The organism is Ilumatobacter sp., assembly GCF_046290335.1.
Classification (GTDB): Bacteria; Actinomycetota; Acidimicrobiia; order Acidimicrobiales; family Ilumatobacteraceae; genus Ilumatobacter_A.
The window spans coordinates 1-57,671 of record NZ_JBKAGH010000001.1; the positions used below are offsets into that span (position 1 = coordinate 1).

The window sequence follows — 57,671 nt, forward strand, 5'->3', positions numbered from 1 at the left end:
CGAGCGCATCACCCCCAGCGAGCGCATCACCCCCAGCGAGCGCATCACCCCCAGCCGGCGCATCACCCGGGCTGCGGTGCAGCGACGTGTGGATCGAGTGTCGACACCTGCGCTGCAGCGCACCCTCGCCGCCCCGAGCTGGACCGACCAGGTGATCGAACGCAGCGCTGTCGGCTACACCACACGCCCGGCGCAGTCGTTCTCGCCCGCGCCGCCTGCGCCATCAGGGTTCATCCCGTCCGGAGACTCCAAGCTCGACGACCTGCGCATGCTGGTCGCGGCGACACGCGGCTCGACGACGACCTCGGACTCGAACGGTGGCGCGGACTCGAAAGGTGTACAGCGTTCGCCCCTGCCACCAGCAGCGGCACGGCCATCCCCGGCGTCGACCGGGGGGCAATCGACGTCGAGCGCCGAGGGCCGCGTCGCATCCGGCGGTCGCGGCGACACCGCCGCCGGCACCAACACGGGTCCCGGCCGATTCGCTCGTTCGATGCGCCCGGAATCCGCCGTCACCGGTACGCCGCTGACATCGACGAAACGCGGCCGGTCGCCCGGTGGCGTGCCCGCGCCGGCTGTTCCGTCGACGCCCGGATCGCCGTCCGGCCGTCCGCGTCAGACGTCCCGCCAACGCCCGGCTGGTCCGGCACAGCGGATGGAGGAGTTGCGACAGGCACTCGAGGCGAAAGGCCTCCTGCCCGGCTCGGACACAACGTCCGCTCCCAGCGACGACACGACGCCCGGCGCATCTGCGCCGGATCGATCACGAGATGGTGCCGTCCGCCGGTCGCCGTCGAAGGGATCATCTCCCTCTCCCTCTCCCTCTCCCTCTGCCTCTCCCTCGGCACCGGCACCGGCACGTTCGGCACCGTCATCGTCATCGTCGAGGGGACCGGCCCGACGGAGCGATCGGAACGTCGACACGAGCGATCCTCGCATGGCGGGGTCGCCGACGCAGGGCTCCGTCCGGGATCCCGGCGCGCGGCCCAACCCGTCCGCGCTCGTCGATCCGGCTGCTCGTGTTCGGCACGATCGGCTCACCGGCGACGCACCCTCGGCCACCTCACCGTTCGCTGCCGAGACGTCCAACGCTGCGACCATTGCGCCGTCGCCAAAGGCGATTGCTGTGCTCGAGCGACGACGTGAGGAATCGGAGGCTGGCGACGGCACGCTCGCCCGACCATCACCCGCCGCACGCGAGGTGCCGACTCGATCCGATGGCGCCGTTCGACGCTCGCCGATCGATACGCCGCGGACGGACGCAACGACCGCATCGACGGACGCAACGACCGCATCGACGGTCGCAACGACCGCATCGACGGTCGCAACGACCGCATCGACGGACGCAACGAACAACGCCACGATCGCGACGAGCGACAGCGATCGACGACTGCAGCGGTCGGCGCTCGACGACAGACTCGTTCGCTTGCCCGGGGCCCCGGGAAGTGCCGCAGTGGTGCAGCGCCGGGTCACCCTTCCGCGTGCGCTGTCGCGGAGCCATCGACCCGATCGCGCCGACCTCGCGGTGATCCGCCCCGACGGCCCGATCGTCAGGCGCACCCACCCAGCATCGGCCCGCGCCGACAACCGTGTGGCCCAACGACGGACCACGGATCGCCCCGCGCAGCCAACGAACCGCCGCGCCCCGGGATCGTCGATGGTCGCTTCTTCGGCCGCTCCCGGACGCGCTCAGGCGACTCAGACCGCAGCCCCGGCACCAGCCCGATCGGCATCGGCAGGATCAGCACCGCACGAATCCGCTCCGACCGTTCTCGCCGAAATCGACGCGAACCCGACGACGTCGGTGGTGCGTCCGTCGGCGGCGATGCAGCGCGAGCGCCGATGGGTCGATGCGCCGGTCGCCTCGACATCAGCGGCGAACGGGTCGGCTTCGGGCGCCGCATCGGGCGATGCCTGGCTCTCGTCGGCGAAGCCCTCCGGGAGTGGATCGAGCAGGTCGCCGAGGACGGAGGATCCAGCAGGTGACTCCGTTCGCGTTGGCCGCCCCGGGCCCGGCCGGGCTCGGACCTCACCGGTCGCCGCGGGTCCCGGGCTCCTGGCACGAGCGCTCGATCGCACCAAGGCGACCGGCGCTCGGCCTGTGGCCGCCACGGCGGACCCGATCACGTCTCGCACGGTGTCGCCCGCGAGCAACACCGCCACCTCGGCGCTGCCGAGCCAGCCGAGCGGCATCCGTCCACCAGGAAGAGCGGGGGCACGCGTCGATGCAAGCGCGGCTGAACGCCGCGCCCGGCCGAGCGTGCAGCGAACGATGATCGAGGGCTCGTCGACAACCGACGATGTCACGAGACACGATCGGGCGTCGTCGAACGCGCCCAGGGTCGAGGCCTCGGCACAGCGCCGTGCTGCCCGGACCGACGCAGGTTCCCAGACCAATGCGGCCGCCCAGACCAATGCGGTGGCGGAACGATTCATGACCGAGTTGTCGCAGACGATTCGACGAACGCCGACCCCATTGCCGATGCCGTTCCGCCCGATGGCCGACGCGATCACCGGCGGGCGCCGGGTGCTGCTCTCCTCCGACACGGCATCCCGGCGAGCGCTGCGCAAGGTGGGCAAGGTCGCAGCGACCACCGACAACGTGATTCACCTCGCCGCCGACCCCACACCGGGGCATCGGATCAACGAGGTCATCGCGCACGAACTGACGCACGTCGCGAACCCGTCGCCGGTCGCTCGCTTCTTCGCCGACGGACACGACAGCGCCGAGGAGCGCCACGCCGATCGAGTGGCGAGGGTGATGGCAACCTCGCCGATCGCTCCGACCGCCTCGACGCTGCAGCGTCCCGGTGGGCCTGCACTCCAGGCCGGTGGAGGCTCCGGCTCGACCGACGTCATCCGGCGCAGCGCGGCGAGCGACTCGTCCGGCGGTTCGTCCGGCGGCGTCTCTGCAGCGGCGTTGGCTGCGTCGATCACCGGGCGCTCTGCGACGTCGGGCACCGTTCAGCGGCTGGCTCAATCGCCGCCAGCGCCGTCGGCGGCGCCGTCCGGTTTGTCGTCGAGCCCGCCTCCGGTCCCGTCTCGGGATGGCCGTGGCGAACTGAGCCTGATCGGCCAACTCCAAACCTCACCCGAGGCGAGAGAATGGTTCGCCGAACAGTTGGAACGCAACTTCGGCTGGCTCGTCACGGCGCTCGAAGATCGCATGCTCGTCGAGTTCGAACGCCGCGGCGGTCGACTCTGGGAAGGACTCTGATGGCATCACAGCTCCAGAAGGCGTACCTCGAAGTCGAGAGCGGCGGGCGTATCGACTGCATGTTCAACCCGACGACGTTCGCGTTCGCCACCCAAAATCGTTGGGAATCCGATCAGATCCCCGGCAAGAACACCCCGTCGCTTCGCTATGCGGGCGGTGCGGGCGGGTCCTTTTCGTTGAGCCTCGTGTTCGATACGACCGGCACCGGCAAGGCCGTCACGGCGCACACCAACAAGCTGCTCAAGCTGATGGAGGTCGACGAGAAACTCGCCGGGTACGACTCGGAGAAGAACAACGGTCGGCCGCCCTGGGTGAAGTTCCACTGGGGCACGCACCTGCACTCGTTCAAGGCCGTCATCAGTTCGACCAACGTCACGTTCACGTACTTCTCCAACGAGGGCCTGCCGTTGCGGGCCAACGTCGAGTTGAGCCTCGAACAGTACGAGCCGGATGCGAACTGGGGTCCGCAGAACCCGACGTCGGGTACGCCGAACCCAAAACGCACCCATCAGGTGCAGGTCGGCGAAACACTCGACCGGATCGCGGGCCGGTACTTCGGTGACCCCACCCGTTGGCGAGACATCGCGCAACTCAACGGCATCGCGGACCCGCTCGACCTGAAGCCGGGGCGCCTGTTGGCGATCCCGGAGCGAGGTCGGTGACGACATGTCAGGAGCCACGCAGACCACCGGTGCCCCGGTCATCCAGATCGATGGCACCACGATGTCGGCCGCTGGGTCCGATGCGCTGGTCGACCTGCGCGTGTCGCTGACGACCGGCGCTGCCGGGTACGCCGAACTCCACTTCGATCGCTCGGTCACGTTGTCGCCTGCGCCGAAGGTCGGGTCGATGTTGGTGGTGCTGGCCGTCGAAGGTGATGCAGACGCCGCCGAGGTGTTCAGCGGTGAGGTGATGTCGGTGGGTATCGACATCTCCAAGCGCAGCGACCGCATCATCATCGGCGCGTACGACTCGTCCTATCTCCTCGGGAGTCGAACGGACACCACGTCGCATCTCAACACGACCTTCGGAGATCTCGTCACCAAGATCGCGAGCGATGCAGGTTTGTCGTCGACGGTCGACGGTCAGGTCGCATCCCAAGCGTTTCCTCACATCCAGCAGACGGGAACACCGCACCAGTTCCTGACCGATCTCACGAGAGCGTTCGGCTGCGAATGGTTTGTCTCCGGCGAGAAACTGACGGTCCGCCGTCGTGCGTCTTCGGGCCCGGTGGCCAAGCTGTCCGGTGCGACCGATCTGCGTCGTTTCGTCGGCCGGGTCAATGGGATGGAGCAGGCGTCGACCGTCGACGTGCGAGGGTGGGACCCGAGACAGCAGGATTTCGTGAGCCACAGTGTGACGTCACGGGGAGTGATGACCGGTCACGACGTGCCGATCGCCACGAGCGCCGTCAAGGGAACCCTGCCCGGCAAGAATGCCGTGGCCTGGCCGATCGCTATCTCGACGTCGGAAGAAGCGAAGCGCATCGCCGAAGGCATCACCGCTCGACTCGAGTCCGCCAAGCTCACCGGCCGCGGTGAGACCGACGTGAACTCGAAGCTGACGCCCGGTGCGATCGTCGAGATCGACGATCTCGATCCACAATGGAACGGCAAGTACTACTTGACCGGCGTCGAGCACGTGTTCGGTCGATCGCAACCGTTCATCACGCGGTTCACCTTCGGGGCGTTGGACCCGACGACGCTGGTCGATCTCTTCGGGCCTCAAGCGGCGACGAGTCGAGAGCGTCTCACGCAGGGTGTGTCGATCGGCGAGGTCACCGACACCAACGACCCGGATCGGCTGGCTCGGGTGAAGGTCCGGTTGCCAGTGATGTCGGGTGACAACGTCTCGCACTGGGCTCGGGTCATCTCACCCGGGGCGGGTCCCGAACGAGGCTCGCTGACGCTGCCCGAGATCGGAGACGAAGTCGCCATCGCGTTCGAGAACGGAGATGTGCAGCGACCCTATGTGCTCGGTGGGCTCTGGAACGGCAAGAACAAGGCGCCGTCGATCCCGCAGGGTGTGAAAGACGGCAAGGTGATGTCGCGTTCGATGACGTCACGCACCGGTCATCTGCTCGAGTTCTCGGACGGCGACAGCGCCGAGGAACTGTTCGTGCGCGTGTCGACCGGTGATACGAAGACGGTGCTGACGCTCGGCCAGACGAAGATCGAGATCACCAGCGACAAGAAGCCGATCAAGGTCACCAACGGCAAGGCGACGATCGAGCTCACCGACAGCGGTGACATCACGGTGTCAGGGCAGAAGATCACGATCGACGCGAAGGGTGACCTCGCATTGTCGGGTGCGAACGTGAAGATCGACGCCAAGCAGGGCCTGACGATGTCGGGCGCGCAGTTGGAGGCGAAGGGCAAGGCCACCACCAAGATCGACGGCGGGACCGTGACCGAGATCAAGGGCGGGATGGTGAGGATCAACTGATGTCCGAGCCCTACGCCCACGAGCCCTCCGACTTCATCGGTCGCGGCATCTCCTTTCCGCTGCGCGTCGACCAATCCGGCGCGATCGCGATGACCTCCGGGGTCGCCGACATCGACTCGGCGATCAGGATGGTGCTCACGACCGCTCCGGGAGAACGCCTGATGCGACCGGACTTCGGGTGCCGCATCTGGGAGATGCTCTTCGAGCCGATCAACGCGAACACGCTCGGTCTGATGGGCGAAGCCGTCAAGGAAGCGATCGGCCGCTGGGAGCCGAGAGTGGAACTCGATGACGTTCGTCTCGATTCGAGCGGCCACAACGACGGCGAGGTCTTCATCCATGTCGACTACACCGTGCGCACGACCAACGACCGACGCAACCTCGTGTATCCGTTCTACGTGATCCCGAGAGAGGACGACTGATGAGCCTGCCGGTGACCAATCTGGACGATCGCAAATTCCAAGATCTCGTCGACGAAGCCAAGCGGATGATCCCGCAGCTGTGCCCGGAGTGGACGAACCACAACCTGTCGGATCCGGGTGTCGCGCTGATCGAGCTGTTCGCGTGGATGACCGAGATGACGCTGTTCCGGCTGAATCAGGTGCCCGACACGTTCTACACGCGCATGCTCAACTTGTTGGGATTCGAGCAGTTCCCTGCCAGCGCAGCGCGCACCGAGCTGACGTTTTGGCTGAGCGGAGCGACGAGCGCTGGTATCGAGGTCCCGCAGGGCACCGAGGTGACGACGCTCGGCACGGTCGGCGAACCTCGCGTGTTCACCACGATGGAGACCGTTGCGGCCGTCCAACCCGTACTCGTCTCGGCGTTGACATCTGACGGCCCCGATCGCTACACCAACGTGTGGGGATCGCTGTCGCTCGGTCTGGAGAACGTCACCTGCTTTCCCCGAACTCCGCTCACTCCGGGTGATGCGTTCTATCTCGGCTTCGAGCAGTCGCTGAAGGGTAACGCGATCCGGCTGGGGATCGAGGCGACGGTAGAAGGCATCGGAGTCAACCCTGATCGGCCACCGCTCGTCTGGGAGGTCTGGCAGGGCGAAGGCTGGGTCCGAGCGAGTGTGCCGGACCTGCCTGGCGAGGGGGAGGTCGCGGATTCGACCGGCGGTCTGAACCGCAACGGCCATGTCTTGTTGTTGATTCGCAGCGATCACCAGCCGCTGACCCTCGGTGGTGTGAGGGCCCATTGGCTGCGGGCGCGCTTGATCGAACCCGCCCCGGGTCAGGCTGCGTATCGAGCCTCGCCACAGATTCGGCGCGTCACCGCTGCAGCGATCGGCATGACGGTCGAAGCCGAACACAGCGAGCGCATCGACGACGAGTTCCTCGGCACGAGTACGGGCAAGCCGAACCAGGTGTTCGAGGTGAGTCGACGACCGGTGCTGCCGCGCGACGGCCACGAGGTGCTGGAGGTGTCGACGCCGCTGGCGACCACGGAATGGGTCGAGGTGAACGATTTCGTCGACTCCGGGCCGAATGATCTCCACTACATGTGGGATTCGTCGACCGGCAAGATCACGTTCGGGCCGGTCATCCGTTATCCCGATGGATCGGTGCGACACCACGGCACCATTCCGCCCGAAGGAGCACGGCTGCGACTGACCAGCTATCGAACCGGCGGGGGAGCGCTCGGCAACGTTGGTGTCGGCACCCTCACGGGCATGCGCAGCGCGATTCCCTATGTCAGCGGCGTGTCGAACCTCGTTCCCGCAACCGGTGGCGTCGACGCGGAAACGGTCGAGAACGCCAAGCGACGTGGGCCGCAATCGGTCCGTGCCGGCGGGCGGGCGGTGACCGTGTCCGACTTCGAGCGGCTCGCAGGAGAGGCTGACAGTCGGGTGGCTCGCGTCCGGTGCCTCGCCCCGGAGCAGCCCGGTGACCCGGTGCGCCTGTTCGTCGTGCCACACGTGAAGCAGCGAGCCGAGATGCTGGTGCTCGACGACTTCGCTCTGCCCGACGACATGATCGCTCGTATCGCCGGGTATCTCGACGAGCGCCGGGTGCTCGGCAGCACGATCGAGATCGGGACGCCCTACTACCAGGGGGTGACCGTCGCCAGCCTGTTGACGGCACAACCCGGACGTCCGGCGTCGCTGGTACGCGATCGAGCGCAACGAGCGTTGTACGACTACATCAACCCGATCACCGGTGGCTCCGACCGTCACGGTTGGGCATTCGACACCGACCTCAACTCGGCCAACATCTTCCAGGTGCTCGAAGCGGTCGAGGGCGTCGAGAAGGTCGACGAGGTCTTGTTCTTCGAATACGACTTACGCAATCACGAGCGCATGGGCTTCGGCAAGGAACTGGTGAAGTTGGCGCCGGACTCGCTGTTCTTGTCGACCAACCACCACGTGGTCGTCCAATGACGGTCCCTGGCTTTTTCGGAGTGTGGCTCGATGCGACGTGACGACTGGCTGCTGTGGCAGCTCCCCGTCGGCATGACCGACGACGACTTCTTCGTGCGCTTCGTCACGATCTTCCAACGGATGGCCGACACGGTGCTCGACCAGGTCGACAACCTCGAACACGTCTTCGATCCGACGGTCGCGCCGGACAACATGGTCCGTCAGATGGCGGAGTGGTTCGGAGTCGACTGGGTCGATTCGTCACTCGACGATCGGCTGCAGCGACAGATCGTCCTCGCGTACGCCGACCTGATCCAGTGGCGCGGTACCAAGATCGGTCTCCGTAAGCTGCTCGAGTTGTTGACGGGTGGGCCCGTCGAGGTGCACGACACGGGAGGCGTGTTCCCGAAGGAGGAAGCTCCCGGCGGGCCGCCTCACGTCCGACTCGACGTCGGTTCCGCAGGGTGGAACAAGGTCGAGGATCTGCTGCGGATCGTACGAGCCGAGCTTCCGGCCACCGTCACCTTCGACCTGTGGATCGGTGCCGATCACGTCTGGCCACGTTCGACAACAGCGATGGCGAGCGCCGGACATCAGGCGGGCACCGTGACAGCGGGCGCCGTGTCGGCGGGCGGATCAGCTGGCGCGTCGACGAGTGCGGTCGAGGCGTCGAGCGAGATGCGACTCCCGCAGGACTCGACGACGCGTCGCCCGGGTGGAGATGCGGTGACCCCGCCGGGGACGACACACGGACCGATCGGCGACGTGAACGACCCGGCGATGCGACGCGAGGGAGAGCCCGACGATGGCTGAGATCACCTGCCCCGAATGCGGGACCACGACCGAGTTGTTGGCCGTGCGGCGCGCCGCCGACGAGTTCTGTCGACAGTGCGACTATCCGTTGTTCTGGGCGCCGTCATCGGTACCGATCACGACCCCGGGCGGCAACAGCGCGGCGACGTTGCGGCGCCTCCCGGGCGCAGGAGGCCGACGGCGTGTCGGAAGTCGGATCTGCCCGAGTTGTGGCGAACTGAACTCGCTGTCGGAAACGCACTGCACGCGCTGCGACGCCGACCTCGCCCCAGCTCCCTTGCCACCGCCGCCGCCCGCCCCCGAGCCCGAACCGGAACCCGTCGCGTACGTACCGCTCGAGCCTGCGCCGGTCGCTCCCTGGTGGACCTGGTGGCTGCTGGGCGGTGCGCTCGCTGCGACGGTGATCGTGCCGATCATCTACGAGAACCTGAACTGATCGTCGCCTCGGCGCTCACCGGACGAGCGCAGCCCTGCTGGCCACGGTCCGTCCAGCCATCGTCGCCAATCGCGTCGACGAATCGCGTCGACGGGTCAGCGTTCCGTGTCCGGTGTTGCAGCGATCACGGAATCGTGGTCGTGCTGGTGGGCGGCGGTGGCGGCGGCGGTGGCGGTGGATCGCTGATCTGCACCGCGACCGGGTCGGGCACCGTTCGGATGTCGCTCAACGTTCCGGAGGCCGAGCCGAACGTTGCCGGTCCCGTGACCGTGTAGGCCACCGGCCCGGCGTCGACGGGCACATTCGAGAAGCTCGCGATGCCACTCGAGTTCGTGTCGTCGGAGCCGAATCCGGTCAGCACGACGATGGCGTCCTCGACGAGATCGTTGCTGGGCGTGCCTCGGACCTCGAACCGAACCGTCACCCGTTGCACGTCGAGGGACACCGTGACGTCGCGGGCATTGCGGTTGCCGGTGATGGCGGGCAAGCTCGTCGTGCCGCTCGACACGAAGTCGGTGGCGCTGGCGGAGTACGTACGGGCAGCGCTGTTGGCGTTCTCCGGCATGTCGAAGGTCGCGACGCCGGTGGGCCCCGTCGTCGCCGTGGCCGCGCCGAGCGTGACCGACGCACCGACGATCGGCGTGTCGTCCCGACTGTCGACGACGGTGATGTTGACCGGGATCAGCGCCGGCGTCAGTGTGATGTCCTGTCCGGTCACCGACGCCGGCGGTGCCCCGGAGGAGATGTCGAGGGTCGTGGATCCGCTCCCCAGCCCGATCTCGTCCACGGAGAGCGTCCAGGTGACGGTGCTGGCATCTGCGGCGATGCCGAGGTTCGGAATGTCGTAGAACCCTCGAACGCTGGCGCCGCCGCCGCTGGTGTCGTCGGTGACGCTGGTGAATCCGGGCGCCGACGCCGTGACCGTGACTCCGCCACCGACCGGCGTGCCGCCGATCGAGACGCGTCCTTCGACATCGACGAGGCGCAGCAGGTTGACCCCGACCGAGGGTTCGTACCCGGCGGGCACTGCGGCGCCGACGGGGCGCCGTCCGTTGTCGGTCACGAGCAGCGTGAGTGCGCCTTCGGCGGGGATCGCGTCGGCGCCAGGACCGGTCAGGAACGTGAACGTCTTGCTCGATGCGTTGGAGGTCAGCGTCCTGGAGGCCACTTGGGTGGCGCCGCTGAAGACGCGCACGGTCGTGTTGTTGTTGGCGCCGGTGACGTTCACGGTCAACGTTCGGGGCAGCTCGATCGAGCGGGTCACCGTGGTGCCCGCCGACGCGGTGATCGAACCGTTGGGCGGCTCGACCGCGACCACGTTGGTGCCGTTGATCCGCGCTTCGATGCGGTAGCTGCCAGCAGGCACCTGTGCGGTGAAGAGCGAACCCGCTTGGGTGGTCGGGAAGACCTGGCCGTTGGTTCGCACGATCGTGACCGTCGTCCCGACCGGCACCGGATCGTTCGTGATCGTCACCGAGAAGCTGACGAGGTCGACGACTTCGAGGTCTTGACGAACCGTGCGACCCTGGAACAGGCTGAGCACACCCTCGGTCGGTGCGTACCCGGGTTTCGACAGTCGCACGGTGTACGAACCGCTCGCCGCCGGGACGTCGATCAGATAGCTGGGGCCTGGATCGTCGACGGTTGCCACGACTTGGAGCGACGCGTCGAGCAGCGTCAGCGTCGCCGGGTTGACGAGTGGCGTCACGGTGCCGTTGTCGAGTTGCGTCAGCTCGCCTTCGATGCGGGCGACCTCGGCGGTGGGGGAGAACGTCCCGAGGAAGTGGGTGCTGAGATCGTTCACGTCTCGCTCGACCACCGGCACGATGAGCGGTTGCGAAGTGAAGTCGGTGTGCAGGTCGTCGGTGGTGCACAGCGTGTACGCGTCGCGGTGGGGTGGGACGTTGGCGAAGGTGACGGTGACCGAGTTCGCGTTGACGATGCTGGTCCCGACGGTGCCACCGTCGGCGCACGTCGATCCCGGCGGGACCAACGTGGCAACGAGGTTCGGGAACACCTCGCGCGTGTCCGCCCCCTGGATCGTCGCCGTGACGCTCGTGATGTCGTCGACGGTGTAGACGAGCGTGCCGCCCGGTACCGGTGTCGGCCCGGCGGCGGTGACGATGTCGACCACCTTCGTCTTGGCGGGGTCGGCGGGGTCGTCGTCGAACGTGGCGGTGTAGCCGGCCGGTTCGTCGAACGTGAGAGTGTGGGAGCCGGTGGCGAGCCCGACGATGTTGAACGTCGCTACGTCGCTCGTCGCGCCCGGCACGGTGGCCGACGGGCCGTCGCCGGGGATGCCGGGTTCGCCGGTGAAGTCGTTGTCCTCGAGGGTGCCGTCGACGTCGATCTGTGGCTCGACGAAGTCGCGGTCGATCGTGATCGTCGGGAGCGGTACCGGCCCTCCGGCGCTGTTGCGTGCGGCGACGTCGCCGGTGATCGAGGCACCGATCGCCGGCAGCGGAGCCCGGACGGACGTCAACGCCGGCGTCGCGGCCGTGCTGCGACGGACGACGATGTCGGTGATGACGGGGAAGGCGTCGTCGACGCCTGGAGCGAGCGGATCGAAGCTGCGGACCTCGAGTCGGTACGTGCCGGGCAGGATGTCGGGAAGCGTGATGTCGCCGCCGGTGACCGCGCCGGTGATGTCGGGCGTGAGACCGGGACGCGTCAGCGTGTACTGCGCGGTGGTCACCGGCGTGCCGGTCGCCAGCGAGTCGACGGTCTCGATGCGTACCGAGCTCGGCCGCAGCTGCAGCACGAACTGGCCCGTCAGCACGTTCGCGTTCGCGTTGCGGAGGCGGTACACGCCCGGTACGAACGGCGCGGGTGGACACGGGTTCGGATCGGCGAAGGCGGTGATGCAGTTGTCGCTGGGCAGCGCCGTCGGGGTGGGCAGGTACTCCTCGTGGCCGACCGTGATGCGGTAGTAGCCCGGCGGTCCGGTCACCTGGAACTGATCGACACCGAAGGGTTCGACGAGCATGGTGGCCGGATCGAACCCGGGCACCGGCGTGCCGTTCTGAGACACCAGAACGACCGTGACGTCGAGTGCCGGGCCGGTCACCGGATCGAGCACGAGGGCCTCCGTCGGCGGTCCGCTCGGCTCGGTCTGCCCGACGGCGGAGGCGACGATCGACCCGAACTGTGGCAGCCGGACCTCGATCTGTGGCTTCGCGCCGGCGCGGAATCCCAGTGGGATGCCCGTCGCGTTCGAGCCGATGATGTTGCCGTCGACACGGACCTGGGCTGCCGACGAGTCGTACCCGGCGATGATGACTTCGAGCGTGTAGTCGGTGGCGATGTTCAGCGGGTTCGTCGGGTGCACCGGGATGCCGTCGAGGGAGTACCGGTTGCCGTCGGGACCGGCACCGGCCGTGAAGGTCTCGTCGAGGTTCACCCCGCCGGACAGACGCAGGGTTGCTCCGGTCGTGATCTCGTCCCCTGACACCGAGTCGAAGGCGGTCACGTCGAGGCGTCCGAGTTCGACGAAGCTCGTGTCGAAGCCCGCCCGCCGCTCGGCGGGGCCGACGAGTTGTTCGACGGAGCCGGGTGCGCCGTTGAACAGGACGTGGTTGGGTGGAGCCGTGAAGTCGGTGGTCCACGTGCCGGCCGGCGCGGACTCGACGACGAAGTCGCCGCCGGTGCGCACGACGCACAGACCGCTCGACGGATCGCTGCAGCGGGGATCGGCGGGGTCGTCGGTGGTCGTGTTGCCGAACGGGTCGGTCGCATCGACACCGACATCGTCGAAGGCGGGCGTGTCGATCGTGACGAGCTGGACCCGGCCGATGATCGCGCCGTCGTTCGGCGGCTCGAGCTCGACGTCGAACGTCGAACCGACCTGGGTGAGGTTGACGCCGCCGACGGGCGTGACGGTGCGGTTGCGGCTCTCGTCGATCACCACGTCGATCTGGCCGGGCGCGAACCCTGGCTCGGTGAACGTGTAGCGAGCGGGACCGAAGATCTGTCCGTCGAGCGTCCAGGTACCTCCGGTTCCCGATCGAGCGGTGATGGTCGTCGTTGCGGTGCTGGGGACCTGGCCGGGGGGTGGCGGCCCGGCGTCGGTCGGGGTCATCGAGGTGATGGCGTCGGCGGCGATGTCGACGCCGACGAGGGGGAGTTCGGTCGCGAAGCGATCGTCGACCCAGAAGACGCGTCCGCCGAACGTGTCGACCGGCTGGACGAGCGCCGCGTTCACGACACGGTCCGACAGCGTGACGCCGTTGCTCACGACCACGTTCGGGACGGGCACGGTCTGGGTGACGTAGCCGGTGGCGGCGAACTCGAGTTCGCAGGCGCCGATCAGGTTGTTGGCGTCGACCGCCTGACGCGGCAGGAAGAACGAGTCGAGCTCGCCGCCGCCCTGGACGCCGAACTCGTCGGAGGTCGGCACGTCGACCGCTGGTCCGCCGTTGCACGCCATGGTGACCGTCAGCGACGCGTCGTCGATCGGATCGAATTCGGTGCGCGTCCCGGCGACGAGTCGCGGTTCGTAGACGCGTCCGGAGATGTCGGGAAAGCGGTCGGCGACGAGCACCGGGATCTCGGTCGCCTGGTCGAGTAACGGCAGCACGCGGAACTGCATCGCGGGAAGATCCGGGTCGAGTTGCTGCGACGTCGGTTCGCGGTAACCCGCCGCCCCGGAGACCTCGATGCGGTAGATGCCGGCCGGAAGCACCCGTGGAACCGTGGCCCAGACGCCGGTCGGTGACGACGCCGGGACGTTCACCTCGGCTTGGCGGATCTCCCGCTCGGCGCCGCCGCTGGTGTCCTGCTCGAAGAACCGGACCGTGTAGCCGCGAACCACCTCGCCGGTGATCGAATCGATCATCGATCCCGTTGCCGCACCGAACGCGAGCATCTCGATCGTGCGGCGCTCCTGCGATTGCCCGATCGACACCTGACGCGGCGCAGCGTCGTTGAACCCAGGAGCCGAGACGAGGATGGTGTAGGTCCCCACGATCACGTCGGAGAACTCGGTGGTGAACGAGGGAGCGTCGTCGATCCGATATCGCTCCTGGCCGGTCCGCGTCTCGACGAGTCGGATCGTGGCGCCTTCGATCTCGCGAGCGCCCGCGTCCTCGGCGTTGGGATCGATCACCTCGACGACGAGCGAGCCCGTTCCGGCGTCGATCGTCAGCGGACGCGTCGGCAACGTGACGTCGAGCGGCGGCGGGTCGACACCTTCGACGATCGTGATGAACTCCGTGACGCTCCGGTGGCGGAAGTGATCGAACGTCACGGTGTAGTTGCCGGGCGGGAGGTCGTCGACCGCGTAGGCGCCGCGGGTCGGCGTGGCCGATGTCGCCACATCGAACTGCAGGTCGGCGTTGGACAGGGTGACCCCCGCCGCGGCGATCCCGCCTCCGCCGGCACTCGACACCACGCCGGTCAGGCGACTCGTCGTGTTGACGAGTTCGAAGCCGACCCCGTCGATCGAACCTCCCATCGGCACACGTCGCGTCTGCGGCAGGAATCCAGGCGCCTCGACGGTGATGATGTACGTCGAGGGCACGTCGAGCTGCGGGATGCTGTAGAACCCGATCCGGCCGTCGGTCAAGCTGTTGGTGGTGCGCGTGATGTCACCGTTCGACGCGGTGACGACGGCACCGGGAACGGGCCGGGCGCGCTCGTCGACGATGCTGCCCGACACGGTGCCGACGCCGGCGCTCATCTGCACCGCGACGTCGGTGCGTTCCTGACCGGCGTCCATCGGGAGCTGCAACACTTCAGTGCCGAACCCGGCTCGCGCCGCGGTCAGCGTGTAGATGCCCGGCGTGCTGATGGCGCCGAAGGCGAAGGCACCGACGTCGCCGTCGGTCTGGGAGGTGGTCGTGAAGACGAGGTTGCCGTCGGAGATCTCGATCTCGACGCCACCGAGCGGGCTGCCGCCACTCACGACGCGACCGGAGATCACGCCGGACGCCGGCAGCAGCGTGACGTCGATCTCGACGGGAGACCCGTCGTCGGGCGGTGCGATCACGAAGCGCTGGGTGTCGTAGCCGGCCTTGGCGAAGATGAGCTCGTACGTTCGTCGCAAGGGGACGTCGGGGATCATCCACAACCCGTCGACACCCGGCGTCGCGGTCAGCGGCGCGACCGACTCGGTCTGGCGGACATCGCCGAAGGTCGCAGCGATGGGCGCCTGGCGGGCCGACCAGACCTTCCCGGCAGAGGTCTGGGAAGGGGGAGCCTCGCTCTCCGAGGGAGCCGGGGGATCGATCACGGTCGCATCGGGCGGGGGAGCGGCGCCGAGATCGAGCGCGGTGAGGATCACCGAGACATCGGATAGATCCGCGGTGTTCTCGGCGGAGACCGTGCCGCGCAGGACCGTCGAGGTCGGCACCGAGGCGCCGGGATCGGCGGGATCGTCGTCGCCGGCCGCGGCTGCGTCTCCTGCGCCGCCGGTGCCGCCGGCGCCTGCCCCACCGCCTCCGGGGAGGCCGATCGGGGTGCCGTTCTCGTCGACGAGCGTGCCGGAGTCGTCGACGAACACGCCGTTGACCGGGTTGCCGTCGTCGTCGACGACGTTGCCGTTCGCGTCGACCGCGAACCCGTCGACGGGATTGCCGTCGGCATCGACCACCGATCCGTCGGCTTGCACCGTGTAGGGGCCGTTGGCGAGGACGTCGCCGTTGGCGTCGACGAGGCGGACGAGCGCGGCACCGTCGCCTGCGAGCGTCGAGTCGACGAGCCCGCCGTCGTTGCGGTCGGCGACCCACAGTGCCACGCCGCCGATGGCCCCGAGCCAGAGAGCGATCACGGCAAGTGCGGCGACGACCGCGCGCAGCTTGCGGGCGAAGAACGGCCGCTGGATGAACGGAGCGGTGATCGTCGTCGCGGAGGCCTTGCCGCGCGCCGCGATCACGAGGTTGTGCTGGATCGGTTCGCCGACCAGGTGGCGAGGTCCCCGGACCTTGGCCCGCGTCGTGGCGCGTTGGCCGGGAAGGAGCTTGAAGGCGGCGGTCTTGAAGCGGACGGTGACGTCGGTGGCGTCGCCTTCGAGGGTGAACGCCACCGGGGTGGGCTCACCGTTGCCGACGCCCAGGAGGAACTTGCTGCGCCGACGACCACGAATGGTCGCCGGCTCCACCACCAGGTTCAGTTGCTCGACGGACTCCACCGACACCGTGAACGGGGCGAGGAGCGGACGGTCGGTGGGTCGACTCGAGGTGGCCTGGAACGCAGCTGCGTGCTGGCCGGTGGCGAGATCGATCGGCACGGCGACCGGGACCGAGCAGTCGACGGACGTGTTGGCCGGCACCGCGATGCGCGTGGCGTCGTCGATCTCCGCGCCGCCGTCGCCGCCGTCGAGTCCGACGATACGAACGGTGAAGTCCGCGTCGGTGTTCGTCGAGTTGTGGATCGTGAGGCGGCCGAGGGCCACCGCGCCCGGCGTGGCGTCGATGACGGGCGTCAGGTTCTCGATCGTGAAACTCATCGGCGGCACCGGCCGATCCCGGCGGTGACCATCGCCGTGTTGGTGTCGAGGCGGGTCATGGCAGCGTCACCGTGAACGGAGGCACCGGCTTGTCGATGCTGGGTTCGGTCTCGATCGACACCGAGTCGAGCGGGTCGGCGGCGGTGGCGGACGCGTACACGGCCACCACGAACACCTTCTGCGCTTCGAGCGACGTGAAGGTGTAGTTGCCCCCGGCGTCGGTCTCGACGGTTGCCACGGCGACGCCGTTCGGGAACTGCGCCGGGTCGAACAGACGGAGCGTCACCGATTGTGCCGCCGGATCGAAGCCGTCGACCCGACCGCTCAGCGAGGCCTGCGCGCCGAGTTGGAGGTTGAGGTTCGGCGTCGCGGAGGTTGCGGTCACGTTGACGAGCACGACCACAGGGTCGGTTCCGATCTGGCTGGCGGTGAGGGTGTAGGCCCCCGGTTTGACGTTGCTGAACTGGAACCGTCCGGCGGGATCGTCCGCGGTCAAGAAGGTGCGCGTGGTCGCCCCGTCGCTCAAGGTCACGGTCGCCTGTGTGGCGGGGCCACCGCCGACGGCGTTCACGATGCCTTGGACCGTGGTCGACTCCGGCGACAGGGACACGTCGATCCCACCGATGTCCGTCGTGCCGCGGAACGGGTCCAGGTCGACGACTCGAACCTGGGGGATCACGTCGGGTCCGGTGAAGGTCAGCGTGTAGGTCCCCGGCGCTGGGAGTCCGACGAATCCGTACGAGCCGGCGGCGAGACCCTGGCTGACGACCGCGGTGCGGCGGACCAGATCGGCGCCGGTCAACGTGACGGTCAATCCCTGCTCCGGGACGCCGCTGACAGTCGATCGGCCCGAGATGCTGCCGGTCGCCGGGACGAGCCGCGCAGTGAGGTTGCCGATCTCCTGGCCTTCGGTCAACGCCACCGACCGGGTCTCGGTGAGATAGCCCGGCTTGGAGATCGTCACGGTGTACTGCCCCGGCGTGGGGAGGTCGCGAACCCGGAACGTCCCTTCGGCTCCGTCGGTCAGCGAGACCGTCTCGACCGTCGTGGTGCCGTCGGTCGCCGAGATCGCGACACCGCCGAGCGCCGATCCGTTGGACTCGCTGATCGACCCGGAGATGATGCCATTGCCGGGGCGGAGCGCGAGTTCCAGGTCGTCGAGGCTCTGTCCCGGTCCGAGCGTGACATCGCGGCGCTCTGTCGCGAAGCCGGGCTTCTCGACCAGCAACTGGTAGCTGCCGGGCGACGGGATATCGGGCAGGGTGAAGGACCCGTCGGGTGCGACGTCGACCGTCGCGACCAGCGCGTCTGCCTCCGGGTCGGTCTCGCCGGCTGCGACGAGTGTGATCGTCACGCCGGCGAGGTCGAGCGGGTTGTCGGCGTCGATCTTGCCGGTCACCTCGACGGGGAGCCCGCCGACGGCGACCGGATCGAGCGTGAGCTCCTGACCGAGAGCGACTTCGATCTCCTGGGCGTCATCGGGCGTGGGAGCCGCCGGGTACCACAGCGCTGCGAGCCCGGCACCGCTCAACTTGAGCTTGTAGCGCCCTTCGCCGAGGCTGGAGAGCGAGAACGAGCCCGCGTCGTCGGTGACGGCCGACGCGACGGGCGTCGTGGTGTCGTCGCTGACGAAGAGTTCGGCCTGCATGCCCGCCAGTCCTTGCGTGCTCGTCGCGCTGGTCAGCGTGCCGGTCACGGTTGCCGGGTTGCTCGGAACGACGGCGCCGCCAGCCTCGCCGCTCTCGAGTGCGGCGTCGATGAGTTCGTCGGTGACCGAGGCCTGCTCGACGACTCGGTCGAACGTGCGACTCAGGACCGCTGCGAACACGACGGCAGCGGTGAGCAGACCGAGGAGCGAGATGAGCCAGCGACCGATGCGCGGGCGTTGCAGGAACGTGCCGATCGTCTCGACCGTCACGCTCTCGGTGAGCCCGGCGGCAGATCCGGCCGTGTCGCTCTCGACGCCGAACGTGAAGGTTCGGGCGCGGATCTGTCCGAACCACGCTCGCCCGCCCTTCGCCGTGACTCGCACGACCTGGTCGCGGCCAGGTGGGACGATGACCGTCGGTGGATCGAAGGTGAACTCGGCGAGGTCCTCGGGATCGATGGCGAACGGACGAGCGGAGGCCACAGCGTTGCCGGTGTTGGTGATGACGATGCCGAACGTGGCCACTCGACTGCCGGTCACCATGGTCGGGTCGAGCGCGATGGAGGTCTCGGCACTCGGCGCGACGACGAGTTGGACGTTCGACAGGTTGAACGCCGTGGGGTCGTCGTCGGACACGACATTGATCGTGATGGTCCGCTGCGACGCGGGGTAGTCGAGCGGGAGGTGGACGCGTACGTCGATGTTGGCCGTGTCCCCCGGGAACAGCGACACGCGTTCGGGCGAGACCTCGACCCAGGTGGGGTCGAGACCGAACACCTGCACCGAGTACGCGTCGATCACGTCGGCGGTGTTGGTGATGGCCACGCTGATGAAGCCACCCTGTCCGGGCTCCACCTCCACGTGGTGGGGGAACGTCACGGCGTGCACGGCACTCACGAGATGACCTCTGCGCGCAAGGTGACCGACCGGTCGATGCTCGCCCCGGGCTGGATGTCGACCAGGACGACCCGCTGCTCCAGACCGGTGCGCTCGAACGTGAGGGTGTAGGCGCCCGCCGCGACCGACGAGAAGGCGAAGACGCCGGCGGGGTTGGTCGCGCTGAGCGTGCTGCGCCCCGTGATGCCATCGTGGAGCGTGACGATCACGTCGCCGGCGCCTCGTCCGTCGACCGACACGGTGCCGCGGACCTCGGCGGTCTCTCGCAGGAGTGTGACGGTGCCGACGCTTCTCGCCCCCGCCGCCAGCAACGTGCCGTCGACCGTCTCGGGCTGGTAGCCGTCGGCGATGATCGTGACGGCGTAGCGATTCGGGACCGGGAGCCCGGAAACGGTGAAGGTGCCCGGACTTCCGGTGGTGAGCGTCGCGGACTCGGCCGTCACGTCGCCACCGATCACCTCGACGCTGGCCCCACCGACCGGGACGCCCGACGAGTCGACGACGACGCCGTTGAGGGTGCCGTCACCGCCGACGATCGTGGCGACCAGACCGTCTCGAGCTTCACCGGGGTTCAACGCCAACGCCAGCGAGGCCGAGCTGTACCCGGCGCGCTCGAACGTGAGCACATAGGTCTGCGGTGTCTCCAGGCCGACGAACGCGAACGCGCCGGTGTCGCCGCTGGTCGGAGTATTGGCCTCGACGACGATGTCGCCGGCGCGGGCGGTGACGGTGACGTCGCCGACACGGCTGCCCGATTGATCGACCACGACACCAGCGAGGGAGCCGGTCGCCGCCGACATCCGCACGGTGTTGAGCACGGTGGACGCACCACCGCCGAGTTCTTGTCGCACCGTCTGGGTGTCGAAGCCGGGCCCGCTGATACTGACTTCGTAGGTCGCTGGTGTCGGAAGACCGTCGATGTCGATGCGACCGTCGGTCGTCTCCTGGGTGAACGACACGGGATCGGCGCTGGCAGCCGGGCTGGATCCGTCGTCGACGACGACTCCGTCACCAACGTCGGTACCCGCCGTCGGGCCGGTCGTGTCGGCGTCGACGATCGTCGCCGTGATCGTCAGGGGGACGATCGGAGCGTCGGCAGGCAGGGCCACCACGCCGACGAGGCGCCCCGCCTGGCCGCCCATCTGGATGTCGAGGCCCGTCGACGCGGCGAGTTCGTCGTCGGTGGCGACCGATGCCGGCACGACGGGAATCGCCGCCGCTCCGTCGGAGGTCGCGCTGTCCGGATACCAGACGTCGTCGAAGCCGTCGGCGCTGAAGCGGAGCTTGTAGGTGCCAGGCAGCAGTGCCGGAAGCGAGAAGTTGCCGTCGACGTCGGTCGCCACCGAGCCGACCGCCTGGAGTTCGTCGTCGCTGATTCGATTCGCTTCGACCGTGATCCGCTCGATGCCGTCACCGGTGGTCACCGCCGTGACCTGGCCGCTCGCGGTGCCGGCGACGGCGGCGAGCGGCATGTTCGCTGCGCCCCCGAAGAAGTCGGTCGCGAGGATCTTCGTCGGCTGGTCTCGGCCGCGAACTTCGCTCATCACCCACAAGAAGATCAGTGCCCACAGCACGATGATGGCCGCGAGGATCATGGCCGTGATCACGCCTCGCGGGATGCGTGGTTTCTGGTTGAACGTCGCCGTCTTCTCGACGACGGTCTCGCCCACCTGAGCGGACACGATGATCGAATAGGGGAGCGGCTGACCGAACCACGGGCGCGGCCCGCGCAGGTCGACCTCGACATCCGCCGATTCGCCGTAGGGAAGGACGAGGCTCTGCGGCTCGACCGTCGCGTCGATCACGCGGGTCGGCTCCCAGGCGTTGACGGTGACGTCGACGCCAGTGTTCGACCTGTTGTGGACGGTTGCGGTGAGGGTTGCCGAACCACCGCCCGAGACGATCGAAGGACTCAAGGTCACATCGAGGTCGAGGGTTTCGGTCACCGTCAGCCAGAAGTCCTGGACACCTTGGCGTTCGTCGTCGATCGTCGACACGATGCGGACGACGACGAGGTAGTCGCCAGCCGGACACGACTTCGGGATGTCGAACACCACGACGACGGTGTCGGTGGCGTCGGGAAACACGCTGACCAACGGGCGCTCGAGCCGGACCCAATCGGGATTGATGCCGTCGACGATGGCGGTCACCCCGTCGATCACCTCGCCGGTGTTGGTCACACCGACCTCGATCTGTGCGCTCTGTCCGGGCGTGACGGTGAGATGCGAGATCGCAAGTGCCGTCTTCATCGCCTCGGCTCCGCTGGCTCGCCGGATCCGGGTGAGCGGACCATCACTCGAACCGCACCCCGCCCGTCGACGGCACGGTCATCACCAGTGGCGGATCGACGTCGACCGTGATCTCGTCGTCGTCGACGGCCTTGAGGACGAACCGCCCCGTCGGATTGACGAACGTCGAGTCGACGCTCGACCGGACCACGGCTCCGATCGCCCCCCGGCGCTCGGCGTCGAGGACTTCGCCAGCGACGCGGCGACGCGGTGTCGAGCCGGAGAAATCGATGCCGTTCGTCGCCTCGGTGTCCATGCGTCCGATGGCCGTGCCGATCGAACTCACCGGCGGGCCGGCTTCGGTGAAGACACCGATGTCGAACTCGCTCGACACCACGATGTTGATGCCCGGTTTGACCTTGCCTTCGAGAGCCTTGAACACGTCCATGTGGTCCTCGCCGACTCTGGCGACTTCGATCCGCGGCGGCTCGAGGTGCCGCATCCCGCCGGGAACGAAGGCCGACGGCATCTGCCCGTGTGCCAGGAGCGATCTCACCAAGCCGGCGAGTAAGGCACGCTCATCGCCGTGGTCGCTGGTCCAGGCGGTCACGACGTAGCGCAGTTCCATGACCGGGAACGCCGGCTGATGTACACGCACGCCATCGCGAACGACGGTGCGCAGACCACTGTTGGCGTGCTGGGTCGAGCGCCGGATGTCCCAGAGGAAGATGTTGACCGTCGGTCGCGTGAGCTTGGCGCTCCAGTCGCGATCTGGGGCTTCGAAGGCAACATCGACGTCGGTGGCGCTCAAGGGCACGGTGGCGCGCAAGAGCGCTTCGAGACTGTCGTCGATGTGCTCCAGCATCGTCGCCCTCCCAGACTGTTCGGTGGTGCGCGCACTGCGCGAACCACCGAACGAACACTAGCCGGGCCGCGCGGCGAAGCGGTGGTGCCCGTCCCCTGCGTATGCCAGGAGGTCGGGCGTATCCCGGGAGGTCGGGCTAGGGTTTGCGACGTGATCCACGGGAGAGGAGTCGGTCGACTCGCGTCGCGCGTGCTGCGGCCTGACTCACCGACTGGGCCGCGACGTCACGTCGCTGCGGGGCCGAACCCGGGCGGAGCGCGGCCGATGGTCATGGCGTTGACGCTGGCACTCGCACTCGTGGGTCCTGCGTGCTCGGGAGACGACGACGAGGGGCTCGGTCTGATCGACGTCGGCGACGAGGGGCCGGGAACGTGTCTCGACGTGCCGCTCGATCAAGGGCCCGACATCGAGCGTCTGCCGGTCATCGCCTGTGGGGAGCCACACAGCCACGAGATCTATGCCGTGGCGTTGGTCGACGACGACGTGTACCCAGGGTTCGAGGCGCTCGAGACGTTCGCACAGGCGCAATGCCTCAAGGAATTCGAGGCGTACGTCGGTGTCAGCGCGTTCGACTCCGATCTGTTCTACTCGTGGATCGTGCCCACGCTCACCAGTTGGGAGAGCGACAGCGACCGCGAGGTGCTGTGTGTCGCCGGCAACGGCAACGGTGCGCCGCTGGTGGGCACGATCCGCAACACCGCCCGCTGAGCTGTTCCGTCGTCGAACCGCCTCATGCTCGTGTCAACCGGACTGCTCGTCGGGCTGCTCGTCGTTCCAATCGTCATCGGCGTCCTGCCAGGCGTCATTGCGAGTCTCGACCGTCGAGCGCCAGTTCTCGGCTTCGGCGCGTGACGGATAAGGGCCCAGGGTCTGGTCGCCGGGACCCCGTTCGCTCGCCGGGACGGCGCGTTCACGGCGCAGATCCCAGTACCAGTCGGTGTCGTGCTGCATGTCGTCCACGGTCGTCATGTTTCCACGGACACAGCTGTCGGCGCGGACAGGCGACACCGGTCGTACGCTGAGATGGTGAGTGGCGATGCGATCGAGTCCAACCGAGTGAAGCTTCGGCTCGACCGATTGGTCGCCGGCGGAGAAGCCATGGGTCGCCTCGACGATGGCCGAGTCGCGTTCGTGCGTGGCGGGTTGGCGGGCGAGGAAGTCGACGCTCGGGTCCTGAACGACCGCAAGGACTTCGTGCGAGCCCACGTCGACAGCGTCGACGACGTGCTCGAGGCATCGGTGGAACGAGTCGTCCCGACATGTCCGCATCGCCGCGCCGGGTGTGGCGGATGTGGCTGGATGCACCTGTCGACCGCGGCGCAGTTCGACGCCAAGGTCGACATCGTCAAGGAGTCACTCCGGCGAATCGGCCGGCTCGACGACGGCGTCGTCGACGCTGTCGTGCGCGCGGGCGGCAGTGTGGAGCCGTTCGGCTACCGGACCACCCTTCGCCTCACGGGCATCGCCGCGTCCGACGGTGGTGGCGTCGGATTTCGCGAGGAGCGCAGCGACGAGGTGGTCGCGATCGATCACTGCCAGGTCGCGCACGAGAACATCTCGCGCCTGCTCCGTGATCTCGAGGTGGCCCCGGGCGTCGAGCTGACACTTCGGACATCGGTCGCGACCGGTGGGGTGACGGCGCGGTGGACCAAACCGGAAGACCGTCGCCGTCGGGGCGAGCGTCGTCGCAAGATCGCCGCTGACGCCGGTGGACGTGGCGCGGTGAGTGGGTTGCCGAGCGATGTGCACATCGGAGACCGAGCGTTCCTGACCGAGCGGATCGCCGGCGCCAACCTGATGGTCTCGGCGCCGTCGTTCTTCCAGTCGGGGGCCCAGGCAGCCGAGCTCCTCGTCGACGCAGTGGAGCGCACCGCGCCCGAACTCGGGCGTGCCAAGCATGCGCTCGACGCGTACGGGGGCGTCGGACTCTTCGCCGCCACCGTCATGCGTCCGGCGCGCCATGTGACGCTGGTCGAGTCGTCGCGGTCGTCGACGCTCGACGCGGCGGTCAACCTCGAGACCCGCAGCGCGTCGATCGTTCGAACCGACGTCGCCAAGTGGGTGTTGCCCGACGGTTCGCCACCGATCGACGTGATCGTGGCCGACCCGGCTCGCCCCGGCCTCGCCAAGCCCGGCGTCGGAGCCCTCGTCGCAACGTCGGCGCCCGTGCTGATCCTCGTGAGCTGCGACCCGGGCTCGATGGCCCGCGACGCGTTCCTTCTCGCCGAGGCCGGCTACCGCCTCGAATCGGTCGAGGTGCTCGACCTGTTTCCACAGACGCATCATGTCGAGACGGTGGCGCGCTTCGCCCGGTGACCCGGCCGACTCGGTGGCTGGTGGAGGCGCTCACCGTGCCGAACGTGCCGGTCACGAAGAAATTTCGATCATCCGTCATCCAGACTCCGAGCAGCTCCGTAGACCCGATGTGACACGAGACGACGCCGATGCATCCGATGCCGCGCTCGTCGTGGCGATCGGGCGATTTCACCAGCCGGCGCTGGCCGAGGTCTATCGGCGACACGCCGGGGCCGTGTTCGGACTCGCCAAACGACTACTCAGCGACCATGCGCGAGCCGAAGAGATCGTGCAGGAGGTCTTCTTGCGCCTGTGGAACGAACCGCATCGGTTCGACCCGGAGCGGGGCACGCTGCGCAGCTTTCTGCTCGCTCACACACACGGCCGTGCGGTCGATGTGATCCGTTCCGATGTGGCGCGACGCACCCGCGAGGAGCGAGAGGCAGCGCAGCGAGCCGACGCGGGGTACGACCTGGCACTCGAAGTGTGGGACATGGCGCTGGCGTCGCACGTTCGTGACGCCACGAACAAACTGCAGCCCGGCGAACGCGAAGCGATCGAGCTCGCCTATTTCGGAGGCTTGACGTACCGCGAGGTTGCAGCGAGGCTTGGAGAACCGGAAGGAACGGTCAAGAGTCGGATTCGATCGGGGCTCAAGCGGCTCCGTTCGGAACTGCTCGAGTCCGGTATCGGCACAGGGGCGGGTGTGGAATGAGCACGTACGACGACGGGACGATCGTGAACGACGACTGGAGTGACCCGCACGGCCTCGACGAGCTCCTCGGCGCGTATGCGCTCGACGCCGTCGACGACGACGAGCGGCGGCGAGTCGACGACTACCTGCGGATCAACCCGAAGGCGGCCCGCGAAGTAGAGCAGCACCGTGAAGTGGCGACGATGCTCGCCTTCACCGGTATGAACGCGCCCGAAGGCGTGTGGGCCAAGATCGAGCAGGAACTGGGATCTGCGCTTCCTCCGCCCGCTCCGGGTCCCGAACTCGCCAAGGTGCTGGCCATGGGCGGATCATCGCTCGCCGTCCCGAACCCTGTCCCGAATCCCGACTCGGACCGCGCCGTCGGGAGATCCTCGGCCACGGTGATTCCGATGCGCCGTCGCATGGCCACGTCGGTGGCCCCCTGGCTGGTGGGAGCGGCCGCCGCCGTCGTGATCGCTGTCGGCGCCGTGGCCTTGTTCGCCGATCGAAGCGATTCGAGGAGCCCGCTCGAGCAAGCGTATGAGGCGGCCTTGACCGACCGCGACTCGGTGACGGCCGAACTCGTCGCCGACGGAGCGTCGGCCACGGCGCTCGGGGTGATCGACCAGGACGGTCACGGCTACCTCGACGCGACGACGCTGCCGACGCTGCCCAGCGGGCAGACGTATCAGCTCTGGGGCGTGCTGAGCGAGACCGCCGACGTGGTGTCGTTGGGCATCCTCGGACCGAATCCGGAACTCGAGTTCTTCACGGTCGAGGGTGGCGTCGACGCGTTGGCGATCACGATCGAGGCCTCTCCGGGCGTCATCAGCGACGGTAATCCCGAGGGCGCGTTCGTCGGCACCGTGTCCTGACCCGCTCGTTACCCTGAGCGTCGTGCTCACACCTGTGCTGTCATCCGAAGTCTCCGGCGCGCTCGCCGACCGACGACCTGTCGTGGCCATGGAGTCGACGATCTACTCGCATCTCGGGCTGCCGTCGCCGGCCAACGCCGACGCGCTCGAACGGTGCAGTGCGGCGATTCGGGCCGGGGGAGCGGTGCCGGCGGTGTCAGCGGTGCTCGACGGGGTGGCCCGGCTCGGGCTGTCCGACGCCGAGCACGAGCGGATTCTGGGTCCGGCCCGCAAGATCGCGGAGCGCGATCTTCCGGTCGCCATCGCGCAACGATGGGAGTTCGGTGCCACCACGGTGTCGGCGTCGGTGTCGATCGCCGCGGCAGCGGGTGTGTCGGTGTTCGCCACGGGTGGGCTCGGTGGCGTGCACCGTGGCGCGGAGGTGACCGGCGACGTGTCGGCCGATCTCGACGCACTCGCCCGCCATCATGTGGTCACCGTGTCGGCAGGGGCCAAAGCGTTCCTCGACCTGCCGCGGACCCTCGAGTACCTCGAGACGGCGGGCGTGCCGGTCCTCGGCTGGCGCCACGACTGGTTTCCCGCCTTCTACACCCGCAGCTCCGGCCTCCCCGTCGCGCATCGCGTCGAGGCGGCCGCGGAGGTCGCTGGGACGTTCGCCAACATGGCGCGAACCGACGGCGGGGTGCTGGTCACCGTGCCGATCCCCGAAGCCGCCGAACTCGACGCCGCCGAACTCGACGCGGTGATCGATGCGGCTCTTGGCGACTGCGTCGAGGCGGGGATCGAGGGCGCCGGGGTCACGCCGTTCGTCCTCGCTCGGATCGCGACCGCCACCGAAGGGCGAAGTGTTCCGGCAAACCTCGCGCTCGCCGAGAACAACGCTGCGGTGGCCGCCGAGATCGCCGTCGCGATCGCCGGCGCTTGACGGCCGGTCGCGCTAGGACGTGAGTTCGGCGACGCGGCGCTCGACTCGGTCGAGGAACTCGCTGCGGTCCTCGTCGCTTCGCACGTCGACGCCGTAGAACGAGACCCAATGCGTTCGAGCGAGGGGATGGCACATCGTGCGGACGCTGCGGAACAGCGTCCGCTTCCCGCTTTCGCCCTGAGCGGCGTTCATCAGCTTGGTCGAGCCGTGGCTCGTGACGGCGACGATGCGGTGGATGTTGCGCAGCATCGGCCGGAGCCGGTCGGCGCCCTCGGGGAGTTCCCACGCGACTCCCGCAGCGAACACTCGGTCGATCCAGCCCTTGAGCATCGCGGGCTGGCCCGACCACCATGTGGGGTAGACGAACACGAGTGTGTCGGCCCACCGAAGGTCGTCGGCATGGCTCGCGAGTTCAGCAACGACACCGGGCTGCGTGTGCGTGCGGTGCTCCTCGGCGCTGAGCTCGGGAACGAAGCCTTCGGCGTACAGGTCGTGCAGGCGAACCTCGGCGCCGGCGCTCGCCAGGCCAGCTTCGACGCGTCGACGGGCCGCCCCGATGAGGCTGTCGTCGAGCGGATGGCAGTAGATGACCAGCACGCGGCGCGGTCGGGCTGCTCGGCGCCATGACCATGTCGGCCGTCGTGGCAGCTTCATCGCACACCCGCCATCGTGGCTTCGACATGCGCAGCGAACTCGAGGCGACCGGCATCGTCGGCGCTGTCGATCGCGTAGTGTCCCAGCCACGTGGTTCGCGTGCGAGGACCGCATGACAGTCGCAGCGTTCGTGTCAGAGATCGACGTCCGTTGTCGTTGATGAGCCGCACGTACCAGCGAGGCGAGCCGTAGGTCGAGATGCCGACGATGCGTCGGATGTTGCCGAGCCCGGGCCGGACCTTGCCCGACTTGTCGTCGAAGCGGAAACCGATGCCGGGGACGAGGACTCGGTCGAGCCAGCCCTTGAGGACGGCCGGGAGCCCGCTCCACCAAGTGGGGTACACGAAGACGAGCATGTCGACGGAGGTCACCAGGTCTGCGTAGCGGCGAACCTGGTCGTCGACGATGGGCTCGTCGGAGTGATAGGCCGCTCGCTCGGCAGGGGTCATCGCCGCCCGGAAGCCCTCGGCGTAGAGATCGATGTCGGTGACCTCGTGGCCGGCGGCTCGAAGTCCGGCGCCGGCGCGCCGGGCCAGTTCGTGGGTGTAACTGTCGACATTCGGATGGGTGACGACCAGTGCGACGTGCATCGGTTGCTCAGTCTGCCTCAGGAGCAGGGTGCGGTGCAGATCGAACTGGTGTCCGCAACGACTGGATCTGTAGCAGCGCCACGATTGCGAGGAGCAGGGCGAACGTCACGTTCGAGGCCGTGTCGCTGATCTGTCCGGCGATCGTGCTGCCGATCACCGCGCTGACGACTCCCGCAGCACCGATGGCGGCAGCGAGTCGGATGTCGGCATTGCGCTTCGAACGGTTGCGCCACGTACCCATCAGCGAACTGGGCACGATGACGGCCACCGAGGTGCCTTTCGCGACGACCGGCACCATCGAATACAACACGATCATCGCCGGGACCATCACGACACCACCTCCGATCCCGAGGAGCCCGGAGAGGGTGCCCGCCACGAAACCGATCACGACGAGTCCGACACCGCCCCACAGCGTGAGGTCGCCGCGACCCAGCGTCTCGTCGGAGAGGACGAGGCGCAGTGCGGTGGCGATCACGGTGACGATGAAGATGATCGTCAGCGGCGTCTTGGGGATCACCTGCAACAGGTGCGTGCCGGCGATGGCCCCGGCGACCGCTCCGGCCGCCAGCCAACCGGCGATCGCCCAGTCGACGTCACCGTTGAACGCATAGGTCGCCAGGCTGGCGCTCGCGATCGGCACCGTCGCCGCCAACGACGTGCCGTGCGCGAGCTTGCGTTCCATCCGGGTGATGGCGAGCAACGCCGGCACGATGATCAGCCCGCCGCCCACGCCGAACAGCCCGCTCAGCATGCCGGCCATGACGCCGATGACCAGCCCTCGCCAGGTCTCTCGCCGTTCGCCGGTCCGGTCGCTGTCGATGGTCACGGGGTCGCACCCTATTGGCGCGACCGCATGGCGCGACCGCATGGCGCGACCGCATGGCGCGACCGTATGGCGCGACCCCGTGGCGCGACCGCGTGGACCGACCCGCGACGCCGGCGACTCGCGCTCCGCTGTCAGGACTCGACGGCGCGAGCTGCGTCCTGCTTCTTGCGGAACGGACCGCGACGCTCGGTGATGTCGGTGTGAGCAGCGACGATGGCGCGGATGCGGTCGCCGTCGACCTCGTCGTGTTCACAGAGGGTGTCGGCGATGTCGTACAGCGCGTCGCGGTAGGTGTCGACCATGTACGCGGCCCGTTCGGCGCCTTCTTGCATGTACTGCTCGGCGGCTGCCCGGCTGGGCTCGTCGGCGAGGACCTTGGCGACGAGGTTCGCTGCCGTGGGCATCGCGGCCGCTTCGAGGCTGAGCAGCCCCGGACCGTTGCCGAGTTGCCCGACGAGCTGCGAGGCGATCGTCGTCGCCATCGCGAGGTCGGAACTGATGCCGCTGCTCGCTTCGCCGTACTCCTGGCGTTCGGCTGCGCGACCTGCCAACGCGACGGCGATGAGATCGCGAGCGTCGTCCGGGGTCTTGAGGAACCGCTCATCACTGTCGCCGTGGGCGACGAGGCCGAGGGCGGACGAGCGGCGCAGGATCGACGCCACCTTGACGTCGCGACGGGTGAGCACGGCGGTGAGGGCATGGCCGGCCTCGTGGATGGCGATGCGGCGACGCTCGTCGGGGTGATAGCCCATCTCCTGGGCGACGCCGACCTCGGTGACGAGTTGTGCCGACAACACGTCGGCCATCGTCATGGCGGTGCGCCCGTGGCGCAACGCGATGATCAAGGCTTCGTCGAGGAGTTTCTCGATGCGAACAGGGGTGTATCCCGCGCTCACGTCGGCGACGAGCACATTTGTCACGTCGTCGGCGTGTGCTTTGCGGTCGAGGTAGTACTGCGCGATCTCGAGGCGGTCCTTGCGGGCGGGGATGTGAAAGCCGATGACTCGGTCGAAGCGGCCGGGACGCAGCAGCGCGGGGTCGAGGTCAGCAGCCCGGTTGGTCGCGGCGACGATCAAGATGTTGGCCATCGGCGACTTGGGGCGCTTGATTCGGCGGTGCGGTGGGAGGTACTTGTTGAACCAGTCGACCCACATCGCCTTGAACTTGTCACGGCCACTCGGCAGGTCGAAGCTCTGCATCTGCACCAACAGTTCATTGACGACGCCGACGATGCCCTCACGCTGGCTGCCGGTGTTCATGCCGCTGCGGGCACCACCGATCGCGTCGAATTCCTCGATGTAGCCGATGGCCCCACCCTCTTCGCGGGCGGCCTTGCGGAGGTTCTTGAAGAACGTGCGGATCTTCTTGTTGGTCTGGCCGTAGTACATCGATTGGAATTCCGACGCCGACACGAAGTGGAACGGCACGCCAGCCTCGGCGGCCATCGCCTTGGCCAGATAGGTCTTGCCGGTGCCGGGAGGGCCCTCGAACAGGACCCCTCGACGAGGCTTGCCACCCATGACCTCCTCGAACGTCTCGGAGGCGAGGAACAGGTTCATGCTGTCGATGGCTTCGCGCTTGGTCTGCTCGGCGCCCACGACGTCGGCGAGGCGAACGTTGGAGTCCTCGGCCCGCAGCACCGTGTGCGGCGACCGCCCGGTGGTGAGGAACGGGATCAGGATGACCGCGCCGAGGATGCAGATCAGGCCGAGTGCGATGATGATCTCGGGATTGCCGGTCAACCAGCCGGGCATGCCGAGGCGGATCGGGTTGTCGGTGACGAGGCGGTAGAGCAGCCACCCGAGGATCGGGGTGAGCAGGTACAACTTGCGACGTAGACGACGCTGACGGACGCGTTCTCGGTTGGCGTTGGCGTCGATGTCGTCTCCCGACAACATCGCTCCGGTACTCAGCTTGGTGATGTCCATCTGTGTCTCGTTTCTGACCCGTTACCGGGTCGGCCGGTCGCCGATTCCCCGCACGTCTTCCCCGTACGTTCGACGTCGACACGTACCGTAGGCAGCGAGCACTGGGGGTGGGCAAGGCGCACAGGTCAAGCCTTGGTCAAGTTTCGGACCGGGATGGTGCGGCGAGCCCGATGCAGTCGCCCGTCGACCTCTCCCCGCGTCGGTGACGCCGATTCGTCAAGCCGACGTCGAGAAATCCCGAGGTGGAGTGGTCCGGGACGGTGGGGAGCAGCACCGGCAAGAATCCCGGTGATTCGTGCGTCGCATCGCGGTCGGCGCGCGCCGCAGGGTTACGCTGAACGGCGTGTCAGCGACAGATGCCCAGACCTCGACGGGTGGTGCCGGATTCGGCGCGAACTCGTGGCTGGTCGAAGAGATGTACGAGAAGTTCGTCCACGACCCCGACTCGGTCGGCGACCAGTGGCAGGAGTTCTTCGCCGATTACAAGTCGGGAGCGCCATCGGTCGCTGCGGCTGCGGCTGCGTCGCCCAAGGTCCGAGCGATCAGTGCTGGCCACGCTCCGGTTGAGGAACTACCCGCTCCCGCGGCCAAATCAGCACCTTCGCCCGCTCCCGCATCTCCGTCAGCATCGCCGTCTGCGGCCGCATCGGAAGCCGGAGCGAAGGGTGTCGACGAAGCAGGAGCCGAACCGGTCGGGGCGCCGATTCGCGGTGCCGGGGCGGCGATCGTCAAGAACATGGAAGCCAGCCTGGCGGTGCCGACGGCGACCAGCTTTCGCAATGTTCCTGCCAAGCTGCTCGAGGTCAACCGCAAGGTCATCAACGGTTTTCGCTCCCGAACCGGTCAGGGCAAAGTCAGCTTCACCCACTTGATCGGCTGGGCGGTCGTGCGCGCGATCGCCGACTCGATGCCCGGCATGGTCAACAGCTACGTCGAAGGTGACGACGGCAAACCGCGTCTCATCGAGAACAAGCAGATCAACATGGCGCTGGCGGTCGACAAGGAAAAGCCAGACGGCAGCCGCACGTTGCTCACCCCGGTGGTGCGTGACGCAGGCTCGCTCGACTTCGCCGGGTTCCTCGCCGCGTACGACGAGGTCATCCGCAAGGTCAGGAACAACAAGCTCACCGTCGAGGACTTCCTGGGGGCGAACATCTCGCTGACCAACCCCGGCACGATCGGCACCGTCCAATCCGTGCCGCGCCTCATGCCGGGTCAGGGTGTCATCGTCGGCGTCGGCTCGATCGACTACCCGGCGGAGTTCGCAGGAGCCGACCGGCAAAGCCTCGCCGACATGGGCGTGAGCAAGGTCGTGACCATCACGTCGACCTACGACCATCGCATCATCCAGGGTGCGGAGTCGGGGATGTTCCTGCAGCGCGTCAACGAATTGCTGCTCGGTGAGCATCACTTCTACGACGACATCTTCAACTCGCTCGACCTTCCCTACGAGGCGGTCAAGTGGCGCCCCGACACCAACCCGATGAACCGGGAGGAGGCCATGCTGCGCAAGCAGATGGCCGTCGCCAAGCTCATCCGAGTCCACCGTGTTCGGGGGCATCGCATCGCCGACCTCGATCCGTTGCGGTGGACCGAGCCGCACACGCCTCGTGAGCTCGATCCGGCCACCTACGGCCTGACGATCTGGGACCTCGACCGAGAGTTCCTCACCGACGGAGTAGGCGGCTCCGACAAGCTGACGCTCGGGAACCTGCTCGGTGTGCTGCGTGACGCGTACTGCCGCACGATCGGTGTCGAGTACATGCACATCCAGAACACCGACGAGCAGCGCTGGGTGCAAGAGCGAGTCGAGGCCCGTCTGGTCGAGTTCGACGGCGAGCAGAAGAAGCGGATCCTCGAGCGTCTCAACGCCGCGGAGTCGTTCGAGAAGTTCCTTGCCACCAAGTACGTCGGCACCAAGCGCTTCGGGATCGAAGGCGCGGAGTCGGCGATCCCGATCCTCGACGAGATCCTCGGGCGCGCGGCCGATGCCGGGCTCGATTCGGCGATCCTCGGGATGGCCCACCGCGGTCGGCTCAACGTGCTTGCCAACATCATGGGCAAGAGCTACGAGGCGATCTTCTCGGAGTTCGAAGGTCACCTCGACCCGACCTCCGTCCAGGGCTCTGGCGACGTGAAGTATCACCTGGGCACCAAGGGCGTCTATGTCAGCCCGACGGGCTCCGAGATCCCGATCGAACTCGCTGCCAACCCGAGCCACCTCGAAACCGTCGACCCGATCGTCATGGGCATGGTGCGTGCGAAGCAAGACCAGATCGATCCGCCCGGATCCTTCCCCGTGCTGCCGCTGCTGATCCACGGTGATGCTGCGTTCGCTGGCCAAGGCGTGGTCGCCGAGTGTCTCGCGATGAGCGAAACCGGCGGCTATCGGATCGGTGGCACGATCCACCTGATCATCAACAACCAGATCGGCTTCACCACCGCCCCGCAGTCGGCGCGTTCGTCGCCGTACTGTTCCGACGTCGCCAAGACGGTGCAGGCGCCGATCTTCCACGTGAACGGTGACGACCCCGAAGCGTGCGTCCGGGTCGCCCAGTTGGCCTGGGAGTACCGTTCGACATTCAACAAAGACGTCGTCATCGACATGGTCTGCTATCGCCGCCACGGTCACAACGAGGGTGACGACCCGTCCTACACCCAGCCGCTCATGTACAAGGCGATCGCCGAGAAGCGCAGCGTTCGCAAGCTCTTCGTCGAGACCCTCGTTCGCCGTGGCGACATCACGCTCGACGAGGCCGAGCAAGCGCTCGCCGATTTCCACGACAAGCTGCAGGCGGTGCTCGACGAGACCCGCTCGCAAGCGCCGGTCGACTTCAAGGCCGCTCGTCCGCCGAGCCCCGTCGGCGTGCTCCCGCCGATCCCGACCGGCTCACCGCGCGCCACGCTCGATCGGATCTTCGAGCAACTGACCGCGGTTCCCGAAGGGTTCACGATCCACCCCAAACTCGCCAAGCAGTTCGAGGCCCGCGCCCAGATGTACGCCGGCGGTGAGGTCGACTGGGCCACTGCCGAGGCGCTCGCCATCGGCTCGCTCGTGATCGAAGGTCGCTGCGTGCGCTACGCAGGCGAAGACACCCGCCGCGGGACGTTCAGCCATCGTCATGCTGCTCTGATCGACTACAACACGGGTGAGCCGTTCATCCCGCTCGACAATCTCGAGGGAACCGACGCTCGCTTCTGGGTCTTCGATTCGCTGTTGTCGGAGTACGCGGCGTTGGGCTTCGAGTACGGCTACAGCCACTCGAACAGCGAGGCGCTGGTCGTGTGGGAAGCGCAGTTCGGCGACTTCATCAACGGCGCCCAGATCATCATCGACCAGTACATCGTGGCGGCGGAAGACAAGTGGAAGCAGCAGAACGGCGTCGTGCTGTTGCTCCCGCACGGCTACGAAGGCCAAGGCCCGGAGCACAGCTCGGCTCGTGTCGAACGCTTCTTGACCCTCGCCGCCGAAGACAACATGCAAGTCGTCAACACGACGACGGCGGCGAACTTCTTCCACCTGCTGCGTCGCCAGGTCCACCAGGAGCGGCGCACGCCGCTGATCGTGTTCTCACCGAAGCAGGGGCTGCGGATGAAGCAGACCCGGTCGTCGATCGAGGAACTGACCAACGGTTCGTTCCGGGAGGTCCTCGACGATCCGGGTGACATCGATCCCGAGAAGGTGCAGCGCATCGTGTTCTGCTCGGGCAAGGTCGCCTGGGACGCGATCGACGAGCGCGATACGAAGCAGGTTCCGGCTGCGATCGTGCGGATCGAACAGCTCTATCCGCTGCCGACCGAGCAGATGCTGAGCATCCTCAAGCGGTACCCGAATGCTCGCGAGCTGCGCTGGCTCCAGGAGGAACCCGAGAACATGGGCGCCTGGAATTTCATCGAGCACCACACGTGGCGGATCAAGGAACAGGGCTACGACCTGCGCCACGTCGCGAGGGTCGAATCGGGAAGCCCGGCAACCGGCTCGAAGAAGATCCACGACCAAGAGCTCGCCGATCTGATGGAGCGCGTCTTCGCCGACATGTGATGGCACGTGATTCGGCGCGCGAGACCTGGCTGTGAGCACCCGGGTCGGCGCATCCGGATCAGCGCAGTGAGATGCCGAGGATCGCTTCGAGATCGTCGATCGCTTGCGCGGCCGACGTGACCTTGATCGTCTGCATGCCCATTGCTTTGGCTGGCTTCAAGTTGATACCGAGGTCGTCGAGGAACACGCAGGCGCTCGGCGTGGCGTCGACGAGGTCGCAGGCGATCTCGTAGAAGCGCGCCTCGGGCTTGCGGACGCCGACCTTGCTCGACTCGACGACGTGGTGGAACTTGGCCATCACCGTGGCCACGTCGGGTCGTCGTTGCGTTGCGGTGTCGTCGGACACCACGTTGTTGGTCAGGCACGCCGTGCGGTAACCGGCGTCGATGACCCGGTCGAGCGCGAGTTCCATCTCGGGGCGTACGGCGCCGGACAGCAGTGCGAGCACGTCTCGTCCGGGAACGCGATGCCCGAGCGCCTCGGATTCGGTGGCGAACAACTCATCGAAGGCATCGGGGCCGACGTCGTTGCGTTCGAGTCGAGCCCACGCGTTCGTGTCGGGATCGTGGCTGTTGACCGTTCGGATGAAGTCGATCGGAAGGCCGTGATCGGCTTCGTAGGTGTTGAAGGCTTCGAACGGGCTCGTGAGGATCACTCCGCCGAAATCCCAGAGTACGGCATCGATCCGCTGTGACGTCATGTCGAGGGACTCTACGAAACGACAGCTGTCGGTTCGCGATCGCGAGCGAGTTCGTCGACCTCGTGCGCCGTGTGTCGTCGAACGCCATCGTGGGTATCGGTGTACTCGAGCGTTTCAGCGCTTACCATCAGACATGAGCAGACATGAGTCCGGCCCGTGCGCTTCGCAGGTCCGAGACGCGGCGGCTGGAACACACGGTTCCGGCGCCGAGCAATTCAGGAACGAGAAACCAAAACATGAGTACCAGAGACGGACTACGTCACGTCGTGGTCGATGGCTCGAATATCGCCACCGAAGGTCGGTCGATGCCGAGCTTGCACCAACTCCAAGAAGCCGTGATGAGCTTCATGGAGGAGCATCCCGACACCGCGGTCACGGTGGTGGTCGACGCCACGTTCGGCCATCGCATCGACAAGAAAGAAGCCAAGGAATTCGAAGAGGGCATCGCCAACAATGAGCTGGTCGCACCGCCTGCCGGTGCGGTCGGCCGCGGTGACGCGTTCGTGCTCGGCATCGCTGACAAGTCGGGCGCTTCGATTCTGTCGAACGACAGCTTCCAGGAATTCCACGCCGAGTACGAGTGGCTCTTCGACGAAGGTCGACTCATCGGTGGCAAGCCCGTCCCACACGTCGGTTGGGTGTGGGTCGACCGGCTACCGGTTCGCGGGCCGGTGAGTCGCAAGGCAACCGGCGGACGAGCTGGTCGGGGCGGCCGCTCGCGATCGAAGGGCGAGTCGTCGGTGCGAACGGGCAGCAAGGAAGCGTCCGGTCCGATGCCGGTGCCGACGTCGCCGCCACCGTCGGCCAAGCAGGCCGCTGCGTCGTCGTCGGGAACGTCCGCCAGCACGTCATCGTCCACGCCGTCATCTGCCAAGAAGTCGGCGTCGAGGCGTCGGGGGTCCCAGCGGGGTAACGCCGACGAGACGACGTCCGAGTCGGACGTGGCGACGTCCGGGAGCGACGCGGCATCCCGCGACGCCGGTCGATCCGCTGAGCGTCGAGGTCAGCGCTCGACGCCGACGGGGCAGGACCCGGTGAACGAGCTGATGCCATTCCTCGATTTCGTCGAGAAGCATCAGCCGGGCGCTGCGGTGCAAGCGGTCGTCGAGTCCTACTCGTCACACGGTGCCTACGTGGCGCTCGGCGGCGACGTTCGTGGCTACGTGCCGCTGCGCCTGATGGCCGAGCCTGCCCCGCGCAGTGCCAAGCAGGTCATGAAGGTCGACGACACGGTCGACCTCGTGGTGGTGAGCTTCGCGCCCATGCGCCGCAGCATCGACCTCGCCGTGCCCGAGTTGGCCGAGGCTGCCATCGCAGCGGCACAGGAGGAAGACCTCGACGAGGCCGGTGCGACCAAGAAGACGGCGGCGAAGAAGACCGCGGTCAAGAAGACGGCCGCGAAGAAGACGGCGGTCAAGAAGACGGCCGTGAAGAAGACCGCGGTCAAGAAGACGGCGGCGAAGAAGACCGCGGTCAAGAAGACGGCCGCGAAGAAGACCGCGGTCAAGAAGACGACAGCGAAGAAGGCGGCGGTCAAGAAGACGGCCACGACGACACCGGCGAAGACAACCAGGCCGGCGAAGAAGACGGCCGCGAAGAAGACGGCTGCGAAGAAGACGGCCGCGAAGAAGACGGCTGCGAAGAAGACGGCCGCGAAGAAGACAGACGCCGAGCAGAGCGTCGCCAAGCAGACGGCTGCGACGACGACAGCAAACACCAAGACGCCGGCGAGGAAGACCGCGGACAAGAAGACGGCGGCGGCGACGTCCGCCACGACGCGACGGTCGACTCGCCGCACGCCGAAGCGGCCGACGAAGGAGAACTGAGTGCGCATCGTCACCTGGAACGTCAACTCGCTGCGGGCTCGCCAGGAGCGAGTCGAAGCCTGGCTGTCGGAGGTCCGACCCGACGTCGTGCTGATGCAAGAGACCAAGCTCGCCGACGACGCGTTCCCGACGCTCGCGTTCGAGTCGCTCGGCTACAGCTGCGCACATCACGGCCAGGGCCAGTGGAACGGCGTCGCGATCCTGTCGAGAGTCGGACTCGACGACGTCGTCGCCAACTTCGCTGGTGACGGTGAGCCGGACCCCGACGCCCGGATCATCACGGCCACGTGCGGCGGCGTTCGCGTCAGCAGTGTGTACGTCCCGAACGGGCGCTCGCTGGACGACGATCACTACACCTACAAGCTCTGGTGGCTGGGCCGCCTGATCGAGCACCTCGATGCCGACACGTCACCCGACCAGGCGGTCGTGGTCGGAGGCGACTACAACATCGCCCCCGACGATCGAGACGTTCACGACCCGAAGGTCCTCGTGGGCGCGACCCATGGCAGCGAGCCCGAACGGCAGCGCCTCGTGGAGCTCGAGCACTGGGGTCTCACCGATGTGTTTCGCCAGATGCACTCCGATGACCGCATGTTCTCGTGGTGGGACTACCGAGGCGGCGACTTCCACCAGGGCCGTGGCATGCGTATCGACCTGCTGATGTGCTCGGCGTCCGTTGCGGAGCGCGCGACCTGGAGCGCCATCGATCGCAACGCTCGCAAAGGCAAGTCACCGAGCGACCACGCTCCCGTGATGGTCGACCTCGACGATTGACGATCGTTCAGGATTCGAGCACGGCGAGAATCTGTGGCCCGAGACGTCGTGCCGTGATGAGGCCCATCGACGTCGATGCGGCCAGTTCGTCGACCGAGGTCGGCTTCGACCGAGCGATCGCGGCGAGATCTCGGTCGCTCACGAGCTGCGGTGGCAAGACGTCGGCGCGGCGAGCGGCATCGTTGCGCCAGGACCGCAACGCTGCGAGCGGCGACACTTCGCGTTGGCGGCGGATCAGCTCCAGCGGTGGCGGCAGTGCTTCGGGTTCGTCGAGGTCGAGGTCGGCGATGAACGGGCTCACCTTGCGCTCGTAGCCGCCGCGTCGTTCGGCGCGGCTGAGAACGAGGACGTCGCTGGCGCGGGTGACGGCGACGTAGAGCAGCCGCGCCTCCTCCGCGCGCGTCTCGGCGGTCGTCGCCGAACGGTGAGGTACGAGCCCGGTCTCGATGCCGGTGACGTAGACCGTGTGCCACTCTCGGCCTTTGGCTGCGTGGTACGTCAACAACTCGACTCCGTCGGTCGTGGCGTCGTCGAACGGGTTGGTGATGGCGATCCATGCGCGCAGGTCGGCGCCATCGCCTCGCGGCCGGTCGCGCAAGAACTCCAACACCGCACCGGCGACGCGTCGTGACGCTTCGACCTCGGCGAGCACCGTCGCCGCCTCGGCGACATCGGCAGGGGAGACGCGAGACCGCATCGACGGGCGGTGCGTCGACGTTCCCGCCGCTGCTGCCCGCGACCCGGAGTCGAGCGCCGCTGCCAGCGCGTCCTTTCGAGCCGATGCCGCATGGAGCGCGTCGAGGTCGTCGAGTGCGTCGTGGGCCCAAACCCGCAACGCCGACGGCGACGACAGGTCGGTGGCGCGGCGGATCGCTGTCTCGAGGGGTGTACCGCGTGCATCGGAACGACGTCGCACGCCAACACCCGTGTCGGCGAGCGCGGTCTCGAACACACGCAACTGAGCGTTGGTCCGCGCCAGGATGGCAACCTGTCCGGAACGCACGAGGTTCGGGTCGGCCCGCACGATGCGTTGGGCGACTCGGGCGGCTTCGTCGGCCTCGTCTGCTGCGACCACGATTGCCGGGAGGACCCCGTCGTGGCGCCGTGATCGAACGTCGGGAGCAGGTCCCAGCGTGGACAGCGCGTGGGCACCGGTCTGCACGATCTGCGGCGTGCACCGATGGTTGACCGGTAGGCGAACGATCTCGATGCCCGCGAACTCCTGCTCCACGTCGACCAGGAGGCGAGGATCGGCGCCGTTGAACCCGAAGATCGCCTGCGACGGGTCGCCGACGAGGAACAAGTCGTCGCGTCCCGTTCGCAGCATCTGAACGAGGCGGTGTTGGACGGGGTTGAGGTCTTGCGCCTCATCGACGAGGACGTGACGGAATCGCCAGCGCAACGAGTCGGCGAACATCGAGTCGTGACGAGCCTCGGCGAGCACGTTGAGCAGGACGTCGTCGAAGTCGATGATGCCACGCTGACGTTTGATCTGGTCGTAGGCGGCGAACGCAGCAGCGGCTTGCTCGACGTCGCCGACCGGACGCCGCCCGGCCCGACGAGCCGCAGACGCGTACTCGCTGCTCCCGATGGCGCGAGCCATCGCCCACTCGATCTCGGCGACCGCGGATTCGAGGTCTCGTCGCGAACGGTTCGGGGAGTCGGCGAGTGCATCTCGCAGCAACCGACGTCGGTCGGGGACGATGATGCGCGCCGACCGATCGGTATCTGCCCACCGCTGTTTGAGAACGCTGAGCATCACCGAGTGGAACGTGCCCGCTTCGATGTGATCGCGTATGCCCAGCGATCGGAGTCGCCGACGGAGTTCACCAGCGGCCTCTCGCGTGAACGTCAGGACGAGCGTGTGGCGAGCGTCGGCGGTGCCGGTTGCGATCCGATAGGCGACACGCCGCGTGAGCACCCGCGTCTTGCCCGATCCGGCTCCAGCGATCACGGCGACGAGCGTCGACGCAGCGGTCACCGCGGCCCGCTGATCGGGATCGAGATCCGCGATCAGTTCGTCGGCGTCCACGGCGCTCATGTTAGGACCGCCGTGTCCGGGCTGGTGTCCGGGCTGGCGTCGACGGAGCGCAGTACCTTGTGACCATGCCGTATCCGCGTCGGTTGCTGAACGACCACGAGGAGGTTGCCGTCGATCTCCATCCACACTGGTGGTACTACGCCAAGGCCGTGTCGGGTGTCGTGGCGGCGGTGGGGCTGGCGGTCGCGACGCTGGTGCTCACCGAACCCGAGACGGCGCCGCGACTGGTCCTCGGTTGGGTATCGCTGGTCGCGTTGCTGGCGTCGATCGTCTGGCTGGTCGGACGCTACGCGAAATGGGCGACGACGAACATCGTGCTGACCAGCCATCGGCTCATCTATCGGGTGGGTGTCGTCGCCAAGCGCGGTGTCGAGATTCCGTTGGAGCGAGTCAACACGGTGCACTTCAGCCAGAGCATCTTCGAGCGGCTCCTCGGCGCCGGCGACCTGGTGATCGAGTCAGGAGGCGAAGACGGCCAGCAGCGTTTCACCGACGTGCGCCGCCCCGACCGTCTCCAACGACAGCTTCACGCGCAAATGGAGCTCAACCAACAGCGCCGGTTCTCGGCTGTCGCCGGCTCGATCGGCAGTGGCGACGTCGCGACGCAACTGGAGAAGCTCGAAGGCTTGCTCGAGCGGGGGACCCTCAGCCGCGAAGAGTTCGACGCCCACAAGGCACGGTTGCTCGGACGATGAAGCGCATCGTCAGCCTGGTGCCATCGAGCACGGAGACACTGTTGGACCTCGAGGCCGAGGTGATTGCCTGCACCCGCTTCTGCGAGCAACCGCAGCTTCGTGACGTGGGCGGGACGAAGAACCCCGACATCGACGCGATCGTCGCACTGGCGCCTGATCTCGTCGTGTTGGATCGCGAGGAGAATCGCATCGAAGATCACGACGCGCTCGTGGCGGCCGGCCTCGACGTGTTCGTCAGCGACGTGCGCGACGTCGAGGCCGGCGTACGCGTCGTGAGCGAGTTGGCGACGGTGGCGGGCGTGGTGCCGTCGACGAGTCTCGGCGGGCGAGACGCGGCTCCGCTGGTCGCTGTCGACCGTCGCCGAACGGCGTTCGTTCCGATCTGGCGTCGACCGTGGATGTCCATCTCGCCGGAGACCTACGGCGCGTCCGTGCTGTCGGCGATCGGCATCGACGTGGTGACCTTCGGTGAACCGGGACCGGACGGACCCACCTACCCGACGGTCGAACTCGCCGAGGTGGCGACGCGTGCACCCGACCTCGTGCTCGTGCCGAGCGAGCCCTACGAGTTCTCGGAGGTGCACGTGCAGGAACTGCGTGACGCATGCGCGTCGTCTCGTGTCGTGCGTATCGACGGCCAAGACCTGTTCTGGTGGGGGAGCCGGACGCTGCCCGCCATCACTCGTCTGCGGCGAGTGATCGGGCCCCAGCGGCCGGCTTGACCCGCCAGCCGTCGGTCAACGCTCCGGGACGGGTGATCGCGACGAGACAGCCACCGAAACCTCCACCGGTCATCCGCGCCCCGAACACTCCGTCGGCCGCCTGGAGTCGAGCGACCTCGGCGTCCATGACGTCGGTCGACGTCGCGAAATCGTCGCGCAGGCTGGCGTGCCCCTCGTCGAGAAGTCGACCGATCTCGGGATAGTCGGCTCGCTCCAGCGCCTCTGCGAAGCTGCGGACCCGCTGGTTCTCGCTGACGACGTGACGCGCTCGCCGATGGATCACCTGGTCGTCGATGCGCTCGACGTCGTCGAGGGTGGCGTCGCGGAGCGGGCCGATGATCGCCTCGGCCGCTGTGCACTCTGCAACACGGTCCGCGTACGCGGAGCCGTGCAAGGTCCGATGAGTGACGAAGCGCACGACGATGTCGATGTCGCTGGGAACCGGCACGTGCTCGACCGTCTCGCTGCGGCAGTCGATCAGCGTCGCATGTCCCGCCCTGGCCGAGGCGATGCACAGTTGGTCCATGACCCCGGTCGGCACGCCGGTCGCAGCGTGCTCGGCCCGTCGAGCGGCGCGAGCGAGTTCGAGCGGGTCGCCGTCGAAGCCGAGCGCGAGCGCGACGACGCACATCAGCGCCGCGCTCGACGACAGCCCGGCGCCTGCGGGAATCGTCGACGTCAGATGACCGTCGAACCCGCGTGTGACGCCCAGTTCGCGAGCGATGCCGGCCAGGAACGATCCCCACCTCGGTTCGACGGACGCCGGGTCGCCGGAAAACGGCAGTGCGAAGCCGACCTCGCCGTCCTCGTCGGACGACGTCGCACGGATCGCTCCATCGATGCGGTGGCCGGTGAGCGTCGTGCCTCGGTCGATCGCCATCGGAAACGCGAGACCGCCCGTGTAATCGGTGTGCTCACCGATCAGGTTGACTCGACCGGGCGCGTGAGCGCGGAGTTCATCGACGTCTGACACTGCGAGCAACGTAGCGCTTCGCCGATGCCGCCGGATGGGCACGACGACACATGTCGACGGTCGTGCGCTTTCTGCCGAAGGCGGGTCCTCTGGCAAGATCGCTGCATGCCACGAGCCGCGCTGTCATCGGGAATCGAGATCGAGTACGAGGCGTACGGGAATCCCGATGACCCGACCCTGCTCGTCGTGAGCGGCTACACCTCGCAGATGCTCGGCTGGGACGCCGGGCTCGTCGAGCTCCTCGCGGCGCAAGGGCTGCACGTCGTGCGCTTCGACAACCGTGACGTCGGGTTGTCGACCAAGCTCGATGGTGAGGCGGTTGCGCCGATGAAGGTGCTGCGAGCGGTGCTCGACGGCGAGCCGGTCCCGCCGGTGCCCTACACGCTGTCGGAGATGGCCGCCGACGCAGTCGGCCTCCTCGATCACCTCGGAGTCGACCGAGCCCACATCGCCGGTGTGTCGATGGGCGGCATGATCGTGCAGACCATGGCGATCGAACACCCGGAGCGGATCGCAAGTCTCACGTCGATCATGTCGAGCATCGGTGATCAACGCGTCGGCAAGCCGACCGACGAGGCTCGTCAGGCGTTGCTGGCGCCGCCGCCGAGTGAGCGGGCGGCCTACATCGAGGCTGCGCTCCGAGCACAGGTGTGGGCATCGCGTCGCTACTTCGACGGAGAGGCCGTGCAGACTCGTGCCGCCGCCGAGTTCGACCGTTGCTTCTACCCGCAGGGTGCGACGCGTCAGCTCGCGGCGATCTACGCGAGCGGGGACCGCAGCGAGAAACTGGCACGGCTCGACGTCCCCACGCTCGTGATTCACGGTCGAGACGACACCTTGATCACGCCCAGCGGCGGAGAGCGAACCGCTGAACTCGTTCCTGGCTCGCGCTACCTGTTGCTGAGCGACATGGGCCACGACATGCCCCGGCCGCTGTGGCCGGTGTTCGCCGAGTCGATCGGCGGCCACACGCGCATCGTCGCGACGACCTGACTCATCTCGGGTCCAACGGGCCCGGCTCGAACACCCATCCACTCGTACACCCTCGACAACCAGGAGCACCTCATGCCAGGACCACTGCACGGAAAGCGCATCATCGAAATCGCCGGAATCGGCCCCGGACCGTTCGCGGCCATGCTGCTGTCGGATCTCGGAGCCGAAGTGGTTCGCGTCGAGCGCGCCGGTGCGGTTCGGGGCCCGGCGCCAGATCAGCCGCACGGTGACGTGTCGCTTCGGGGCCGCCGGAACGTCGCAATCGACCTGAAGCATCCCGACGGTGCCGCTGCGCTCCTCGACCTGGTCGAATCCGCCGATGCACTGATCGAGGGCTTCCGGCCCGGCGTGATGGAGCGTCTCGGCGTCGGCCCCGATGTCTGCCTCGAGCGCAACCCACGGCTCGTGTTCGGTCGGATGACCGGATGGGGCCAGACCGGGCCGTACGCGCAGGCAGCTGGGCACGACATCAACTACATCTCGCTGGCGGGTGCGCTCGCTCACTTCGGACGCAAAGACGGCCCGCCGACTCCGCCGCTCAACATGGTCGGCGACTTCGGCGGCGGTGGCATGTTCCTCGCGCTCGGCGTGGTCGCCGCGATGCTCGAAGCAGCCGGTAGCGGCCAGGGCCAGGTCGTCGACACCGCGATGGTGGACGGTTCGGCGGTCCTGATGACGATGTTCTGGTCGTTCCGTGCCTCGGGGATGTTCGACGAGAATCGCCGCGGCACGAACCTGCTCGACACCGGCGCTCACTTCTACGACGTGTACGAGTGCAGCGACGGCAACTACATCTCGATCGGTTCGATCGAACCGCAGTTCTACGCCGAGTTGCGGCGTCTCACCGGCCTCGCCGACGACGAACAGTTCGACAAGCAGATGGACCAGACCCAGTGGGGTCCGCTCAAGGAGCGCCTCACCGAGTTGTTCCTCACCAAGACCCGCACCGAGTGGTGCGAACTCATGGAACACACCGACGTCTGCTTCGCCCCGGTACTCACGATGAGCGAGGCGGCGCATCATCCGCACAACGTCGAACGCGAGACGTTCATCGAACTCGGTGGCGTCACCCAGCCCGCGCCGGCCCCACGGTTCAGCCGCACCGAGGCCAGCGTCGACGTGCTGCCGGCATGGCCGGGTCAGCACACCCGAGACGTGTTCGCCGAGTGGGGAGTCGCTGGCGACCGGTTGAGTGAACTCATCGAGAACGGAGCGATCAAGCAGGCGGAGTGAGAACCCGCCCGGGGCGGCAGACTGAGGCGATGTCCACGCTGGTCTGCCTGCACGCGCACCCCGACGACGAGGCGATCTCGACGGGCGGCACCATGGCACGAGCTGCGGCCGAAGGCCACCGAGTGGTGCTGGTGGTCGCAACCGACGGCGCCCATGGGGAGCTCCCCGACGACCTCGCGGCCGGCGAGACGCTCGTGGATCGTCGTCGGGCCGAGACGGAACGGTCTGGCGAGGTGCTGGGCGCCGCCCGGATCGTGTGGCTCGGCTACGGCGACTCCGGCATGACCGGTTGGGAGCAGAACGCGGAGCCCGGCTCGTTCCACCAGGCCGACGTCGAAGACGCTGCAGAGCGACTGGCGGCCGTGCTGCGCGAAGAGTCGGCCGACGTGTTGACGATCTACGACTGGCACGGCACCTACGGGCACCCCGACCACGTCAAGGTGCACGCGGTCGGTCGGCGCGCCGGCGAGCTGGTTCCTGGAGTGCGGGTGCTCGAGGCGACCGCCAACCGTGACGCGATGGTCGAGATGATCGCCGCCGCGGTCGAATCCGGCGTCGAGATGGGATCGCCCGACCCTGACGACGACCGCAGTTTCGATCCGTCCGCTCCAGCCGACGACGGCAATCCGTTCGGCGAGCCGGAGTCGGTCATCACGCTCTGCGTCGATGTCCACGCGTTCGTTCCTCAGAAGCGTGCAGCGATCGCGGCGCATCGCAGCCAGATCACCGATTCGTCGTTCTTCATGGAGATGCCCGACGAGGCCTTCGCGGCAGCGTTCGGGCGTGAGTGGTTCATCGAACACGACGCCTCGCCGCCGTATCGAGTCGGCTGGATCTTCGACGAGGTCAGTGCGACGCAGGTGGCGCCATGACCGTCGTGCACCTGGTTCGTCACGGGCGAGCGACCGCAGGGTGGGACACCGATCCGGATCCGGGGCTCGACGACCTCGGCCGACAGCAGGCGATCGCCGTTGCCGATCGGCTGGCCGAATCGGGCCCGCTCGTCGCGGTGACCTCTCCGCTGCGTCGCTGCCGCGAGACGGCCCAGGCCTACCTCGATCGAACCGGGGCGTCTGATGTGCTCGTCGCCGATGCGGTTGCCGAGATCCCGTCTCCCGACGGCTACGAGATGTCTGAGCGCGTCGACTGGCTTCGCTCGGCGATGCGTGGCTCTTGGGGCGATCTCGACGAGGACTATCGAACGTTCCGCGATGGCGTGGTCGCGTTCGTTCGTTCGCAGGCGAACGACGCCGTGGTCTTCTCCCACTTCGTCGCGATCAACGCAGTGATCGGCGCGTGTCTCGACGACGACCGTCTCGTGATCCGCAGTCTCGACAACTGTTCGGTCACCTCCGTCGAGGTGACCGCCGAGGGGCTCGTGTTGCTGTCGGGCGGCGCCGAAGCCGACACGCTCATCCGTTGACGCGACGGCGATGATGCGTCGAACGCTCCGACCGGGTTGTGGCCGGGTCCACGCCGGACCTTGGTCGGTCGTGCATGATGACGTCATGCAACGGCGACGTGGTGGAGCGATCATCGTTCTGGTCCTTCTGGTCGCAGCGTGCGCGTCCGGATCCGACGAGACCGAGAGCACGCTGCCCGACATCACGCTGGTCACGACCACGACCACGACCACGATCCCGGTGTTCGAACCGTCGCCGACTGCCCCGACGACGACCACCACCACGACGACCACGACGACCACGACGACCACCACCACGACGACCGCTCCCGACCCGACGACGACGGTGCCGGTCGACTTCTCCCTCGCGCTGGACGGGCTCGGGGCGGCGGCGTTCGGCGCGGATCCCGACGGAGTGATCGGCTTCATCAGTTCCTTCGTGGGCCCACCGACGGCCGATACCGGCTACATCGACCCGTTCGAACTGGGTGCCTGCGGAGGGACGCAGGTCCGACAGGTGAGTTGGGGGTCGCTGCTCCTCGAGTTCGGGGACGCGTCGAACGTGGCGTTCGAGCGGCTGCACTTCTACGCGTACCGGTACGGCACCGAGGACCCTGCTGGGCTCGCCGACGGGACCCCCGTCGGCTTGACCACCCCCGAAGGAATCGGCGTCGGTTCGACGGTCGCCGAATTGCTCGCTGCGTACCCCGACGCCCAGTTCATCGAGCGCGACGAGTTCATCGCCGACACCTTCATCGTCAACGACAATCTGCGCGGCCAACTGACCGGCCTCACCGACCTCGACAACGTCACCGTCATCGTCGGCGGAGTGCCCTGCGAGGGTTGAGCCTCGACGAGCCAACGATGGAGACCTTGTACCGAGCCCACGAGATCGCGGCGTGGTTCCTGATCGTCTCGAATGCCGTGGTCGGTGCCTGGGCGCTCGCAGCGCAGTACGTGCCCGCGTTGCGTCATCGGCTGCTGTGGTACACGACCGGGGTCGCGCAGGTCTCCACGATCGTCGTCGCGGTGATCGGGGCGCTGATCGTCAACGAGGGCGTCGAACTCGAAGCCTTCCACGCGCTCTATGGCTTCAGCACGATCTTCGCCGTCGCGATCCTGTACAGCTATCGCAACAGCCCGTTCATCGCCGACAAGCTGCACCTGCTCTACGGCTGCGGCGGCCTGTTCATCGCTGGCCTGGGGATTCGGGCACTTTTTCTCGACGGGAGCGCCGCTCTCGATTCGTCCGCTGTGCTCGACGCGTTCGACACCGCCGTCGCGCTGCTGATCAGCTGACCGCGGTCGGGAGGCGCGTCGGATCCCAGTTCAGTTCGATCAGTCCGCGCTCGCACGCGAACCGATCGGTCATGCCGGCCACATACGCCACCGCAGCAGTGACGGCTTCCTGCGAGCCGGCGTCGACCAACTCGACCGGTACATCGGGGCCGAGCACGGCGCGAGCGGTGGCTGCGGGGATCGCGTGCGGTCGGTCGGCGTAGTGCTCGACGAGCGCTCGCAGGAGCGCGATCACCGACTCGGCCTGGCGATTGCTCGCCGGTCGGAGATACACGTGCTCGTAGTTGAACGAGCGAAACGCTGCGAGTGCCTCGGCGATGTCGGGCGTCATTCCGATCCGGCCCGTCTGCAGCGTCGCCGTGATCATCGCCCGGACGAAGGTCCCGAGTTGGCTCGACCGATCGCGCCCACACCGTTCGGCCACCAGATCCGGGAGCATGTCGGCCGTGACGATGCCCGCTGCCACGGCATCCTCGAAGTCGTGGCAGACGTAGGCGATCCGATCGGCCCACGAGACGACCTCGCCTTCGGGCGTGCTCGGCGCCGGAAGGCTCCACGAATGGTTACGGATGCCGTCGAGCGTCTCGGCGCACAAGTTCAGCGGCTGCAGCGTGACGTCGGCGCCCCACGGTGCGTGATCGAAGCCGTTGGGGAGAAACGGAGACAGCGCATCTTCGCTGGCATGGCCACCCGGTCCGTGGCCGCAGTCGTGGCCGATCGCCATCGCCTCCGCGAGCGGCACATTGAGGCTCAGGGCCTGAGCGACCGATCGGGCGACTTGGGCGACTTCGAGCGCATGGGTCATCCGGTTGCGTTGATGGTCTCCCGGAAAGACGAAGACCTGCGTCTTGCCGGCCAGGCGCCGAAAGGCGGTGTCGTGCAGGATCCGATCACGGTCGCGTTCGAAACAGGTGCGATACGGGTCCGGTTCCTCCTCCACGGCCCGATTGCCGGCTCCCGACGCCTTCGTGGCCGCCGAGGCGAGAACGAGCTGCTCTCGTTCTTCTCGAACCTCACGCGTGAGCACGAGTGCCTCCCCGACGACGGCGTGCGAATCGGCGTGAGCGACGACGATCTCGTCGTCACCGTGACCGGCCATCGTCGACGCCCAACGCTCGGCGCGGGCAGCGGCATCGTCGTCGAACGGGAGGTCGTCCATACGAGCACGATAGAGGCGAGTGAGGCGTCGGCGGGGGGAGCGGCGCGAGTGGTGGAGCTCGCGACTGGGGCAGACCTCCACGGCGCCGGAGGGCGACGCCGTTACGCTGGGAGCGTGTCCCAGTTCGTCGACGAATGCCAGCTCAACGTCAAGGGCGGTGACGGCGGAGCCGGGTGCATCAGTTTTCGTCGTGAGGGCCCCGAGACGATGGGCGGACCCAACGGCGGTGACGGAGGCAACGGTGGCGACATCTGGCTGATCGCCGACCACAACGTCGCGTCGCTCCTCGCGTTCCGCGACCATCCGCACCGTCGTGCCGAGCGCGGTATCCACGGCAAGGGCAAAGACCAGCACGGTCGCCGAGGCGAATCGCTCGAGATCAAGGTGCCCATCGGCACGAAAGCGAGCGATCTCTACACCGGGGAGGTCCTCGCGGAATTGAACAACCAGGGAGATCGTTGGCTCGCGGCTGCTGGCGGCCGAGGGGGACGCGGTAACGCCAAGTTCTTGTCGAACAAGCGCCGCGCCCCCAGTTTCGCCGAACAGGGCGAGCACGGCGAGGAGCGCTGGCTGAAGCTCGAGCTCCGTCTGATGGCAGATGTCGCACTCGTCGGTTTCCCCAACGTCGGCAAGTCGACCCTGATCAGTGTGATCTCTGCTGCCAAGCCCAAGATCGCCAATTATCCGTTCACCACGCTCGAGCCGAACCTCGGCGTGGTGCGCGTCGACGACACCACCGAGTTCGTCGTCGCCGACATCCCCGGACTGATCGAGGGCGCGAGCGAGGGTCGCGGCCTCGGTCATCAGTTCTTGCGTCACGTCGAGCGAGCTCGGGTGCTGTGCCTGATGATCGACCTGGCGCCCGTCGACGGCGTCTGGCCGAACGAGCAGGAACGCATCCTGCTGCAGGAGTTGGGGGCGTACCAGCCCGATCTCCTCGAGCGCCCCCGGATCGTGGTGGGCACCAAAGCCGACATGGTGCAGCCTGGAGACCTCGAGGTCATGGAGTGGGAGGGCGACATGGTGTCGGCGATCACCGGCCAGGGCGTCAACGACCTCGTCGGCAAGATGGCCAGCCTCGTCCACGATGCTCGCCAAGCCACCGAATACCAGGATGGCGTGATCGTGATTCGTCCCGAGGCGAGCGGTGCCATCGTCGAACGACTGGACGACAACGAGTTCCGTCTCGTCGGCCGTGACGTCGAGCGCGTCGTGGCGCTCAACGACGTCACGACGCCCGAGGCGCTCGCGTACATCGACCACCGCCTCGAGCGGCTCGGGGTTCCGAAGCTGCTGACCAAGGCGGGGGCCAAAGAAGGCGACGTGATCTGGATCGGCGAGTTCAGTTTCGATTACGTGCCGTCGGTCTGAGCGCACAGGAATCCTGACGAGATGAGAATCGTGGCCAAGATCGGCACCGCGTCGATCACCGATGAAGCAGGGCGGATCAATCGCGACGCCATCGCGCGGCTCGCCGACGAGATCGCGTCGTTGCGGGCGCAGGGCGACGAGGTCATCGTCGTGTCGTCGGGCGCCGTCGCCGCTGGCGTGGCCACGCTCGATCTACCGGGGCGCCCGGCCGACATGCAGACGCTGCAAGCGGTATCGGCCGTCGGCCAGAGTCGCCTCGTCGAGGTCTACAACGCCGAGTTCGATCGGCACGGACTCATCGGAGCTCAGCTCCTCGTCGACTCCCTCGACTTCGTGGCGCGCACGCAGTATCTCCACTTGCGTACCACGCTCGGGCGTCTGCTCGAGCTGGGCTGCGTGCCGATCGTGAACGAGAACGACGCGATCGCCAACGACGAACTCCGCTACGGAGACAACGATCGGATCGCCGCCCTGATCGCGAACAGCGTCGCCGCCGATGTACTGGTCCTGCTCACCGACATGGACGGCGTGTTCACCGCCGACCCTCGACGCGACGCATCGGCGACGCTGATTCCGTACGTGCGAGCCGACGATCCGCTGTTGTCGATCGACGCCGATGGTGGAGGCAGCGGTCGGGGAAGCGGCGGGATGGCCTCGAAGCTGGTGGCGGCGCGGATGGCGTCGTGGTCCGGCGTCCGTTCGGTCATCGCCCGAGCTGCGCGTCGTGGCGTGCTCGCCGGCGCCGCGTCCGACGAACTCGTCGGGACGACCTTCGAGGCGCATCGAACGGTGCTGTCGGCACGCAAGCTCTGGATCGCGTTCGCGGCCGAGGTCGCTGGCACGGTAGTCGTCGATGCTGGCGCTCGGCAGGCGCTCACCAACCACCCGAACAGCCTGCTCCCGGCGGGGGTCACCTCGGTGGTCGGCGCGTTCGACATCGGACAGGTCGTCGATCTCGCCGATCCCGACGGTGCGGTCTTCGCCCGCGGGATCGCCTCGGTGACAGCTGAGCGGCTCGGTACTGTGCTCGGACGCCACACGCGTGACCTCCCAGCCGGGATGGTGCACGAAGTCGTGCACCGCGACGATCTCGTGGTGCTCGACCGCCCGGCGCCAGGCTGACCGCGGCGCCGGCGTCAGCCTTCGGTCGGCTGCGCCGCTGAGTCGCCCGCTTCGGCAGTGATCGCCGGAGCGTCGAGGCCGAGCTCGGCGCGCAGCTCCGACAGTCGGCTCTGCGCAGCGACGTTGGCCGTGGCCTGCTCGATCTCGAGCACCCGGCTCTCGACGGTCACCTCGTTGAGCTCCGACTTGGCTTTGGCCTTGGCGTAGCGGGCCTCGATCTTCTCCTGCACCTCGTTGAACGTGGGCACGTCGGCGCCCACCGTCTCGGTGAGCTGCGACATCGCGTTGTTCATCTCCTCCTGCATGTTCGCCTGGTCGAGCTGGCTGAGCAGCTTCGACTTCTCGGCGATCTTCTCTTGCAGCAAACGGGAGTTCTGCTGGACGGCGGCCTTGGCCTGGTCGGAGGCCTGGGTCGACTCGAGCACCATTGCCTTGAGGCTCTCGACGTCGGCTTCGAGCGACACCAGCTTGTCGGCGATCGTCTCGGCGGCCTGGGTGTACTGCGCAGCCTTGTCGGCGTCGCCGGCCTTTTGCGCGTCGCTGGCCATGATCAGTGCTTGGCGAGCGTTGGCGTTCAGGTTGCCGAGCTCTTCCATCTTCTTGTTGAGACGGATTTCGGCCTGCTTCTGATTGGCGATCACGTTCGCCGCCTGCTCCTTGAGCGTACGGTGCTGCGTCTTGGCCTGGTCGATGGCCTGTTCGAGTTGCACCTTCGGATCGGCGTTCTCCTCGAACCGTCCCGTCAGTTTGGCAATCAGGTAGTTCCACCGCTTCTTCAAGTACTTGAACATGGGCGACAGACTACTCGGCCGGTGATTGCTGCGGACGGGAGAAGCGCTGACGGAGGGCGGTGAGTTCGCCGGCGCCCATCGCGAGGAGGAGTCCGCCGTACACGACGACGCCGACCACGGTGCCCACGCCCAGTCGCACGACGGCGTCGATCCCGTCGTTGCCACCGACGTTGCGGGTGACGAACCAGACGGATTCGCCCATCAGCGCTGCCGCCACGATCATCTTCCAGATACTGGCGAGTACCTCGGCGACCGAGAAGCCCGGCACCTTGTAGCTGAGGATCTGCAGGACCCACAGGCCGGCGACGACGTATGCGATGGCAAATGACGCACCGAGGCCGAGCACGCCGTAGCTGCCGACCAGGACGAACGCGAGCACGATGTTCATCGCGTTCTCGACCACGTTGACGACGAACGCCGTGCGTGTGTCCTGGTGCGCGTAAAAAGCGCGCAGGACGAAGAGGTACACGCTGAACGCGCCGAGGCCGAGTGCGAATCCCGCCAGGGCTCGAGATGCCGCCTCCACACCCTCGTCACCGAACTCGCCGTTGCCGAACAGGAGGCTGATCAACGGCTGGCGGAGGACGAACAAGCCGACGCCGGCCGGGATCGTCAGCAACGCCGTCATCCGGATGCCGAGCGACGCAGATCGGATGAACGCCGGCTTGTCACCGCGTGCGACCGCTCGCGACATCTCGGGCTGGAACGTCGTCGCGATCGACACGCCCAGGAGTCCGTGGGGGAGCATGAAGAAGGTGAACCCGATCAGGTACGCGAACGCGTTGGACGAGCCGGGCTCGGTGAGGTTGCGGATGACCGTGAGGGCGACGACGTTCGCGGCGACGAACCCGACCGTCCACATCGAGAGCGTCAGCAACTTCTTCACCGCAGGATGCCGGAGATTCCAGGTGAATTTCGGTCGGAGTCCGGCGCTGTACGCGGCGGGGAGCAATGTCAGTGCCATCACCGCGATGCCAGCCGTTGCACCGAAGCCGAGCGTGAGTCGCAGGCGGGTGTCGGACAGCACGTCCTCGAGTGGCCAGCCGTCGGGGCCAGGCGTCGATGGGAGCGAGAGCAGCGACGCGATGATGATGAGATTGGGCAGAATCGGGCTCCACGCCGCAGCGAAGAACCGTCGGCGGCTGTTGAGAAAGGCGTTCGCGACGCCGGTGAGTCCGTAGAAGAGGATCTGGATGAGGAAGATCCGGGCCAGCGTCGTGCCGACGTTGCGGAACATTCCGGGGTCGACGTCGTCGGCTACGTCGATCGAGAACAGCCCGAAGATCAGCGGGGCCGCCGCGACGGCGACGATCGTGACGAGGGTGATGAGCACCGTGGCCGTGGTGACGACGACGTTGCGCGCTTCGTCGTCGCGCTTCTCGTCGAAGCTCGTGAACAGCGGCACCAGGGTCGCCGACAGCACGCCACCCACGAGCAACTCGTAGACGATGTTCGGCGACTCGTTGGCGAGGACGTAGGCGTCGGCGAGCGCGGTGTCACCGAGGACGGCGCCGAGGACGATCAGCCGGACGAGACCGGAGACTCTCGACAGCGCGGTTCCGGTGGCGACGACCAGGTTGCTCTTGAGCAACGTGCTCATGGGGCGGGACTCCGTGGCGCCCGCCGTGTCACGAACGGCCGGTTTCGTCGATCGCCAGGCGTAGCGCCTCCAGCTCGACGACGAGATGATCGACATCGTGCTCGTAGGCGTCGGTGTCGCCTGCGCCGATCGAGATCTCGGCGGCTCGGGAGACCAGTTCGTCGAGGCGGGTCTGGGAGAGGCGGAGTCGGTTCGACGCCTTCACGGCCTGTTCCTGCAGCCGTTCGGTGCTCAGGATCTGCGCTCGGACCGACTCGATCGCCGCGTCGAGTTCCCGGGCCGCGGCTGGCTCGCTGGATTGGCGCCCCTCCAACATCTCCAGTTTCGATCGAAGCGCCGGCGGATCGAGGCGACGAACGGCGGCGTCGATCTGATCACCGCGCTGGGCGATGCGGTACGTCTCATCGAGACCGTGGGCGAGTCTGTCGGCGACGCCGACGAGGCGATCGCGCAACGGTCCGTCGTGGGTCTCACCGACGACCTCGCGCAGTCTGCCGGCGGCTCGCTGCGCCCCCTGCACGTATTGTCGCCAGGGCTCGCCGACGGAGAACGGGTCGATCCGGTTGCCGGGTCGATCGATGAGCGCCGCGATCGCGACCAGAGCGACGTAGGTGCCGGCACCGATCGCGACAGCGACGACCCAGCCGACGCCGAGTGCTGCGAGCCCTGCTCCCGCGAGAACGCCCGCGAGGACCCGCCACGACAACAGTGCTCGTGAGGTCCCGGTCGTTCGGAGCTGGTTCGCGATCCCCATCTGCGCAGGCACGCTAGTTCGTCGGAACGCTACCGTTCGGCCTTCGGTCGGCCGCCCGCAACGCCGGGCGCGGCCCGCTCATCGGTCGAACGGCGATGATGCCGGCGCGCTGGGTGAGGAGGGCGGGACGAGGTCGACTTCGGTGAGGGTGGTGAGCTGCTCGTCCGTGAGCTCGAACCCGTTGCCGGCCCCGGCAGCCTCGCCGGCCTCGGCAGGCTCGCCGGCCTCGGCAGCCTCGGCGATCTCGGCGAGGCGGACCGCGTGGTGACCGACTGCCGCCTCGAACACGTTGCGGACGAAGCGTCCGTTGCCGAAGCCTCGACCCCGTGGTTCCGCGTCGATGATGTCGCGCAGTTTCGCCTCGCCACCGTCGTCGAGGTGATAGCGCTTCGACTCGGAGATCAACGAGAAGATGCCGACGAGTTCGTCGGTGTCGTAGTCGGGGAAGTGGATGGTCTTGGTGAACCGACTCTGCAGACCCGGGTTGGAGTCGATGAGCTCCTGCATCTCGGCGGGATAGCCCGCTGCGACCACCGACAGGTCGTCTCGATGGTCTTCCATGAACTTCACGATCGTGTCGACTGCTTCGAGCCCGAAGTCGTTCTCGCCCCCACGAGCCAGCGCATAGGCCTCGTCGATGAGCAGGGTGCCACCGAGTGCCGAGTCGAGCACCTTGCGTGTCTGGGTGGCGGTCTGGCCGACGAAGCCGGCGACGAGACCGGAGCGATCGGTCTCGACCAGGTGGCCCTTCGTCACGACGCCGAGCGTGCGGAAGATCTGCGACAGCAAGCGAGCGACGGTGGTCTTGCCGGTGCCGGGGTTGCCACTGAAAACGAGGTGTTTCGACGTTTCGATCGTCGGCAAGTCCCGTTCGGCGCGGATTGCTTGGATACGCAACAGCGACGTGAGCCGACGGACTTCGGCCTTGACCTCTGCCAACCCGATCAGCGCGTCGAGTTCAGCGAGGAGTTCGTCGATCGGGCGCTGGGGCGGGAGCTCCACGTCGGGTTCGGTCGCCGGAGTCGCTGCGCCCGTCGCCTCGGTCCGAGCTGCTGGCACCGCAGGGTCGGGCTGGCCGGGGCGCGGCACGGACTGTTCGTCCATGGCGCGCAGGAGCATCGTGCGGAACTGGTCGATCGCCACGATCTCGGCGGGCGACGGCATCATGTCGAGCGCGGCGGTTGCATGCGCGAGCGCCATCGCCGCTTCGTAGTACCGGTGTGACCGGCGCTCTCGGTCGCGGGCGTCGGCGCGCAGCACCAGGTCGAACATCGTGCTCGGCGAGGTCAGCCACTCCTTGCGACCGCCGAAGGTGTCGTCGTCGCGCAGCGTCTGGGGCGTCACGATCATCGGCGGATCGAGCTTCGTGCCGATCGCACCCACCCACGCCGCCAGTTCGGCGGCACTGTGGCGACCATCGGCGTCGACGAACGCGGCGACGAGGTTCGATGCTTCGATCACGCACTCCGAGCGGTGGTCTCGTCCTCCCGACAACGCGTCGAGCGTGTCGGACATGACCTCGATGAAGTCGCCTGCTCGATCCTGGAAGGCTTCGCCCATGGCCGGATCGTACTGCTCGGCGCTGCTCCGTCTTCGGTCTTCGATCACACGTGTCAGACTGGCCCGGTACGCCGGTCGGGCGACGAGAACGGAAACGAGAGTCGTGGTGGTGACGAGGTCGGCGACGGTGACATGGGGATCTCGATGAGTGGCGGATCATCGACCGTCGACGCCTGGGAAGCGCCGGGGCCGGGAACGTGGACGCTCGACACCGCGCACTTCGAACCCAGCGTCTCGCGCCCTGTCCGCGACGTGATGGAAGCCGCCATGAGCATCGGGCTCACCCAGGGCTTCGAGCTCGCGGGCGCACCGCTTCGTCGGCTCGACGCACGATTCGTGCACGGGCACATGTACACGCGGATGGTGCCGCTGTTCGGCGCCGGCCGAGACCTGCCGCCGCCGCCGGCTCGGGTCGTCTGGCTCGTCACCCGGCTGCATCCCGAATTCCGTCGTCGGGCGCGACGATCGGTCGACGCCCTTGCGAGTCGGTACTGGATGGACGAGTTGGCTCGCTGGGAGCGGGAATGGAAGCCGAAGCTGCGAGCGACCAATCGCCGGCTCGGCGACGTGCCGGTCGGCGCGCTGTCGGCCCGCGAGTTGGGGCGTCACCTCGCGTCCGTGCTCGATCACGTCAACGAGTCGCACGTGCTCCACTTCCGTCTGCACACGAGCGACCTCGCACCGATCGCGCAGCTGCTGCTCAAGGCGCGCGAACTCGACCTCGACGAAGCCGCGGTCATGTCGACGCTGGCGGGCGCCTCGCCGGCGACGAGCGCTCCTGCGGTCGCCGCCGCCGCGATCGCCGTCGAGATCGAAGCCGCGCAAGCGTCGCCTGCGTCGCTCGACGAGATCCGAGCCGTGAGCGACCGAGCCGCGGCGTTGCTCGACGAGTATCTCGCCGAGTTCGGCAATCGGATCTCGACCGGCTACGACCTCCGAGATCGCACGCTCGCGGAGATTCCGGAGGTCATCGTCACCACGATCGTCGCCGCAGACACCTCGGCCGATCGCGCCGATGCCGCCGAAAGTCGTGGAGCGGCAGCACTCGACGGTCTGCTCGCCGGGGTCCCCGAGACCGAACGCGCCGAGGTCGTGAGCCTGGTCGAGGATGCTCGAGCGTTGTACGGCCTTCGCGACGAGAACGGCCCGCTCACCGTCCAGTGGCCGCTCGGGGTCCTGCGCAAGGCCTTGCTCGAGGCAGCCCGGCGACTCCTCGACGCGGGCCGAATCCACGAGGTCGAGCACGTCTTCGACGCCTCGATCGAGGAGACGGTCGCGATGCTCGACGGGGCGGACGTGCCGAGCGCTGACGACCTGGCCGAACGATGCGCTGCACGTCGACGTCTCGCCGACCTCGACCCTCCGACCGTGCTCGGGCCGCCGGCCGTCGATCCTCCGATCGAGGTCCTGCCCGGCGAGATGGGTCGGATGATGCGCGGCGTGATGCTGGTGATGGAGTTGCTCGAGCG

44 protein-coding genes (1 of these 44 running past the window's edge) are annotated in these 57,671 nt (G+C 67.5%); 26 read left to right on the forward strand and 18 right to left on the reverse strand.

The features are described from left to right. Positions 1-1,698 precede the first annotated feature (1,698 nt). Positions 1,699-2,436: a hypothetical protein gene (locus tag ACE37B_RS00005; protein ID WP_409921231.1), complete on the reverse strand. Its 738-nt coding sequence runs from the start codon at positions 2,434-2,436 to the stop codon at positions 1,699-1,701. On the opposite strand from ACE37B_RS00005, the gene ACE37B_RS00010 reads away from it, so the two are divergent. The 7 genes from ACE37B_RS00010 to ACE37B_RS00040 are packed head-to-tail and all read left to right on the forward strand — an operon-like array spanning position 2,435 to position 9,276. Continuing rightward, on the forward strand, positions 2,435-3,217 hold the full coding sequence (locus ACE37B_RS00010; protein ID WP_409921232.1) for a DUF4157 domain-containing protein: 783 nt from the start codon (positions 2,435-2,437) through the stop codon (positions 3,215-3,217). The two genes, ACE37B_RS00005 and ACE37B_RS00010, sit on opposite strands and share 2 nt — an antisense overlap. Then, entirely contained in the window at positions 3,217-3,879 is a 663-nt protein-coding gene (locus ACE37B_RS00015) for a CIS tube protein (RefSeq protein ID WP_409921233.1), read from the forward strand. Before ACE37B_RS00010 ends, ACE37B_RS00015 begins: the two co-directional genes overlap by 1 nt. Before the next feature lie 4 nt (positions 3,880-3,883). Continuing rightward, on the forward strand, positions 3,884-5,662 hold the full coding sequence (locus ACE37B_RS00020; protein WP_409921234.1) for a phage baseplate assembly protein V: 1,779 nt from the start codon (positions 3,884-3,886) through the stop codon (positions 5,660-5,662). Next, positions 5,662-6,084: a GPW/gp25 family protein gene (locus ACE37B_RS00025; protein WP_409921235.1), complete on the forward strand. Its 423-nt coding sequence runs from the start codon at positions 5,662-5,664 to the stop codon at positions 6,082-6,084. Before ACE37B_RS00020 ends, ACE37B_RS00025 begins: the two co-directional genes overlap by 1 nt. Beyond that, entirely contained in the window at positions 6,084-8,048 is a 1,965-nt protein-coding gene (locus ACE37B_RS00030) for a putative baseplate assembly protein (RefSeq protein ID WP_409921236.1), read from the forward strand. Before ACE37B_RS00025 ends, ACE37B_RS00030 begins: the two co-directional genes overlap by 1 nt. 30 nt (positions 8,049-8,078) lie before the next feature. After that, positions 8,079-8,840: a phage tail protein gene (locus ACE37B_RS00035; protein WP_409921237.1), complete on the forward strand. Its 762-nt coding sequence runs from the start codon at positions 8,079-8,081 to the stop codon at positions 8,838-8,840. After that, complete coding sequence (locus ACE37B_RS00040; protein WP_409921238.1) at positions 8,833-9,276, forward strand: hypothetical protein; 444 nt, start codon at positions 8,833-8,835, stop codon at positions 9,274-9,276. Before ACE37B_RS00035 ends, ACE37B_RS00040 begins: the two co-directional genes overlap by 8 nt. Before the next feature lie 124 nt (positions 9,277-9,400). On the opposite strand, the gene ACE37B_RS00045 is transcribed toward ACE37B_RS00040, so the two are convergent. Genes ACE37B_RS00045 through ACE37B_RS00060 form a run of 4 tightly spaced genes read right to left on the reverse strand, consistent with a single transcriptional unit; the run spans position 9,401 to position 22,358 of the window. Next, the gene (locus ACE37B_RS00045; RefSeq protein WP_409921239.1) at positions 9,401-16,720 is read right to left on the reverse strand and encodes a carboxypeptidase regulatory-like domain-containing protein; all 7,320 of its coding nucleotides are present in this window, start codon (positions 16,718-16,720) and stop codon (positions 9,401-9,403) included. A gap of 55 nt (positions 16,721-16,775) precedes the next feature. Continuing rightward, positions 16,776-19,265, reverse strand: coding sequence for a carboxypeptidase regulatory-like domain-containing protein (locus ACE37B_RS00050; RefSeq protein ID WP_409921240.1), 2,490 nt, complete (start codon positions 19,263-19,265; stop codon positions 16,776-16,778). Continuing rightward, a complete protein-coding gene (locus tag ACE37B_RS00055) occupies positions 19,262-21,514 on the reverse strand; it encodes a carboxypeptidase regulatory-like domain-containing protein (protein ID WP_409921241.1) in 2,253 nt (750 codons plus the stop codon). Before ACE37B_RS00055 ends, ACE37B_RS00050 begins: the two co-directional genes overlap by 4 nt. 43 nt (positions 21,515-21,557) lie before the next feature. Further along, positions 21,558-22,358: a DUF4255 domain-containing protein gene (locus ACE37B_RS00060; RefSeq protein WP_409921242.1), complete on the reverse strand. Its 801-nt coding sequence runs from the start codon at positions 22,356-22,358 to the stop codon at positions 21,558-21,560. A gap of 270 nt (positions 22,359-22,628) precedes the next feature. Here ACE37B_RS00060 and ACE37B_RS00065 point away from each other — a divergent pair, with 270 nt between their 5' ends. Beyond that, positions 22,629-23,066: a septum formation family protein gene (locus ACE37B_RS00065; RefSeq protein ID WP_409921243.1), complete on the forward strand. Its 438-nt coding sequence runs from the start codon at positions 22,629-22,631 to the stop codon at positions 23,064-23,066. Positions 23,067-23,099: 33 nt separating this feature from the next. Here ACE37B_RS00065 and ACE37B_RS00070 read toward each other — a convergent pair whose 3' ends face one another. Further along, positions 23,100-23,327, reverse strand: a complete 228-nt coding sequence (locus ACE37B_RS00070; RefSeq protein ID WP_409921244.1) for a hypothetical protein — start codon at positions 23,325-23,327, stop codon at positions 23,100-23,102. Between the two features lie 57 nt (positions 23,328-23,384). Here ACE37B_RS00070 and ACE37B_RS00075 point away from each other — a divergent pair, with 57 nt between their 5' ends. The 4 genes from ACE37B_RS00075 (at position 23,385) to ACE37B_RS00090 (ending at position 27,147) form a co-directional block, all read left to right on the forward strand. After that, positions 23,385-24,674, forward strand: a complete 1,290-nt coding sequence (locus ACE37B_RS00075; protein ID WP_409921245.1) for a class I SAM-dependent RNA methyltransferase — start codon at positions 23,385-23,387, stop codon at positions 24,672-24,674. Positions 24,675-24,783: 109 nt separating this feature from the next. After that, positions 24,784-25,368 (forward strand): sigma-70 family RNA polymerase sigma factor, encoded by a 585-nt coding sequence (locus tag ACE37B_RS00080; RefSeq protein ID WP_409921246.1) that lies wholly within the window; start codon positions 24,784-24,786, stop codon positions 25,366-25,368. Continuing rightward, positions 25,365-26,222 carry an anti-sigma factor domain-containing protein gene (locus ACE37B_RS00085; RefSeq protein ID WP_409921247.1) on the forward strand — a complete coding sequence of 286 codons (858 nt, stop codon included), beginning with the start codon at positions 25,365-25,367 and terminating at the stop codon, positions 26,220-26,222. The genes ACE37B_RS00080 and ACE37B_RS00085 overlap by 4 nt, the downstream gene beginning before the upstream one ends. Before the next feature lie 22 nt (positions 26,223-26,244). Then, positions 26,245-27,147, forward strand: coding sequence for a pseudouridine-5'-phosphate glycosidase (locus ACE37B_RS00090; protein ID WP_409921248.1), 903 nt, complete (start codon positions 26,245-26,247; stop codon positions 27,145-27,147). Positions 27,148-27,159: 12 nt separating this feature from the next. Here ACE37B_RS00090 and ACE37B_RS00095 read toward each other — a convergent pair whose 3' ends face one another. The 4 genes from ACE37B_RS00095 to ACE37B_RS00110 form a co-directional block, all read right to left on the reverse strand. Beyond that, complete coding sequence (locus ACE37B_RS00095; protein WP_409921249.1) at positions 27,160-27,801, reverse strand: NAD(P)H-dependent oxidoreductase; 642 nt, start codon at positions 27,799-27,801, stop codon at positions 27,160-27,162. Then, positions 27,798-28,391 carry an NAD(P)H-dependent oxidoreductase gene (locus ACE37B_RS00100; RefSeq protein WP_409921250.1) on the reverse strand — a complete coding sequence of 198 codons (594 nt, stop codon included), beginning with the start codon at positions 28,389-28,391 and terminating at the stop codon, positions 27,798-27,800. The genes ACE37B_RS00095 and ACE37B_RS00100 overlap by 4 nt, the downstream gene beginning before the upstream one ends. 7 nt (positions 28,392-28,398) lie before the next feature. After that, complete coding sequence (locus ACE37B_RS00105; RefSeq protein ID WP_409921251.1) at positions 28,399-29,217, reverse strand: sulfite exporter TauE/SafE family protein; 819 nt, start codon at positions 29,215-29,217, stop codon at positions 28,399-28,401. Positions 29,218-29,348: 131 nt separating this feature from the next. Beyond that, entirely contained in the window at positions 29,349-31,145 is a 1,797-nt protein-coding gene (locus tag ACE37B_RS00110) for an AAA family ATPase (RefSeq protein WP_409921252.1), read from the reverse strand. A 343-nt stretch (positions 31,146-31,488) separates the two neighbouring features. Between ACE37B_RS00110 and ACE37B_RS00115 the strand changes: the two genes are divergently transcribed. After that, positions 31,489-35,187: a multifunctional oxoglutarate decarboxylase/oxoglutarate dehydrogenase thiamine pyrophosphate-binding subunit/dihydrolipoyllysine-residue succinyltransferase subunit gene (locus tag ACE37B_RS00115; RefSeq protein ID WP_409921253.1), complete on the forward strand. Its 3,699-nt coding sequence runs from the start codon at positions 31,489-31,491 to the stop codon at positions 35,185-35,187. Between the two features lie 58 nt (positions 35,188-35,245). Here ACE37B_RS00115 and ACE37B_RS00120 read toward each other — a convergent pair whose 3' ends face one another. Then, the gene (locus ACE37B_RS00120; RefSeq protein WP_409921254.1) at positions 35,246-35,887 is read right to left on the reverse strand and encodes an HAD-IA family hydrolase; all 642 of its coding nucleotides are present in this window, start codon (positions 35,885-35,887) and stop codon (positions 35,246-35,248) included. A 236-nt stretch (positions 35,888-36,123) separates the two neighbouring features. Between ACE37B_RS00120 and ACE37B_RS00125 the strand changes: the two genes are divergently transcribed. Both ACE37B_RS00125 and ACE37B_RS00130 read left to right on the forward strand, forming a co-directional pair. Then, the gene (locus ACE37B_RS00125) at positions 36,124-37,713 is read left to right on the forward strand and encodes a histone H1-like repetitive region-containing protein (RefSeq protein ID WP_409921255.1); all 1,590 of its coding nucleotides are present in this window, start codon (positions 36,124-36,126) and stop codon (positions 37,711-37,713) included. Beyond that, on the forward strand, positions 37,714-38,487 hold the full coding sequence (locus ACE37B_RS00130; protein ID WP_409921256.1) for an exodeoxyribonuclease III: 774 nt from the start codon (positions 37,714-37,716) through the stop codon (positions 38,485-38,487). Between the two features lie 7 nt (positions 38,488-38,494). Here the strand turns inward: ACE37B_RS00130 and ACE37B_RS00135 are convergent, their stop codons facing one another. Beyond that, positions 38,495-40,528 (reverse strand): ATP-dependent helicase, encoded by a 2,034-nt coding sequence (locus ACE37B_RS00135; protein ID WP_409921257.1) that lies wholly within the window; start codon positions 40,526-40,528, stop codon positions 38,495-38,497. Positions 40,529-40,593: 65 nt separating this feature from the next. Here ACE37B_RS00135 and ACE37B_RS00140 point away from each other — a divergent pair, with 65 nt between their 5' ends. Together ACE37B_RS00140 and ACE37B_RS00145 are read left to right on the forward strand one after the other, a co-directional pair. Continuing rightward, positions 40,594-41,223 carry a PH domain-containing protein gene (locus ACE37B_RS00140; protein ID WP_409921258.1) on the forward strand — a complete coding sequence of 210 codons (630 nt, stop codon included), beginning with the start codon at positions 40,594-40,596 and terminating at the stop codon, positions 41,221-41,223. After that, positions 41,220-41,945, forward strand: a complete 726-nt coding sequence (locus ACE37B_RS00145) for a helical backbone metal receptor (RefSeq protein WP_409921259.1) — start codon at positions 41,220-41,222, stop codon at positions 41,943-41,945. Before ACE37B_RS00140 ends, ACE37B_RS00145 begins: the two co-directional genes overlap by 4 nt. Here ACE37B_RS00145 and ACE37B_RS00150 read toward each other — a convergent pair. Next, the gene (locus ACE37B_RS00150) at positions 41,902-42,918 is read right to left on the reverse strand and encodes a galactokinase (RefSeq protein WP_409921260.1); all 1,017 of its coding nucleotides are present in this window, start codon (positions 42,916-42,918) and stop codon (positions 41,902-41,904) included. The genes ACE37B_RS00145 and ACE37B_RS00150 overlap by 44 nt on opposite strands. Positions 42,919-43,023: 105 nt before the next feature. Here ACE37B_RS00150 and ACE37B_RS00155 point away from each other — a divergent pair, with 105 nt between their 5' ends. The 6 genes from ACE37B_RS00155 (at position 43,024) to ACE37B_RS00180 (ending at position 47,845) form a co-directional block, all read left to right on the forward strand. After that, positions 43,024-43,911 (forward strand): alpha/beta fold hydrolase, encoded by an 888-nt coding sequence (locus ACE37B_RS00155; RefSeq protein ID WP_409921261.1) that lies wholly within the window; start codon positions 43,024-43,026, stop codon positions 43,909-43,911. Between the two features lie 72 nt (positions 43,912-43,983). After that, positions 43,984-45,144 carry a CaiB/BaiF CoA transferase family protein gene (locus ACE37B_RS00160; protein WP_409921262.1) on the forward strand — a complete coding sequence of 387 codons (1,161 nt, stop codon included), beginning with the start codon at positions 43,984-43,986 and terminating at the stop codon, positions 45,142-45,144. Between the two features lie 29 nt (positions 45,145-45,173). Further along, positions 45,174-46,016 carry a PIG-L deacetylase family protein gene (locus ACE37B_RS00165; protein ID WP_409921263.1) on the forward strand — a complete coding sequence of 281 codons (843 nt, stop codon included), beginning with the start codon at positions 45,174-45,176 and terminating at the stop codon, positions 46,014-46,016. Then, on the forward strand, positions 46,013-46,567 hold the full coding sequence (locus ACE37B_RS00170; RefSeq protein ID WP_409921264.1) for a histidine phosphatase family protein: 555 nt from the start codon (positions 46,013-46,015) through the stop codon (positions 46,565-46,567). Before ACE37B_RS00165 ends, ACE37B_RS00170 begins: the two co-directional genes overlap by 4 nt. Positions 46,568-46,652: 85 nt before the next feature. Beyond that, positions 46,653-47,393: a hypothetical protein gene (locus ACE37B_RS00175; RefSeq protein ID WP_409921265.1), complete on the forward strand. Its 741-nt coding sequence runs from the start codon at positions 46,653-46,655 to the stop codon at positions 47,391-47,393. Between the two features lie 17 nt (positions 47,394-47,410). Continuing rightward, positions 47,411-47,845: a hypothetical protein gene (locus ACE37B_RS00180; protein WP_409921266.1), complete on the forward strand. Its 435-nt coding sequence runs from the start codon at positions 47,411-47,413 to the stop codon at positions 47,843-47,845. Here the strand turns inward: ACE37B_RS00180 and ACE37B_RS00185 are convergent. Further along, the gene (locus ACE37B_RS00185; RefSeq protein ID WP_409922864.1) at positions 47,838-48,944 is read right to left on the reverse strand and encodes an HD domain-containing protein; all 1,107 of its coding nucleotides are present in this window, start codon (positions 48,942-48,944) and stop codon (positions 47,838-47,840) included. The two genes, ACE37B_RS00180 and ACE37B_RS00185, sit on opposite strands and share 8 nt — an antisense overlap. A 174-nt stretch (positions 48,945-49,118) precedes the next feature. Between ACE37B_RS00185 and obgE the strand changes: the two genes are divergently transcribed. Together obgE and proB are read left to right on the forward strand one after the other, a co-directional pair. Then, the gene (gene obgE / locus ACE37B_RS00190) at positions 49,119-50,375 is read left to right on the forward strand and encodes a GTPase ObgE (RefSeq protein ID WP_409921267.1); all 1,257 of its coding nucleotides are present in this window, start codon (positions 49,119-49,121) and stop codon (positions 50,373-50,375) included. Between the two features lie 21 nt (positions 50,376-50,396). Then, the gene (proB, locus tag ACE37B_RS00195) at positions 50,397-51,497 is read left to right on the forward strand and encodes a glutamate 5-kinase (RefSeq protein WP_409921268.1); all 1,101 of its coding nucleotides are present in this window, start codon (positions 50,397-50,399) and stop codon (positions 51,495-51,497) included. Between the two features lie 14 nt (positions 51,498-51,511). Here the strand turns inward: proB and ACE37B_RS00200 are convergent, their stop codons facing one another. The 4 genes from ACE37B_RS00200 to ACE37B_RS00215 all read right to left on the reverse strand — a co-directional run bounded on the left by ACE37B_RS00200 (position 51,512) and on the right by ACE37B_RS00215 (position 56,202). Further along, entirely contained in the window at positions 51,512-52,288 is a 777-nt protein-coding gene (locus ACE37B_RS00200; RefSeq protein WP_409921269.1) for a PspA/IM30 family protein, read from the reverse strand. Positions 52,289-52,298: 10 nt separating this feature from the next. Continuing rightward, positions 52,299-53,888, reverse strand: a complete 1,590-nt coding sequence (gene murJ, locus ACE37B_RS00205) for a murein biosynthesis integral membrane protein MurJ (protein ID WP_409921270.1) — start codon at positions 53,886-53,888, stop codon at positions 52,299-52,301. A 28-nt stretch (positions 53,889-53,916) separates the two neighbouring features. Further along, the gene (locus ACE37B_RS00210) at positions 53,917-54,642 is read right to left on the reverse strand and encodes a hypothetical protein (RefSeq protein ID WP_409921271.1); all 726 of its coding nucleotides are present in this window, start codon (positions 54,640-54,642) and stop codon (positions 53,917-53,919) included. Between the two features lie 78 nt (positions 54,643-54,720). Next, positions 54,721-56,202, reverse strand: coding sequence for an AAA family ATPase (locus tag ACE37B_RS00215; protein ID WP_409921272.1), 1,482 nt, complete (start codon positions 56,200-56,202; stop codon positions 54,721-54,723). A 132-nt stretch (positions 56,203-56,334) separates the two neighbouring features. Between ACE37B_RS00215 and ACE37B_RS00220 the strand changes: the two genes are divergently transcribed. Then, positions 56,335-57,671, forward strand: partial view of a PEP-utilizing enzyme gene (locus ACE37B_RS00220; RefSeq protein WP_409921273.1) — the 5' portion only. Its footprint extends 364 nt past the window's final position; 1,337 of the gene's 1,701 nt are visible here — the first part of the coding sequence; the start codon lies at positions 56,335-56,337; its stop codon lies off the right edge, out of view.

Bases quoted from the DNA above. Each gene is read 5' to 3' on its own strand.
- ACE37B_RS00010 (WP_409921232.1), top strand. From the start codon at position 2,435: ATGACCGAGTTGTCGCAGACGATTCGACGAACGCCGACCCCATTGCCG.
- ACE37B_RS00005 (WP_409921231.1), bottom strand. From the start codon at position 2,436: ATGAATCGTTCCGCCACCGCATTGGTCTGGGCGGCCGCATTGGTCTGG.
- ACE37B_RS00015 (WP_409921233.1), top strand. From the start codon at position 3,217: ATGGCATCACAGCTCCAGAAGGCGTACCTCGAAGTCGAGAGCGGCGGG.
- ACE37B_RS00020 (WP_409921234.1), top strand. From the start codon at position 3,884: ATGTCAGGAGCCACGCAGACCACCGGTGCCCCGGTCATCCAGATCGAT.
- ACE37B_RS00025 (WP_409921235.1), top strand. From the start codon at position 5,662: ATGTCCGAGCCCTACGCCCACGAGCCCTCCGACTTCATCGGTCGCGGC.
- ACE37B_RS00030 (WP_409921236.1), top strand. From the start codon at position 6,084: ATGAGCCTGCCGGTGACCAATCTGGACGATCGCAAATTCCAAGATCTC.
- ACE37B_RS00035 (WP_409921237.1), top strand. From the start codon at position 8,079: ATGCGACGTGACGACTGGCTGCTGTGGCAGCTCCCCGTCGGCATGACC.
- ACE37B_RS00040 (WP_409921238.1), top strand. From the start codon at position 8,833: ATGGCTGAGATCACCTGCCCCGAATGCGGGACCACGACCGAGTTGTTG.
- ACE37B_RS00045 (WP_409921239.1), bottom strand. From the start codon at position 16,720: ATGAGTTTCACGATCGAGAACCTGACGCCCGTCATCGACGCCACGCCG.
- ACE37B_RS00055 (WP_409921241.1), bottom strand. From the start codon at position 21,514: ATGAAGACGGCACTTGCGATCTCGCATCTCACCGTCACGCCCGGACAG.
- ACE37B_RS00060 (WP_409921242.1), bottom strand. From the start codon at position 22,358: ATGCTGGAGCACATCGACGACAGTCTCGAAGCGCTCTTGCGCGCCACC.
- ACE37B_RS00065 (WP_409921243.1), top strand. From the start codon at position 22,629: ATGGCGTTGACGCTGGCACTCGCACTCGTGGGTCCTGCGTGCTCGGGA.
- ACE37B_RS00070 (WP_409921244.1), bottom strand. From the start codon at position 23,327: ATGACGACCGTGGACGACATGCAGCACGACACCGACTGGTACTGGGAT.
- ACE37B_RS00085 (WP_409921247.1), top strand. From the start codon at position 25,365: ATGAGCACGTACGACGACGGGACGATCGTGAACGACGACTGGAGTGAC.
- ACE37B_RS00095 (WP_409921249.1), bottom strand. From the start codon at position 27,801: ATGAAGCTGCCACGACGGCCGACATGGTCATGGCGCCGAGCAGCCCGA.
- ACE37B_RS00100 (WP_409921250.1), bottom strand. From the start codon at position 28,391: ATGCACGTCGCACTGGTCGTCACCCATCCGAATGTCGACAGTTACACC.
- ACE37B_RS00110 (WP_409921252.1), bottom strand. From the start codon at position 31,145: ATGGACATCACCAAGCTGAGTACCGGAGCGATGTTGTCGGGAGACGAC.
- ACE37B_RS00120 (WP_409921254.1), bottom strand. From the start codon at position 35,887: ATGACGTCACAGCGGATCGATGCCGTACTCTGGGATTTCGGCGGAGTG.
- ACE37B_RS00125 (WP_409921255.1), top strand. From the start codon at position 36,124: ATGAGTACCAGAGACGGACTACGTCACGTCGTGGTCGATGGCTCGAAT.
- ACE37B_RS00135 (WP_409921257.1), bottom strand. From the start codon at position 40,528: ATGAGCGCCGTGGACGCCGACGAACTGATCGCGGATCTCGATCCCGAT.
- ACE37B_RS00140 (WP_409921258.1), top strand. From the start codon at position 40,594: ATGCCGTATCCGCGTCGGTTGCTGAACGACCACGAGGAGGTTGCCGTC.
- ACE37B_RS00145 (WP_409921259.1), top strand. From the start codon at position 41,220: ATGAAGCGCATCGTCAGCCTGGTGCCATCGAGCACGGAGACACTGTTG.
- ACE37B_RS00155 (WP_409921261.1), top strand. From the start codon at position 43,024: ATGCCACGAGCCGCGCTGTCATCGGGAATCGAGATCGAGTACGAGGCG.
- ACE37B_RS00160 (WP_409921262.1), top strand. From the start codon at position 43,984: ATGCCAGGACCACTGCACGGAAAGCGCATCATCGAAATCGCCGGAATC.
- ACE37B_RS00165 (WP_409921263.1), top strand. From the start codon at position 45,174: ATGTCCACGCTGGTCTGCCTGCACGCGCACCCCGACGACGAGGCGATC.
- ACE37B_RS00170 (WP_409921264.1), top strand. From the start codon at position 46,013: ATGACCGTCGTGCACCTGGTTCGTCACGGGCGAGCGACCGCAGGGTGG.
- ACE37B_RS00175 (WP_409921265.1), top strand. From the start codon at position 46,653: ATGCAACGGCGACGTGGTGGAGCGATCATCGTTCTGGTCCTTCTGGTC.
- ACE37B_RS00180 (WP_409921266.1), top strand. From the start codon at position 47,411: ATGGAGACCTTGTACCGAGCCCACGAGATCGCGGCGTGGTTCCTGATC.
- ACE37B_RS00185 (WP_409922864.1), bottom strand. From the start codon at position 48,944: ATGGCCGGTCACGGTGACGACGAGATCGTCGTCGCTCACGCCGATTCG.
- proB (WP_409921268.1), top strand. From the start codon at position 50,397: ATGAGAATCGTGGCCAAGATCGGCACCGCGTCGATCACCGATGAAGCA.
- ACE37B_RS00200 (WP_409921269.1), bottom strand. From the start codon at position 52,288: ATGTTCAAGTACTTGAAGAAGCGGTGGAACTACCTGATTGCCAAACTG.
- murJ (WP_409921270.1), bottom strand. From the start codon at position 53,888: ATGAGCACGTTGCTCAAGAGCAACCTGGTCGTCGCCACCGGAACCGCG.
- ACE37B_RS00210 (WP_409921271.1), bottom strand. From the start codon at position 54,642: ATGGGGATCGCGAACCAGCTCCGAACGACCGGGACCTCACGAGCACTG.
- ACE37B_RS00215 (WP_409921272.1), bottom strand. From the start codon at position 56,202: ATGGGCGAAGCCTTCCAGGATCGAGCAGGCGACTTCATCGAGGTCATG.